Here is a 57,671-nt window from a genome sequence, read left to right on the forward strand (position 1 = left end):
GGGATGAGCTGCGCGCGGCCTTTCTGGCGTCAGGCCAGCAGGCCATCGACGAGCTGGAAAAAAATACGGAAGTGAAATTTGCCGCTGCGGCTGCGCACCCGGACTATCTGGATGGGCCGGGTTCTGCCTTTGGGGGGCGGGCGTTGGGGCCCTTGCCGTTCGATGGGCGTTTGCTGGGGGCGGAATTCGATCGGGTACGTCCGCCGCGCCCGGAGTTCATGGGGCTGGGCGGCATGATGGTCGGGCGGACGGAACTGGCGCAGTTGCTCAAGCCATTTGCCTCTGTCGGGAATCTCAAGGCGACGTTCAGCATTGTGGGCCGTTATGCGCTGGATCGCTTGCGGTATCGGCGCGGTACGCGTCTGCTGATGGGCAATGCGCTGGTCGCGCGCTTGTTCTACAGCCTGCGGCAACGCAAGGTACCCATACTGTTTGATGCGCCGCTCCAAACGCTGTTGCTGGAGTCCGGCAAGGCAGTGGGCGCGGTTGTGGAGACCCCCCAGGGCCAGAAGCGTATCCGCGCCCGACGTGGCGTCGTCCTGGCCACGGGAGGCGTGGCCTGGAATGCGTCCTTGCGCAAGCAGTATTTCCCGGCGCAGGTCAGCCTAGAATCACAGGCGCCCGAAACCAATACGGGCGACGGCATTGTCCATGCGATGCAAGTGGGTGCTGCGTTCGACGATGGCCATGACAGTCCGGCGTTGTGGATGCCCTGCTCGTTCATTCAGCGTGCCGATGGTTCGCGTGGCATCTGGCCGCACATTTTGCTGGATCGCGCCAAGCCCGGCCTGATTGCCGTTGGCCGGGACGGGCGGCGCTTTGTCAATGAATCGGATTCTTACCATGACTTCTGCATGGGCATGTTGCGCAATGGCCTGAGCGAAGCCTGGCTGATCTGCGATGCGGATTTCATCAAGTCCTATGGCCTGGGGCTGGTCATGCCCGGCGGCAAGGGGCTGGCGGAAAAACTGCGCAAGGGCTATCTGAGTGAAGCGCCGACGCTGGAAGCCTTGGCGGCCAAGGTAGGTCTGGATGCACCGGCCTTGCTACAGACGGTGCAGCGTCACAACGCGTTGGCTCAGACTGGCGTGGATGCCGATTTCGGGCGTGGCACCAGCGTGATGAACCGGTTCAATGGCGATGAGTCGCAGCAGCCCAATCCGTGCCTGCGGCCGATCCGTGACCAGGGGCCTTACTATGCTTTGCGTGTCGTGCCCATGGACCTGGCGTGCAGCGCCGGTTTGCGTGGCGATGTACATGGCCAGGTATTGAACTCGCAGGGGCAGCCTATCGAGGGCCTGTACGCGTGCGGTAATGACATGAGCTCATTGTTCCGCGGAACCTACCCAGGCCCAGGCACGACAATCGGCCCGGCCATGGTGTTTGGCTGGCGCATCGCCAAGCACGCGGCAGCCAAGGTCTAGGTTTTCAGGCAGGCGCACCCGGAGCCTGGCGCCAGGCGCGGTATTCCGCTGCCCCTGCGCAGGGGCAGCGGAAGGCGTCAGGCAGCGTTGTGCTGCTGGCGCTGGGGACGTTGCAGATTGGCGTGATAGCGTGCCACGTATTCGTCAAAGCTTTCGCGGCGATCGGCTTCCAGGGCCTGCTGCTCTGCCAGGGAACGCTCGGCCAGCGTCTGATAGTACGCCTGGGTGGCGGCTGCCAGCGGTTGGCTGCGCAGCGTTTCGGCGTGAGCGCGGCTCGTGCTCAGGCCATATTCGATGAACGAAGCTTGTTCCTGGCGCATTCCGGCCAGCAAGCGGGCTGACGGCGTCAATTCCGGATCGGCCAGCTTGGCCCGCTGCAAAGCCACCGCTTCGCGGTGGCGCGTGCCGCCATGGACGCGATCGAGCAGGTCGGCGCAGGCATCTACGCGATCCAGAATATCGTTGCCCCACTGTTGCAGGGAAACCGCCACGCAATTGCGTTCCAGCATCAGGCCGGGCTCGCGGCCCTGGCGCACGACTTTGGCGAAGTTCTGGCTGCTGCGCTCGCAATAGCCTTGCGGCGTGAAGGTCGGGCTGTCGTCCAGCGCGCAGTAGAGCAGGAAGGCATCCATGAAGCGCATGGTGGCGGCGCTGATGCCTGCCGGCTCGAAAGGGTCGATATCCAGGCAGCGGACTTCCACATATTGCACACCGCGTTCGTCCAGGGCAGTCAGTGGACGTTCGCAACGCTTGGTGCTGCGCTTGAGGCGAATGTTCGAGTAATACTCGTTTTCGATCTGCAGCACGTTGGTATTGAGCTGGATCCATTCCCCCTCCCGCTTGGTGCCGAATGCTTCATAGGCCGGCCAGGGCGTGGTGACAGCGTTGTACAGACGCTCCAGGAAGGTGTCCAGGTCGTTGTAATTGAGCTTCAGCTGGGATTGGGCCTTGTTCTGGTAGCCCAGGTCGCTCATGCGCAGGCTGGTGGCATGGGGTAGGTAGCGCGTGTCGGCATCCCAACGCTCCAGGCCGCCGTCCGCCGCTGCCGGGAAACTGCTGGCAAGCGCCGGGGAGGCGCCGAACAGGTACATCAGCAGCCAGCTGGCGCGAGTGAAATTGCGCACCAGCGCGATATAGCCGGCATCGCGCTGTTCCCGCAGGCTGGCGCCCGGGATGTCCAGCAGGGGCCAGATGGCATCATCCAGCGAAAAATTGTAGTGAATGCCTGCGATGCATTGCATCGAGCGCCCATAGCGTACCGCCAGCCCGCGGCGATAGACATGCTTGAGCATGCCGCTGTTGGAGGTGCCGTACCAGGCGATGGGAATTTCCGAATCGGCGGGCAGGCGCGCCGGCATCGAGTGATTCCAGATCAGCTCATCGCCCAGCACGGCGTAGGTCGCGCGATGGGTATCCAGCAGCGCGGCCAGTACATCATCCGTGCGTGGGAACGGATCGGTGATCAGTTCCAGCAGCGCTTCAGAATAATCGGTCGTGATATGTGGATGCGTCAGCGCGGCACCCAGGGCAGCGGGGTGGGGAGCCTGCGATAGCTGGCCTTGGGCGTTGACGCGCAGCCCCTCTTTCTCGATACCGCGTTGCGTACGTTCGAGAATGTCACGCTGATTGTCCAGGCGTTGCAGGCGAGATAGCAGAAGATCGGTCACATCGACTCTTTTTATCGTAATCACAGGGAGCCGATTTTACGGGTTTGCTGGCCGCTCGGTGCTTAATCCCTACCGGAAACAGGTAAAACCCAGGGCTTTGTCCTGCCCGCCGGGGGCAAGCAAGCCGGTTTTCGTGAGGCAGGGCCTTGTTTCAGGCAGGCATGGCGCTATGATGCCGAGAGGCTGGCAGATCCGTACCATGCCAGGGCGGGATGGGATGAATCAGTCTCTGGTGCATGGCCAGCAGGATGGCGGCGCGCCTGCCATTGACACGCAATTTGCGGCTGGCGTTTTGCAGGTGGAAGTTCACGGTGCGTTCGCTGATCCCGAGAATGACGCCGGTTTCCCAGCTTGTCTTGCCGTGCGCCGCCCATACCAAACACTCCTGTTCCCTGGCGGACAGGAGATTGTGTGTGAAGAGTGTCATAGCCTATGTTCCAACCTGCCGCATGACAGGAAGCGGCAGTGAGAAAGATTATTGTTACGTTTTTATGGTGGAGCAAGGGCTTATGCACACATGCATAGTGCCTTGCCGCCAAGGATACGCATGGCACCAATTTCGATGATGCAGTTCTACCTGAGCGCGCTGGCATTGCTGGCGCCTACCATTGTCGTGGTCGGGACGGGATTTGTCTGGGGGCGGCGCAGCCTGCCTTTTGCTGGCCAGTTTATTTCGCAGCTGGTGACGCTGGTGGCGACGCCGGCACTGGTGTTCCATACGTTGATGAGCAGCACGCTGGACAATGCGCTGCTGGCGGATGTCGTGCTGCTGACTCTGGCCTGTATGCTGGCTGTGACGCTGGTGGCTGCCGTCGGCCTGAAACTGGCCGGGCTGCCGGTGCGCAAGCTCTTGCCGACGACCAGCATGCCCAATGCCGGCAACATCGGTTTGCCGGTGTCCTACATGGCCTTTGGTGAGACCGGGCTGGCGGTGGCCGTGGCGATTTTCACGGTGTCGTCCTTTCTGCAGCACACTGTGGGCTTGCGTATCCTGCCCGGCGGCGTGGCGCGTGGCGGGGCCTGGCGCAATCCGACGATGGCCTTGTGCGTGCTGGCGGTCATATTGCGCGCATTGGGGTTGGAGTTGCCGGGCTGGACGCTGGAGTCGGCGCGCCTGCTGGGTAGTCTGGCCGTGCCCCTGATGCTGATCAGCCTGGGCCATGCCTTATCGCAGATTCCGGCGTCAGGCCTGCGGGCGGGTTCGCTGATGGCGGCCCTGCGCCTGCTGGGGGGCTGCGCCACGGCGCTGCTGGTGACCTGGGCGCTGGATGCGCCGCCGCTCATTGCCAATGCCGTGGTGCTGCAGATGTCCATGCCGTGTGCCGTCATGAGCTATATGTATGCGCGCACCTATACCGATCGGGGTGATGAGGCGGCCGGGGCGGTGCTGGTTTCCACGGGGGTATTCCTGGTCTTCGCACCCCTGCTGTTGTGGTTTCTGCGGGTGTAGGCAGAGGTGGCTGGCGCGATGGTTGCCAGATGTTTGCAGCCCCTGGCGCTATCCGGGTTTATACGGTCGGGGGGCGCGGGAAGTGCTAGAATTCCCACTCAACTTCAATGGCGCCGATTTGCTTGATCTGCTTGCGGGCGCCCGATAAATCCCGCTAAAGAGGTCCATGTGACTCCTTCATCCGTATCTCTGAACGCCACCGGCATTGGCTCGTGCGTGGCTCAACCCTCATTGCAGACTGCCATACCGGCGGGTTCCGTCGGTGTGGTCCGGGCACAGAAAATCGCTTTCGATGAACCGCTGCAACTCGTCAGCGGCCAGGTGTTGCCCAGCTATGAGCTGGCCATCGAAACCTATGGCGAGCTCAACGCAGACCGTTCCAATGCTGTCCTGATCTGCCACGCGCTGAATGCCTCGCACCATGTGGCCGGCATCAATGCCGATAATCCCAAGGACGTGGGCTGGTGGGACAACATGGTAGGCCCCGGCAAGCCGGTAGATACCAACCGTTTCTTTGTCATTGGCATCAATAACCTAGGTTCCTGCTTCGGTTCCACCGGGCCCGCCAGCATCAATCCTGCGACCGGCAAGCCCTGGGGGGCAGCCTTTCCCGTGGTAACGGTCGAAGATTGGGTGCATGCCCAGGCGCGTGTGGCCGACTATCTGGGTATCGAGCGCTTTGCTGCCGTGATGGGCGGCTCGCTGGGGGGCATGCAGGCGCTCAGCTGGGCCATTACCTGCCCGGAGCGGGTGGCCCATTGCGTCGTGATCGCCAGCACGCCGCGCCTGTCGGCGCAGAATATCGGCTTCAATGAAGTGGCGCGGCGCGCCATCATTACCGATCCCGATTTCCATGGCGGTGATTATTACGCCCATGGCACGGTGCCGGCGCGGGGCCTGTCGGTCGCGCGCATGGTGGGACACATCACCTATCTGTCGGATGACGACATGGCCGAGAAATTCGGCCGCGTGCAGCGTGAGCCCGCAGCCAATGGCGATTACCACTATGGCTACGATGTGGAGTTCGAGGTGGAGTCTTATCTGCGCTACCAGGGCGAGAAGTTCTCGCGCACCTTTGACGCGAATACCTATCTGCTGATTACCCGTGCGCTGGATTATTTCGATCCGGCGCGGCGCACCGGAGGCGACCTGGCGCGCGCGTTGGCACCGGCCACGGCAGATTTCCTGCTGGTGTCATTCACGACTGATTGGCGCTTCTCGCCGGAGCGTTCGCGCGAGATCGTCGGTGCCTTGCTACAGAACGACCGCTCCGTGACCTACGGTGAAATCAATGCGCCGCATGGCCATGATGCCTTCCTGCTTACGGATTCGCGCTATCACGCGCTGGTGTCCGCATATTTCGACAGGGTGGCGCGGGCATGTCACCTGGGGGAACGCCAGGCGCTGGTGCAGGCAGGAGAACAGGCATGAGTGAAATTGTCGGCGTCAACGGCATGATCGTACGCGGCGGTACGGCGCTGCGTCCGGATCTGGCACGTATTGCCAGCTGGATCGAACCGGGCAGCCGTGTGCTGGATCTGGGCTGCGGGGACGGTACGCTGCTGGCTGAGTTGCGTGACCGCCGCCAGGTGCGGGGCCGGGGCGTGGAGCTCAGCGATCAATGCGTGATCGCCTGCGCCCGCCGGGGCGTGGATGTGATTCAGCAGAACCTGGAAGATGGCCTGGCGCTGTTTGGCGATCAGGCTTTCGATACGGTGGTGCTATCCAAGACCTTGCAGGCCATGCACAACACGGAGCATATCCTCAAGGAAATGGCCCGCGTAGCGCGCTATGGGGTGGTGTCCTTCCCCAACTTCGGCTACTGGCCCCATGGCTGGTCCATTCTGCGCGGCCGTATGCCGGTGACGGGCGAAATGCCTTATCAGTGGTACAACACCCCCAATATCCATTTGTGTACCTTGAGCGACTTCGAGGATCTGGCTCGCCAATCCGGCCTGCATATCCTGGAACGCGCTACCTTCGATCATCACCGTGAAGTGCGCTGGTTGCCAAGCTGGCGCAGCACGCTGGCGGTCTATCGTTTCAGTTCGGTCGGCGCCTGAGGCGCGCCGCGGCCGGCGCCAGGAGAGCACCATTCGTATCGCCAGCCTGTTTACCAGCCGCCGTGTCGCTCCGTTGTTCCTGCTGGGCATGGCCAGCGGCCTGCCGCTGGAGCTGACCGGCAACACCTTGCAGGTGTGGCTGACGGTTGCGGGCGTTTCGCTGCAGGAAATCGGGCTGCTGACGCTGGCAGGCGCCGCTTATACCCTGAAGTTCCTGTGGTCGCCATTGGTGGATCGTTATGCGCCGCCAGGCCTGGGGCGTCGCCGGGGTTGGATGTTCCTGATGCAGTGGCTGTTGGCGCTGGCGCTGGTCGGCATGGGGCTGCTTTCGCCGGATGAGTCGCTAGGCACGCTGGCGCTGCTGGCTGTGCTGGTGGCGTTTTTTTCGGCCACGCAGGATATTGCGTTCGATGCCTATCGCGCAGATCTGCTGCAACCGTATGAGCGTGGCGCCGGTGTTGCGCTATCGGTGCTGGGCTATCGGCTGGCCAAAGTCGTGTCGGGCGGCCTTGCCGTCGTGGTGGCTGAGAAGTGGCTGGGGTGGGGCAACGTCTATATCCTGATGGGGGTCTGCATGGCGGCGTTCTCCATCGTGACCTTGCTGGCAGTGGAGCCTGCGCGCGATGTGCAGGCCCCGGTGTCCTTGCGCGCTGCCGTCATTGAGCCATTCCGCGAGTTTTTCGGGCGTACGGGCGCCTGGGAAATGGTGCTGTTCATCGTGATCTACAAGCTGGGCGATGCATTTGCTTCGGCGCTGTCGAATACCTTTCTGATTCGTCATGGACAGTTCGATGCCGAGACGGTGGGATGGGTCAATAACGTGCTGGGCATTGTGGCAACCGTTGTGGGGGCGGTGGTGGGCGGGGCGCTGCTGGAGCGTTTGCGCCTGTTCCGCGCACTGCTGCTGTTTGGGTTGCTGCAGGGTGCGTCCAATCTCGGTTATGCCGTGATTGCCTGGTATCCGGGCGAGCTGGCCTTGATGGTGCCCATCGTGGCATTCGAAAATGTTTGCAGCGGGCTGGGAACGGCTGCTTTCGTGGCCTTGCTGCTGGCGGTGTGCGACGCCCGTTATTCCGCCACCCAGTTTGCGCTGCTGTCCGCGCTGGCCGCGATCGGCCGCACCTACATTGCCGGGCCGCTGACGCCGCTGCTGGTAGGCTGGCTGGGCTGGGCCGGTTTCTTTCTGGTGTCGGTTGTGATTGCCGTGCCCGGCCTGTGGCTGCTCTGCCGCCGCAAGACAGAGATCGAAGACCTGGATGCACGGCAGAACCCATCGGGTGGCTGAGTCCGTGCGTACAGGGGGGCGGGGCAGGAAACGGCACGACCGGAGAGTTGCCGGGTAGGCCCGCAGCCAGCCAGGTGCCGCCCAAAAAAATGCCGCCGGGCCTGGGTGGGCCGGCGGCGGTGCGCATGGCGTTGCCGTCAGGCGGGCATCAGATTTCGTCGTCTATTTCGTGGGGCTGGCGTACCACCAGTACATCGCAGGAAAGGTTTTCCAGCAGGCTGGCGGCGATGCTGCCGATGGCCGTGCGCAGGATGCCGGTCAGGCCGTGCGTGCCGACGGCGACCAGATCCACGTGATTCTTGTAGGCGTATTCGGACAGCAGCGAGACGGAGTCCCCGATTTCGATGAGGATTTCCGGACGCTGGCCGTCTTGCAGGCCGGCGGTGTCATCCAGGAATTCCTCGCCGGTTTGCTTGGCAGCCTGGCGGAAACCATTGATGAGGGTTTGCGTGTGCAGCACGCCAGTGGCCGTGGGCAGTTCCAGCGCGTGATAGAGCTTGAACGGCGTGCCCGGCAGCAGGTTCAGAATGGCATCGACGGCATGGCGCGAGCCTTCGGAGAAGTCGGTCGCAACCAGCACATTGCGGTAGGGGTGGCGCGGGCGTTCCTTGACCACCAGTACCGGCACGGGGATATGGCGCACCAGCTTTTCCACCGTGGTGCCCAGCAGCAGGCGGCCCAGAGTTTCGTCACGGGCCACGCCGGCCACGACCAGCTCGGCCTGGGTTTCTTCCGCGACCTGCAGGATGACATCCAATGCCTTGCCCTGTTCCACGCGGACTTCGATGTCCACGCCGCTTTCTGCCAGATCATCGAGCAGGCGGCGCTCGGCCAGGCTGCGATGATTGGGCGCCATCTTGCGCCAGGACGGCGTGATCAGCTGCGCGGTCAACGACGGTTCGATAACATGCAGCGCGACCAGCCGCGCCTGGCGGGCGCGAGCGAGCTGAACGGCGCGATCCAGCGCACGGTCGCAGCGTGCGCTGAGGTCGGTGGTCAGAAGGATGGTGCGTTGTGCAGCATCGTCGGAATGGGGCATGGCATTTGTCTCCGGCATAGGGCCAAGCGGAATACAGGGTCTTGACGATATCATGCCGCGACGTCAACCGTTGCGTTTTGACGTGTATCAAGCCCTGCGGGAACAAGGCCTGCGAAGTCCGGCAATCTTCCCGCGATAGCCAGGCGATACGCCGTTGGCGGATGGGTATCAGGAGGGATGGCTGCCGGTGCTGCCAATGGAAAACCCCGAAGGCCGGATTCGTGTCCAGGCTTCGGGGTTTCGAGTGGCCGGCGCTGTGCACGCCATGGCCTGTGTCAGCGCCTGGCGCATGCCGCGCGCCAGGGCGATCAGCGACCAGGGATCAATACAGCCCTTGATGCAGCATGGCATCGGCGACTTTGACAAAGCCGGCGATATTCGCGCCATCCAGATAGTTGACCTTGCCGGTCGTATCGCTGGTGCCGTAGCGCACACAGTTGGCATGGATATCGTTCATGATGGCCTGCAGGCGGGCATCGACTTCATCACGCGTCCAGGACAGGCGCATGGCGTTCTGGCTCATTTCCAGGCCCGACACGGCAACGCCGCCGGCGTTGCTGGCCTTGCCCGGTGCATACAGAACACCGGCTTCGATGAAGGCATGGGCAGCTTCCAGCGTGGAAGGCATATTGGCGCCTTCCGCCACGCAGGTTACGCCATTCTTGATCAGCGTGCGTGCATCTTCGATTTCCAGCTCGTTCTGCGTGGCGCAGGGCAGGGCCACATCGACCGCCACGCCCCAGGGACGCTGGCCGGCGTGGAAGGGCAGGCCGAAACGTTCGGCATAGACCTTCAGCGGCTGGCGTTCCGCATTCTTGATGTGCATCAGCGCTTGCAGTTTTTCCGGCGTGAAGCCTTCGGCATCGAAGACGAAGCCTTGGGAATCGGAAACCGTCAGCACCTTGGCGCCCAGCTGCATGGCTTTTTCGACCGCATATTGAGCGACGTTGCCCGAGCCGGATACCGCGACCCGCAGGCCGTCGAAGGACTTGCCCTGGGCTTGCAGCATGTGTTGGGCGAAGTACACCGTGCCGTAGCCGGTGGCTTCCGGGCGGATCAGGCTGCCGCCGAAGCTCAGGCTCTTGCCGGTGAAGACCGCGCCGGTCTGGTTGGACAGCTTCTTCATCATGCCGGCCATGTAGCCGACTTCACGGGCGCCCACGCCGATATCGCCAGCCGGCACATCGGTGTCGGGGCCGATATGGCGGAACAGTTCAATGACCAGCGCCTGGCAGAAGCGCATGATTTCCGCGTCCGAACGGCCCTTGGGGTCGAAATCGGAGCCGCCCTTGGCGCCGCCCATCGGCAGCGTGGTCAGCGCATTCTTGAAGGTTTGTTCGAAAGCCAGGAACTTCAGGATGGACAGGTTCACCGAGGGGTGAAAGCGCATGCCGCCCTTGAAGGGGCCGATGGCCGAGCTGTGCTGGATGCGAAAGCCACGGTTGACGTGAACTTCGCCCTTGTCGTCAGTCCAGGAAATGCGGAACTGGATGCTGCGCTCGGGTTCGACCAGGCGTTCCAGCAGGCCTTGCTCGGCGTAGCGGGGGTTGGCTTGCAGGAAGGGCCAGAGACTGGAGGTTACTTCTTGCACGGCTTGCAGGAATTCCGGCTGGTGCGGATCACGACGGGCGACTTGTGCCAGAAAATCGTCCAGGCTCTTCAAGGTCTTCAAAATGCGGGCTCCCTCTTGGGTAGGTGCAACAATTTGGTGCGTGAAATGGTACAAAACGGTGCGAGAGACGCATTCTATTACCAAAAAAGGCTTTTGCGTGAAGGACTTACGATAAAAATAAATGGGGACGGATTAAATTAAAACATAGCTTGGAAATAAAAACAGGGACGGTCTTATGGGTAAGATGTGCGCCAGTATCCTGGCAAGCGGGCAATAGAAAAATATTTCATTGTTAACAATGTGCTGAGCCACACCCACCGCGCAGCTCCCATCCGGGATGCAGTCAAGTGTTTGGGCGGCACCGGCTCTGGAAATGACAAAAGCGGCTATCAAGCCGCTTTCGTCGCACCCAGGTTGGCCGCATCTGCGGCATATTTCGGAAAATTTGGGAATGATCGCCTGTCAGGCCATCGAAAACTCGTAGTCGATGGTCAAGGGGGCATGGTCCGAAAAGCGTTCGTCCTTGTAAATGGAGGCCGAACGGGCGCGGGCAGCGATGCCAGGCGTCGCAATCTGGTAATCAATCCGCCATCCGACATTTTTGGCCCAAGCCTGTCCCCGATTGCTCCACCAGGTGTAGCAATCGTCGGTCGTGTCAGGATGCAGATGGCGATAGACGTCAACGAATCCTTTTTTATCAATAACTTGGGTCATCCATTCGCGTTCTTCCGGCAGAAATCCGGAGTTCTTGCGGTTGCCTTTCCAGTTCTTCAGGTCGATTTCATGGTGGGCAATATTCCAATCGCCGCAGATGATGAACTCGCGGCCGTCTGCACGGTTTTCGTGCATTAGCGCGTCCAGCCATGCGCCAAAATGATCCAGAAAGCGATACTTGGCCTGTTGGCGTTCGTCTCCGCTGGAGCCTGAAGGCAGATAGGCGCTGATGACGCTCAGTCCTGGCCAGTCGGCGCGGATGATGCGGCCTTCACGGTCGAATTCCGGGGATTCCATGCCGGCCACAACCAGCTCCGCCGGACGCGAGAGGTACAGGCCGACGCCGCTGTAGCCTTTTTTCTCGGCAGCATGAAAGTGGCCGGTATAACCGGACGGGTAGCGCAGTTCATCGGTAAGGTCGGCGTCCTGGGCCTTGATTTCCTGAAGGCAGACGATATCGGCGCTCTGTTGGGCAAGCCAGTCGGGCAGGCCTTTGCGGAAGGCGGAGCGTATGCCGTTCAGGTTGAGCGAAGTAATACGTAGCAAGCCGGTATCCTTTTTTGCTGTAGGGGAAGCGGAAAACGGGGTGCGCGGCAGGCGCCCCATAGACAGGCCGCCAGGGGGAGGCCCGGCCGGCGTGCCTGGCTGGCAATTTAACCCATGTTTCTGCCGGAGATGGCGGTTCCGGGCAGCTTCCAGGGGAAAGCGCGAGACCGGCCCCGAATGCAGGAGCATGCGTCACCTTGCGCCAGAATGCCGGGCAAATAAGGGATAATTGCGGTTTTCATCGCCTATCGCCGGTTTTTCTATCATGAGCACGACATTCCGCACTGATTTCGTCCGTTTCGCCCTGGAAGAGGGGGTTCTGCGCTTTGGCAGCTTTGTCACGAAGTCTGGGCGGGTCAGCCCGTATTTCTTCAATGCCGGTCTGTTCAACACCGGCCGCAGTGTTGGCCGACTGGCCGATTTTTACGCGCAGGCGCTGGAAGCCTCTGGCTTGCAGTACGACATGCTGTTCGGCCCGGCTTACAAAGGGATTCCGCTCGCAACCGCCACATCGGTTGCACTGGCCAGCCGCGCAGCAGCGCGCGGCAGCGATCTCGACGTTCCCTTCGCCTATAACCGCAAGGAAGCGAAGGATCACGGCGAGGGGGGGGTGCTGGTGGGTGCCCCGCTGGCAGGCAAGGTCGTCATTATTGACGATGTCATTACGGCAGGAACCTCGGTGCGCGAGTCCGTGGCCATGATCCGCGATGCCGGCGCTGAGCCCGGTGCGGTGCTGATTGCCATGGATCGCATGGAGCGCGCCGGCAGCGACGACGCGCTGGCGCCGCATTCTGCCGTGGAAGAAGTGCAGCAGCGTTATGGCTTGCCGGTCATCAGCATTGCGTCGCTGGAAGACATTCTGTCCGTGCTGGCCGAGCGCGGCGAAATGGAAGCCTATCGTGCCGATGTCCTGGCCTATCGCGCCCGCTATGGCGTGACGGTCTGAGTCAGCCTGGCTGACCTGGCAAGATCGGCGGCCTGTCCTGTGCGGGGCAGGCCGTTTTTTTACGCGGTGTGTCAGCGTAGCGGCGGGTCGGCCGGCATGTGGTGGCCTTCCCGCCGCTCCTCGGACGGCAGGGGGGCACAACAGAAATGTCGGAATGTGTGGTGGCGCTGCAATGCGGGTTCAGGCCGAGGATAATCTTCAACATATAATTGAGACTGATTTCCATTCTTTTGGTTTGAGTGCCAGGAGCTTCCCGTGCCCACGCCCGATCTGTCCATGCAGTCTTTGTACCGTGAACACCATCAATGGCTGGTGGCATTGTTGAGGCGCAAGCTGGGCGGCAATGTGGATAATGCGGCCGACCTGGCGCAGGATACGTTCGAGCGCATTCTGCGGGGGCCGGCACCCGCCTTGCAGCAAATCAAAGAGCCGCGGGCCTATCTGACGACAGTGGCGAGCCGTCTGGCGGCGCAGTATTTCCGCCGTCAGGCGCTGGAACAGGCCTATATGGAAGCCTTGGCCTTGCAGCCGGAGGCCTGCACGCCTTCTGTGGAAGAGCAGGCGCTGGTGCTGGAAGCCTTGGCGCAGGTCAGCCGTGTGCTGGATGGGTTGCCGACGCGTACGCGTGCAATCTTCCTGCTGTCCCAGCTGGATGGCTGGAGCTATCCGCAGATCGCCGCGGATATGGGGTTGAGCATCAATGTCGTGCAGAAAGCCATGTCGCAGGCATTGCGGCATTGCTATATGGCTGTCTATGGCTGAGCGCAAGCTGTTCGAGGCGGGCGAGAATCGCCAGGATGTGCCGGATGCCGTGCTGGATGAGGCGATCCACTGGGTCATGCTGATGCAGTCAGGCACGGCCGGTGATCGTGATCGCGAAGCCTGTCGGCGCTGGCGTGCCCAGCATGCCGATCACGAGCTGGCCTGGCAGCGGCTGGCCGGGTTATGTGGCGATGTGCAGCGCGGCGCCGCCGGCGCATCTGCGCCGCTGGCTCGCCGGGTGCTGGCCAGCGGCGCGCGCGTGACGGGGCGCCGCAAGGCCGTCAAACTGATGCTGGGCACGGCAGGCGTCGGGGTCTTGTCCTGGAGCGCGTTCCGGCATATGGATCTGGGTGTTACCACGCTGATGGCGGATTACAGCACCGGCGTGGGGGGCAGGGAGCGCATCACCTTGCCGGATGGCAGCCAGCTCGTGCTCAATACGGATAGCGCCGTTGCGATTGATTTCACCGCTCAGCAGCGCATCCTGCAATTATTGCGCGGCGAGCTGTTGCTGGAAACCGCCAGGGACGGGCAGGGGCGGCCCATGCTGGTACAGGCCGGCGACATGGAGATACGGCCATTGGGCACACGCTTTGCCGTGCGGCGCTTCAGCGCAGCCCAGGTGCGTGTTGCCGTGCGTGAAGGCGCGGTGGAGCTGCGCCACGCCCGGCTGCCCGGCCGGCAACTGGTGCAGGCCGGCGAGCAAGGGGCGGGAGATACGGCAGGCTGGGTGGCCAAGCGTCCGCTGGAGGATATCTGTGATTCCTGGGAAACCGGGATGCTGGTGGTCGAACGCATGCCCCTCGGGGAGTTCGTCGATGAGCTGGGCCGCTACCGCCGCGGGGTGCTGCGCTGCGATCCCGCTGTTGCCGCCCTGCAGATATCCGGCGCGTTTCCCTTGGCGGATACCGATGCGGTACTGGCGGCGGTGACGGCCATCCTGCCGGTAGCCGTGCATCGGGTGACACCGTATTGGGTCACTTTGGCGCCGGCCTGAACAGGCAGGAGGCGCCGTGCCTGTCAGGGCGAAAATCATGATGCTGGCAGGCCAGCGCTCACATCATCGTGTTGCCACAGGCAGGCGGCAGCCAGTCTGATTGCAGTCAGGATTCATTCTTATTTGTAACTCTGTGTAAATAACCGGCAGGTTTTCCCCATTCGCGCATCAAGCAGATCAGAGGCAGCCCACACATGGCTGCCAGATTGCGACACATTTGGGGATAACGCAGGCATGGCGCATAAAAAATTGCCACCGGTTCTGGTGCGGGCCGCCCTTTGGGCGGCCTTGATGCCGGCAATGGGCCTGGGCTGGCAGACAAGCTTGCAGGCGCAGGAAACGGCGGAAAGCCGTAATGAGCTGCGGCGCTACGATATTGAAGCGGGTACGCTGGATCAAGTCCTGGGCCGTTTCGGACGGGACAGCGGGGTGCTGGTGGCGATAGATCCGGCCTTGACGTCCGGTTTGCGCAGCCAGGGGCTGACGGGGAGTTTCGGTGAGCGGGCCGCCCTGGAAACGCTGCTGGCGGGCAGCGGCCTGGAAGCCGTGGCGGCGCCGCAGGGCGGCTACCGCTTGCAACGCGTTCCCGCCGGTCGTGGCGCAGGCGTCTCGGCGCTGGCGCCGGTGCTGGTGACGGCGGAGTTGGATCGCGCCGCGGCGGTGTATGAAACGCCGGGCTCGGTGGCGGTCGTCACGCGCGAGCAAATGGACCGCATTCCGGCACGCAGCATTGGCGATGTGCTGGCGGATGTGCCAGGGGTGTATTCGGTTGGTTCGCGCCAGGGCGGGGGCCTGTCCGTCAATATCCGCGGCATGCAGGATTTCGGTCGCGTCAACGTCATGATCGACGGCACGCGCCAGAACTATCAGCAGAGCGGCCACGGCAGCAACGGTTCCGCCTATATCGACCCGGAATTGCTGGCGGGTGTCGATATTTCCAAGGGCCCGAGCTCCACGACCGGCGGGGCGGCGGTGATTGGTGGCGTGGTGAATTTCCGTACGCTGGATGCCAGCGATCTCATGGCGCCGGATGAAAACTATGGCGGTCAGATCACCACGACCACCGGCAACAATGCGTTCCATTTTTCTGGCAGTGCGGCGGTCGCCACCCGGCTGGGCGAAGATGTGGATTTCATCGCGGCGGTCAGCCGCCGCAAGCTGGGCAGCTTCGAGCCGGGCAAGCATGGCGGGCTGTCGGACGACCCGTACTCCAACCTGATCTGGTCGGGCTACATTCTGTCGCAGGAATACTGGTCTGGCCTGGCCAAGCTGGGCTGGCGATTGACGCCCGATCAGCATTTGAAGCTGAGCTACCTGGGGTTTGATTCACGGCGCGATCTGAGCCATGAAAGCAGCGCGCACAGCAAGGTGCGCCGCGATACCTTGATCGCCAATTACACCTGGACGCCGGACGACCCGCATTTTGATCTGGCGGCGGCGCTGTACTACACCCGTACCCGGAATTCCGAGCAGCGCGAGGGTAGCGAGCAGTTGGGCTATGGCCCGTATCAGGTTCGCTACCAGACAAGCACGGTGGGCGGTTCGCTGGAAAACCGCGCACGCTTTGATCTGGGCAACTACGCATTGTCATGGCGGCTGGGCAGCGAGTTCTTCCATGATTGGACGGATCCCCATGCACAGAGCAGCGATACATCGTTGACGGGTCAGCAGAATTACAACTCGGTCTGGTTCACCGGCAGTACGCCAGAGGGCAAGCGCACGGTGGCCAGCCTGTTCACCGAAGCCACGCTCTCCTACCAGGAGTGGCTGGAGCTGACGGCCGGGCTGCGCTATGACTGGTATGGCCTGGAAGGCAACGGCAAGATCATGACCGGCGCCATTGCCAATGAGCCCGGGGTGCGGCCAGGGACGACATATGTCTGGACGGCCTTTGGCGTGAACCGCCACGCCAGCGCGGTATCGCCGCGTGTTTCGGCTGCGGTCAAACCATGGGAACCGTTGCAGCTGTTCGCCAGCTTCGGCAAGGGCATGCGGCCGCCTGCGATTACGGAAACCCTGATTGGCGGCGCCCATCCGGGCAACATGATGCTGTATTACCCGAACCCCGGCCTGCTGGAAGAGCGTGCGACGAACTGGGAGCTGGGCAGCAACCTGATTCTGCATGACCTGATCGCGCCGCATGACAGTTTCAAGATGAAGGCCGCCTGGTTTGAAAACAAGGTGCGCAACTACATGGCCATGGCCGTGGTGAAGGCGCCGGACGGTCAGTCCAGTGAAGGGACCTTCGCACCTCGTGCCTATGTCAATCTGGATGATCCGTTCCGCTCACGCGGCCTGGAACTGCAGGCGGATTACGACGCCGGTGTCGTATTCGCCGGCGTTTCCTACACCCATATGCTGGTGTATCCCGGCGATGGGGGGTACAACCCGTTCCCGCTGGGCAGCCTGGTCGGGGAAAGCCATACCACGCTGGGCAAACCAGGCGATGGCAATGTCGGCTACATGCTGCCGCCACGCAAGATGGCAGCGCTGACGCTGGGGACGCGCCTGTTTGATCGGCGCCTGACCCTGGGCAGCCGGGTGCGCTGGCGCTCGCCGCAGCGTTACCAGATTTCCGAGCAGTTTCAGGAGATCAGCGTGGCTAATGTCGCCAATGCCCAACTGGTGGATCTCTGGACCAGCTATGAGTTCAGCAAGGCGCTGACGCTGCGCCTTGCGGTGGACAACCTGACCGATCGCAACTATTCCGAAATGAGCGGCGGTTCCTATTTTCTCGCTCCTGGCCGGACGGTCAGCGGCACGCTGGCTGTGCGTTTCTGAGCGGCCGCGTGCGATTTCTGCATTGCATCCGCCGCCATCATCCAAGGCTGATTCCCCTTTTTCCCGCGAGACCCATCTGATGCCGCGACTTTCCTTACTGAGCGCCGTCCTTCTGCCGATGCTGACCGTGGCCGGCGCAGCGCATGGCGATACCAATGCCTATCCTGCTGTCAGTGTGACGCACCTGACGTCCTTTCACTCGTCCGGAGAGGATACGACGACCGGCAACAATCCCAAAGGCTGGCCCGCCGTCGCCTATCCGTCGGCTCCGCCGCTGTTGAGCGAGGATCCGGTACGCAAGCGTAGCTATCTCTTCGGTGGCTTCCAGGGGATGGGCCCGCTGCGAGGCCTGGGCGGCGAACTCCGCGAAACGATCTTTACGGCACCCGGCCTGTACTGGCTGCAGCCTTCTCCCGGCCTGTATGAGCGCCTGGCGCTGGAAGCCGAGCGTCTTTATGGCCTGATTCCCGGCACGCCCGTGCGGGCGAAAGATGGCATGAGCCTGTTTGGGGTCATGACCAGCGTGAAGGCAGAGGAGTATGAGGCGCGCCCGGATCTGCTGGATGCCGATGGCAATGTCACCACCGCCTATATGCTGCACTACAGCAAAGGCGTGGGCAAAGGTATCGTCTTCCAGGTAGATTACGATGGCACGCATCTGCGCGCAGTGCCCTCGACGGTCGGCCAGCTGCATACGCCCAATGGCGCGCTGGTGATGGATGCCGCGGGTAATCTTTATGGCGTCGATAAAGGGCCGCAGGGCCACGGACGGATTTTCACCGTGCGTGTGGATGGCAGTTTTGGCGTGGTGCATGAATTCGGCCCAGGCCCGGATAGCCGCCGCCAGGTCGCCAATGATCTGACGCTGGGCAGCGATGGCCTGTTGTATGGCGTGACGGGCTACGACCGTGGCCTGCCGTTCGATGCCGGCACGCTGGTGGCGCCGGATACGCCGGTCGGCACGCTCTATCGCATAGACCCGGCCCAGCCCGCGTCCTTCACGGTATTGCATACCTTTACGTTGGCAGAAGGTGAAATCAATGTCGAGGACAATGTCACCAGCCATGGCAACCGCGATTATCCGTCGCGTGCGCCAACGCAGTCGTTGTTCGGCAAGCAGGTATTCAATAGCTACGACGAAACCAGTGTCGGTTTGTCATCGCTGGTGGAAGGGCCGGATGGCTGGCTCTATGGCACGACATCCATCGCCCAGTGCCAGCTGTATTCTCCCGCGCCGATTCCTGCCGGCACTTTTACGGTCGTCAATGCCGCTGCGCCCTTGTGTGGCCGGGCCCACAACGGCACGCGGCAATACGGCACGCTGAGCTATCCCTACTATGACGGCCCGCTGCCCCATGGGGCAATCTACCGCGTGCGCAAGGACGGCAGCGGTTTTGAACTGCTGCACCGTTTCAGCGGCGCTGATGGCAGTACGCCGCGTGGCAGCCTGGCCGTGGGGCAGGACGGCGCGATCTACGGCACGACGGCAAGCGGCGGCGCCAACCGGCACTGGAATTTCTCTTATGCCGCCGACGGGCTGATGCGGCTGGATCGCCAGCCGACCTGCAATGACTTCTCGCTGAGTACCTTGCGCCAACGTTGCCTGGAGGCTGGCGCGGAAAACTACGTCTCGATGCAGCAAAGCGGCCAGGACATCAGTAATGGCGTGCTGTACCGCATCGTACCGGCACGCATCGGCACGGAGGCCGGGCCGTTCGAATTGCTGCATTCCTTCAAGCACAACGTTGAGGGCTATCACCCCCTTGGGGTCAGGGCCGCTGGCGATGGCCGCCTGTACGGGGTGACGGGGCTGGGCGGGCAGGGCTATCAGTCGAGCAATGGCATCAAGTTCCTGGCCGATGACAAAGGGGCGGTGTTCACCGTGGATTTGCAGGGGAATGTGCCTTCGGGCGCCGTCAGGCTGGTGGTTGCGCCTGGGCAGGTGGCCGTAGGCCAAAAGGCGGAGCTGACCTGGACCAGTTTCCAGGCCAAGGATTGCCAGGCTTCCTCCTCCGATGGCAGCTGGAGCGGGCCGGTAGCGCAGCAAGGCAGTATCGACCTGGAAAAAACGGCGGGCACCTATCGTTACCGCTTGAGCTGCACTGACAGCGTCAAGTTGACTGAAGTGTCGGCCACGACCGTGCTGTATGTCGATACCGCTGCCAATGTGGACGACGGCAACACTGTGGAGTACGGCAACGGCGGGGCGGGCGGTATGCCTTTGGGCCTGTTGGCGTTGTTGCCGCTTGCCTGGGCCTGGCGTCGCCAGCGTCCGGTGCTCTGAATTCAAATTTTCTATGTGATCCATCTCGAGGAGAGGACATGAGCTATAGCATTTCAGCGCGCCAGACCGCGCGTTTGGCCGGTGGAGCTGCCGGGCTGTTGATCGCGCTGGGCGCTGCCGCCCAGGAGCAGGCTGCCCAGCCGCATGCCATCGTTGTTTTCAGCGGCGTGAGTTTCGATGGTTCGGCAGATCCGGGCGACAAGCCGGGGCGCTGGGTGCGGGTGACGCCCACGCTGGGCGCCGATGGCAAGCTGCATGGCATGACCTCCGGGTCAAGTTTCCATAAAGACAGCCGATGGTTCACGGTGGCTGCCGATGGACAGGGCTATACCGTGCGCCAACCGGATGCGGTCATTGCGACGCTGGCCGGGCCATTGGTCAGCACCGGCCAGGGCAGCGCGGGCAAGCTGTTCGGCAGCACCGGTACGGTCGCCTTTGAAATGGTGCCCGGGCAGGCTGCAGTCAAGCTGGAGCCCGCCACGCCGGCGGGAGAGCCTCTGAAGATTTCTTCGCTGTCCTCGGCCATGGCCGCTGGAGCGGATGGCTCGGTATTCTTTGGTGGCCGTACAGGCAGTTCCAATCCCCAGGTGTGGCGCCGTCTTGCCGATGGCGGCTTCGAGCTGGTGGCGGATTTTGGCCGTCCGGAATATGTGGTCAGCAAGGAACCCATTCCTGGCATCAAGATGGTGGATAAATACCTGAAGGGCGATAATACGATTGCCCTGGTCTGGAGTGAGGCCGATCAGGCCCTCTACGGCGTGACGGAAGACGTGACGTCCACCGGCAAGAATGGTGACGCGCAGACGGTGCCGGGCGATAGGCCGGCAGGCACGATCTATCGCATCAAGGCATCCGGCTTCAAGGCGGATGGCAGTAGCCCGATAGAGATTCTGCACACCTTTGCTGCCAGCCGGGATGGCGCTGCCAAGGCACTGTCCTACCGCGCACCGGCATTGCTGGAAGTGGGAGAGTGGTTGTATGGCACGACGACTGCCGGCACCAAGGTCGGCAATATCACCGACAAGCAGGATGGCCGTATCTGGCGCATGCGCAAGGATTGCGTCAGCACCGCAGAACGCAATTGCCTGGAAATCGTGTATCGCTTCGATACGGCGGGCGTGCTGACGGTCGCCAACGGTGGCGCGCTGCCGCTGGGCCCCTTGGTCTATGCGGCCGATGGCAATGTTTACGGCACGACCTTCCAGGGTGGCAAGGACGCCACCAGCGAGAAAAACGGCCAGGGTACCTTGTTCCGGATTGCCAACCCCACGGCAGCGAAACTGGATGAGGTGGTATTCGCCCAGATTCACGCGTTCGATGTGGCTTCGACGGGCAGCCGGCCCAGCGGTCTGTCGCTGGCGACCAAGGCCAATGGCAAGCAGACCCTGGTTGGTGTGACGGAGTTTGGCGGCAGCGCCACGGATACCTATGACGCCGCGAGCAATGAAAGCACCGGCCTGGGCACAATGTTCGCTTTCGATGTTGCCTTGCCTGCGGCTGTCATTACCCGTTTCGAGGCAACGGGTGGCCAGAGCATCAAGGTGGACGAAGGCGGCAAAGTGACGCTTGCATGGGCCACATCCGGCGCGTCGGTGTGCGAAGCTGGCGGTGATTGGAGCGGCGCGCAGCAAGCCGAAGGCAGTGCGGAAGTCGGGCCTTTGGCTTATCGGGCCGAACCCTATCGTTACACGCTGGTGTGCCAAAGCGCGGATGGCGCGGTATCGCAGGAACAGGCCGTGACGGTCAGTGTCCAGCAAAAGGCCGTCACCCCGGAGCCGGGCGAAACCGGTAACGAAGGCAATGAAAGCAAGAGCGGTGGCGGGGGTTCCTTGCCCTGGCAGGCGCTGGTCTTGTTGCCCCTGGCCATGCTGCGCCGGCGCATCCGCTCGGTGAGCATGGGGACGCTGCTGTAAGCAAGCGTTATCCGCGTGGCCCGCAGCGCTTGTGCTGCGGGGCCTGGCACAGGCGCCTTACCGTCTCTGGGGGGCGCCTGTGCCGGGGTCAGCGGGGTGCCTGCGGCGGATCGTCCAGCAGGTCTTCGCGGAACAGTTCAAACTGGCTGTCCAGATCGCTGCGCAGGCCGCAATCCACCGTGACGGGGGCATCGAGCGTGCAGCAGCAAGGCAGGACTTCGCTGGGGCCGACAAAGGCCAGAGGCAGGGATTCATAGCTCACGCTGCCTTGGATCAGCGTCATGCGGCACATGCCGCAATAACCGCTGCGGCACTGGTACTCCACCTCGTGACCCGTGCGCTCCAATCCTTCCAGCAGCGTTTCCCCTTCCAGCAGGTGAAAGTGCTTGTCGCGCGTGGATACCGAAGTGACGCGCGTCTTGATACTGCTCATAGCTCAAAGTCGTTCAGATCGTCGGCAGACACTTCGGCATCAATCTGGCCTACCAGGTAGGAACTCAACTCGACTTCCTGCGGAGCCACCTGCACCGTATCGGATGCCAGCCAGGTGTTGATCCAGGGGATAGGGTTGTTTTTGGCGTTCGGGAACGCGGGCTTGAGGCCGACGGCGCTCATGCGGATATTGGTGATGTATTCCACATATTGCGCCAGGATGTCCTTGTTCAGGCCGATCATGGAGCCGTCCTTGAACAGATAATCGGCCCAGCGCTTTTCCTGTTCGGCGGCATCATGGAACATGTCAAAGCATTGCTGTTCCACTTCACGGGCAATGGCGGCGAATTCCGGGTCGTCCTGGCCGGAGCGCATGATGTTCAGGATGTGCTGCGTGCCGGTCAGATGCAGTGCTTCGTCCCGGGCGATCAGGCGGATGATCTTGGCATTGCCTTCCATCAGCTTGCGCTCGGCGAAGGCAAAGGAACAGGCGAAACTGACGTAGAAGCGAATGGCTTCCAGGATATTGACGTTCATCAGGCACAGATAGAGCGTCTTTTTCAGTTCGCGCAGATCCACGCGCTGGGGCTCGCCATTGATGACATGGTCACCCGCGCCCAGCTGCGAATACAACATGGTCTGGTGGATCAGGTTGTCGTAGTAGGACGAAATATCGTTGGCCCGCAACTTGATGTTCTCGTTGCGCACGATGTCATCGAAGATGATCGAAGGATCATTGACGATGTTGCGGATGATGTGCGTGTAGGAACGCGAGTGGATGGTTTCGGAAAATGCCCAGGTTTCGATCCAGGTTTCCAGCTCGGGCAAGGACACCAGCGGCAGCAGCGCCACGTTGGGGCTGCGGCCCTGTATCGAATCCAGCAGCGTCTGATACTTCAGGTTGCTGATGAAAATATGCTTTTCGTGTTCGGGGAGGTTCTGGTAGTCGATGCGATCCTGCGAGATATCGACTTCTTCCGGACGCCAGAAGAAAGACAGCTGCTTTTCGATCAGCTTTTCGAAGATGGGGTACTTCTGCTGGTCATAGCGCGCGACGTTGACGGGCTGGCCGAAGAACATCGGTTCTTTCAGCTGGTCGTTATCGGTGCGGGAAAAAATACTGTAAGCCATGATGGTCAGTGTTGCTTCGGCAATACGGCGGCAGTGGCCGCGGCGCGCCGCCTGAAGGTGGCGCGAACTGTAGGCGCGCGGCTGGGTTCAGGCGCGCAGCGGGCGGGCGATGCAGGCGCCCGCTGGAGCGGACGGGGGCGCCATCCTGTTGCATAGGCCATGCAGCAGGATGGTGCGCGCCCGTCTCATCAGATCTTGCAGGCGCCGCCCGCGCAGGAATCGTCCTCGGCTTCTGCCTGGGCATCGGCCGCGCCATCGCGGGTGTTGTGGTAGTACAGCGTCTTCAGGCCATACTTGTAGGCTTGCAGCAGATCTTTCAGCAGTTGCTTCATCGGCACGCGGCCGCCTTCGAAGCGTTGCGGATCGTAATTCGTGTTGGCCGAAATCGACTGATCCACGAATTTCTGCATGACGCCCACGAGCTTCAGGTAGCCCTCATTGCTGGGCATTTGCCACAGCAGTTCGTACTGGTTGCGCAGACGCGGGAATTCCGGCACCACCTGGCGCAGGATGCCGTCCTTGGATTGCTTCACCGACACCAGGCCGCGCGGCGGTTCGATGCCGTTGGTGGCGTTGGCGATCTGGCTGGAGGTTTCGGAGGGCATCAAGGCGGTCAGCGTCGAGTTGCGCAGGCCGTATTGCTGGATATCGCGGCGCAGCGATTCCCAATCCAGGTGCAGCGGCTCGGTGCAGAAGGTATCCAGATCGCGCTTGTAGGTGTCGATCGGCAGAATGCCCTTGGCGTACGTCGTTTCGTTGAATGCCTTGCAGGGGCCGTACTCGCGCGACAGCTGCATCGACGCCTTCAGCAGGTAGTACTGGATGGCTTCGAAGGTGCGGTGCGTCAGGCCGATGGCGGCGGCGTCGGAATAACGCGTACCGTTCTTGGCCAGGTAATAGGCATAGTTGATCACGCCGACGCCCAGCGAACGGCGTTTTTCCGTGGCGTTCAGGGCCGCCTTGACCGGGTAGTCCTGGTAGTCCAGCAGTGCATCCAGTGCGCGCACGGCCAGTTCGGCCAGGCCTTCGAGCTCGGCCAGCGATTCCAGCGCGCCCAGGTTGAAGGCCGACAGCGTGCACAGCGCGATTTCGCCTTCCGGGTCGTTGATGTCGTCGAGCTCGCGGGTCGGCAGCGCGATTTCCATGCACAGATTGGATTGGCGCACCGGCGCCACTGCCGGATCGAAGGGGCTGTGGGTGTTGCAGTGATCGACGTTCTGAATATAGATGCGGCCGGTGCCGGCACGTTCCTGCATCACCAGCGAGAACAGCTCGGTGGCGGGCAGGCTGCGCTTGCGAATGGCGGGGTCTGCTTCGTATTTCAGGTACAGGCGCTCGAACTCGTCCTGATCGGCGAAGAAGGCGTCATACATGCCCGGTACATCATGCGGCGAAAACAGCGTGATGTTCTGGCCCTTGATCAGGCGCTGGTACAGCAGGCGGTTGATCTGCACGCCGTAATCCAGGTGGCGGATACGGTTTTCCTCGACGCCGCGGTTGTTCTTCAGCACCAGCAGCGATTCCACTTCCAGGTGCCACAGCGGGTAGAACAGCGTGGCGGCGCCACCGCGCACGCCGCCCTGCGAGCAGGATTTCACTGCCGCCTGGAACATCTTGTAGAACGGGATGCAGCCGGTGTGCTGGGCTTCGCCGCCACGGATCTCGCTGCCGAGCGCGCGGATGCGGCCACCGTTGATGCCGATACCGGCGCGTTGCGACACATAGCGCACGATGGCGCTGGTCGTGGCATTGATGCTGTCCAGGCTGTCACCGCACTCGATCAGCACGCAGGAGCTGAACTGGCGGGTGGGCGTACGCACACCGGACATGATGGGCGTAGGCAGGGAAATCTTGAAGCGCGACACGGCATCGTAGAAGCGCTTGACGTAATCCAGGCGGGTCTCTTTGGGGTACTTGGAGAACAGGCACATGGCCACCAGGATATACAGGAACTGCGGGCTCTCGTAGAGCTGCTTGGTCACGCGGTTCTGTACCAGGTACTTGCCTTCCAGCTGCTTCACGGCGGCATAGGCGAAATCCATATCGCGCCAGTGGTCGATATAGCCGTTGAGCTCCTCGAACTCCGCTGCGTCGTAATCGTTCAGCAGGTGTTCGTCATACTTGCCCAGTGCCGTCAGCTTGCGCACATGCTCCAGCAGATGCGGCGGCTCGAACTGGCCGAAAGCAATCTTGCGCAGGTGGAAGATCGCCAGGCGAGCGGCGAGGTACTGGTAGTCGGGGGTATCTTCCGAAATCAGGTCAGCGGCTGACTTGATGATGGTTTCGTGGATATCGTCGGTGCGGATCCCGTCATAGAACTGGATGTGCGACTTCAGCTCCACTTGCGAAACCGAGACATTGTCCAGGCCTTCGGCAGCCCAGGTAATGACACGATGAATCTTGTCGAGGTTGATTGACTCCTGGCGCCCATCGCGCTTGGTCACTTTCATCGTCTCGTATTTCGTCATCAGGAAAACCTTTCGTCGGTAGAACAACCCCGGCCTGCGAAGCAAGGGCAGGCGGAGCGCAATAAGTTCGTCAAAATAATCTGTGTTGCAGCTAACAGTGTTGCCGTGGCACCGGAGCCGTGCCGTCTTTGCCTGTCCACAAAAAAAAGCCCCTCTCGCTGTGGCCGTCTGCCATTCCGGCAGCAGGCTGCCAGGAAATGAAGGAATGGCGGTATGACATCAACGGAGAGAGTCCCTTTGTTATGGACAGGCTGCATTCAACTCGCCTGAACGCCGGGAGGGGAACATGGCTCTGTCATCAGTTCACGGGAAGCGTACTCTGCCGGAAAACACAGCGCTGCGGCGTGGGGGGTGAACAGAGTCGGAGCGAGTTTATCGCGTGGCTCGGTAACTTTAAAGACTGGTTTTTCCGTGCCAAAAGATGTAGGCGAACACGGGCGAAGCGCGTCAAAAACCGCGCAAGCCCCATGGGTGCTGGGATTGCGCCTGGTCAGACCATTTTCATGGCAGGAAAAATGCTCAAAGAAGAAGCAAAAAAATATTCAAAAAATAAATGGGCTGGGGCTGGAAACGACGACATCTAGGGTTTTTTCCATGGAAAAACCCATATGTAGTATTTCTTAACAGGGATTGCAGGCATTTCAATATATGAAAAATAGGGCGAAAGTCGCAGGCGAATCCCTTGAAGCATTGCCTGAACCTCGCTCTCGTCCCAACTGGCAAACACTGTGTTTTCGGGCCGGAAAAAGGCTCGCCAAGCCAATCGAAAGGCCGGTTTTTTCATCTTTTCAGTGTCTTGAATACCGGTCGCGTTGGCATCATTACCGGACTCGGATGGCGATGAAAAACGGCCATGAACCCCCGTCAAGTTGCCGGCTGTATCGGTCGTCTCCCTGCCGCCAGTACAACGCCTCGCCGAAGCCGGGTGTGACTGGACCGTTCAGTGCAGTGGGGGATGCCGCAGCGCTGCATGCATCAGCCGGCGTATGCGAGTATGCATTAGCGGCCAGCGGTGACAAGCCTGGGCCGGGGGCGTGGAGCATGCCGTCATCCCGCAGCCAGAACCATGCGATCGGCCTGGCCCGGGCTTGTCACCGCTGGCTGCGGCTTGGCAAGGGCAGGCGCATGATTGTCCATGCACCTGCCCCTTCGCTCTTGCCGCCAGGCGACCGCAGCCGGCCGCCTGGTGGTTGCGCTTTTAGCTATCGAGCTTTTCCTTCAACAGGCTATTGACCTGCTGCGGGTTCGCCTTGCCCTTGGCGGCCTTCATGATCTGGCCTACCAGCGAGTTGAACGCCTTCTGCTTCCCGGCGCGATACTCCTCGACAATCGCCGGATTGGCCGCCAGCACCTCGTCGATCATCGCGCCGATCGCGCCAGAATCGCTGATTTGCTTCAGGCCGCGAGACTCGATGATCGCATCGGCATCGCCATTGCCTTCCCCGGACCACAGCGCCGCGAAAATCTCGCGGGCGATCTTGTTGGACACCGTACCGTCGGCAATGCGGGTCACCAGCCTGGCCAGGCTGGCCGCATTGATGGGGCTGTCCGCAATCGTCTTTTCCTCGCGGTTCAGCGCAGCGGCCAGCTCGCCCATGATCCAGTTGGCCACCGTCTTGGCATGGCCTTCCGGCACGGCTGCCGCGGCCTGCTCGAAATAGGCGGCGGTGTCGCGGTCTGCGCCCAGCTGCGACGCATCATAGGCCGTCACGCCATACTGCTCCTGCAGGCGGGCCTGCAGGGCGGCGGGCAGCTCGGGCATGGCCGAGCGCACTGCCTCGATCCACTCCGGCGAAATCGCGATCGGAGGCAGGTCGGGGTCGGGGAAGTAACGGTAATCGTGCGCATCTTCCTTGCTGCGCATGCTGCGCGTTTCGTCGCGGTCGGCATCGTACAGGCGGGTTTCCTGCACCACGGTGCCGCCGTCCTCGATCAGCTCGATCTGGCGGCGTGCTTCGTAGATGATGGCGCGTTCCAGGAAACGGAACGAGTTCACGTTCTTGATTTCCGTACGGGTGCCGAACTCCTTCTGGCCAACCGGACGCACCGACACGTTGGCGTCCACGCGGAATGAACCTTCCTGCATGTTGCCGTCGCAAATGCCCAGCCAGACAACCAGGCTGTGCAGGGCACGGGCGTAACCCACGGCCTCGGCTGCCGAACGCATTTCTGGTTCGGAAACGATTTCCAGCAGCGGCGTGCCGGCGCGGTTCAGGTCGATGCCGGTTGCAGGCGTGCCATTGGCAAACGCGAAATCATCGTGCAGCGACTTGCCGGCGTCTTCTTCCAGGTGGGCGCGGGTCAGGTTGACCGTCTTGCGTTCCTCGCCCACGAAAAAGCTCAGGCTGCCGCCCTGGACCACCGGGATTTCAAACTGCGAAATCTGATAACCCTTGGGCAAGTCCGCGTAGAAATAATTCTTCCGGGCGAACACCGACAGCGGGGCGATATGCGCGCCAACGGCCAGGCCAAAACGGATGGCACGTTCCACGGCGCCATAGTTGGGCACGGGCAGGCTGCCGGGCAGCGCCATATCCACCAGGTTGGCCTGGGTATTGGGCGCGGCGCCGAAGCGGGTGCTGCTGCCGGAGAAAATTTTGGAATGGGTGGAAAGCTGGGTATGGGTTTCCAGCCCGATGACGATTTCCCAGGCCATTAGAGCGACTCCGGTTTACGTTGGTGCCAATCGGTGACTTGCTGATAACGCTCGGCGATGGCCAGCAAGCGGCCGTCCTGGAAATGGTTGCCGATCAGCTGCATGCCCACGGGCAGCGGCTTGGCGCGGGTGGTATCGAAACCGCAGGGGATGGCGACGGACGGCAGGCCGGCCAGGTTCACGCCCAGCGTATAGATATCCGACAGCCAGTCGGCGCGCGGGTCGTCGCTGTTCTCGCCGATACGGCGGGCAGCCTGGGGCGAGACCGGGCCCAGGATCACATCGCACTCTTCGCGCAAGGCCTTCTGGAAGTCTTCCGCGATCAGGCGGCGCAGGCGCTGGGCCTGCAGGTAATAGGCATCGTAGTAGCCGTGCGACAGCACATAGGTGCCCAGCAGAATGCGGCGCTGGGTTTCGGTGCCGAACCCCTCGGCGCGCGAGCGGCTGATCATGTCGTTCAGGTCGGTGAACTGCTCGGCACGGTGGCCGTAGCGCACGCCGTCATAGCGGGCCAGGTTGCTGGACGCTTCCGCCGGGGCGATCACGTAGTAGGCCGGAATCGCCAATTCGGTGCGCGGCAGCGAAATCTCCACGCGGCGGGCACCCAGCGCCTCGAAGTCGCGCAAGGCGGCTTCGATGGCATTGGCGACCTGGGGATCCAGGCCGTCGCTGAAATATTCACGCGGCAGGCCGATGCGCAGGCCTTCCAGCGGGCGGACACCGGCTGCGGCCTGGGCCGCCTGGCTGGCGTCGTAATCGCGCGACAGCCAGCCATCGGGAATGTCGTGGCTGGTGGCATCCTTGGCATCGAAACCGGCAATGGCGTCCAGCATCAGGTACACATCGCGCGCGCTGCGCGCCAGCGGGCCGGCCTGATCCAGGCTGGAACCGTAGGCGATGATGCCAAAGCGCGATACCGCGCCGTAGGTCGGCTTGATGCCGCTGACGCCGCACAGAGCGGCCGGCTGGCGCACTGAACCGCCGGTATCCGTACCGGTGGCGGCGGGCACCAGGCCGGCAGCCACGGCGGCGGCCGAGCCACCCGAGGAACCGCCGGGGACGGCTTCCTGATCCCAGGGGTTGCGTACCGGGCCGAAGGCCGAGTTCTCGTTGGCCGAGCCCATGGCGAATTCGTCGCAGTTGAGCTTGCCCAGCGATACCGTACCGGCTGCCAGCAGTTTCTCGACCACGGTGGCGTCAAAGGGGCTGACGTAATTGGCCAGCATGCGGCTGCCGGCCGTCGTGCGCCAGCCCTGGGTGACGAAAGTATCCTTGTGGGCGATGGGCACGCCAGTCAACGGGCCGGCCTGGCCGGCGGCGATGCGGGCATCGGCGGCGCGGGCCTGGGCCAGCGTCAGCTCGGCATCCACATGCAGGAAAGCGTTGAGCGTTGCGCTGCGGCCAACGGCGTCCAGCGCGCTCTGGGCCAGTTCTACGGCGCTGACCTCGCGCTGATCCAGGGCCTGGCGCAGGCCGGCAATGCCGTCGAACCCGGCATGGAGGGGAGATTGGGACATAGTTATTCGATCACCTTGGGAACCAGGAACAGGCCATCGGCCGCAGCGGGCGCATTGGCCATCAGGGCGTCGCGCTCCGCCGGCGTGGCCGGGGCTGTGGTGACGGCATCTTCGCGCAGGCGGGCCACGACTTCGCCATTCACCGCCAGCGGGTGGGCCAGGGGCTCCACGCCACTGGTATCAGCCTGGCCGAGCTGCGTGTAGATATCCAGCAGACGGTTGAGTTCATCCTGGGTGCGGGCGGTTTGCTCCGGTGTCAGGGCGATGCGGGCCAGCCGGGCAATGCGTGCCACGTCTTGTTGATTGAGCGCCATAATTCTCTGCAGCGACGGGAGGCGAAAAAGGCCGGCCCGGACTGTCTGTCAAGGAAGTTGGAAGAAAATGAGCGCCACAAGAAGCAAGAAAGTCTCAAAACTCTTTGCTTCTTAAAGGGCGTGCGAAAATTATAAGTTATGATTCATGATCCATTCGGCCTGGCCAGGATGGCGTGCCCGTGTGCGAGTCCGCCCGACGCCGATCTGGTCTTCTTGCGGCGCCATGACTGACAGCTGGCGTCCGTTTCCCGTTTTCCCCCGCAATCCTGCTAGCTGAGTTCCCATGTTCGGATTCTTGCGCAGTTATTTCTCCAGCGATATGGCGATCGACCTGGGTACCGCCAACACGCTGATTTATGTTCGTGGCAAAGGTATCGTACTCGATGAGCCTTCCGTTGTTGCCATCCGCCATGAGGGCGGCCCTCACGGCAAGAAAATCATCCAGGCAGTAGGCCAGGAAGCCAAACAGATGCTGGGCCGGGTGCCCGGCAACATAGAGGCGATCCGGCCCATGAAGGACGGCGTGATCGCCGACTTCACCGTGACTGAGCAAATGCTCAAGCAGTTCATCCGCATGGTGCACCCCCGCAACATGCTGGCTCCCAGCCCGCGCATCATCGTTTGCGTTCCCTGCGGTTCCACCCAGGTTGAGCGCCGTGCAATCCGCGAATCGGCTCAGGGCGCTGGCGCCAGCCAGGTGTTCCTGATCGAGGAACCGATGGCAGCAGCGATCGGTGCCGGTCTGAACGTTTCCGATGCCAGCGGCTCCATGGTCGTTGATATCGGCGGCGGCACGACCGAAGTGGCCGTGATCTCGCTGGGCGGCATGGTCTATAAGGGTTCGGTGCGCGTCGGCGGCGACAAGTTCGACGAAGCCATCGTGACCTACATCCGCCGCAACTACGGCATGCTGATCGGCGACCCGACGGCCGAGCTGATCAAAAAGGAAATCGGTTCCGCTTTCCCTGGCTCCGAAGTCCGGGAAATCGAGGTCAAGGGCCGCAATCTGGCCGAAGGGGTGCCGCGCAGCTTCACGGTCTCGTCCAACGAGATCCTGGAATCGCTGACCGACCCGCTCAATCAGATCGTATCGGCCGTCAAAGTGGCGTTGGAAAACACGCCTCCGGAACTTGGCGCCGATATTACCGACAAAGGTATCGTGCTGACTGGCGGTGGAGCCCTGTTGCGCGACTTGGATCGCTTGCTGCAGGAAGAAACCGGCTTGCCGGTCGTGGTGGCCGAAGATCCGCTCACTTGCGTAGTGCGTGGCTGTGGCGATGCGTTGGAGCACCTTGAAAAGCTCGGCGCGATCTTCGTTAACGAATAATCCTGGCCTGACGTGCGGGCCGGGTCGGTTTCTGGCCTGATATGCAACACGCTCCTGCACCGCGCCTGTTCAAGCATGCGCCGTCGCTTGAAACCCGAATGATTGCCCTGGCGCTGCTGGCGCTGGCGCTGATGGTGGCTGACGCGCAATGGCGTCCAGCGCTGGAACCGGTGCGCCAGGGCCTCAGCCTGGCGCTTTATCCGTTCCAGCGCGCGGTGTTGTTGCCGCGCGACCTGGTGCGCTCGGTCAATGATTGGCTCAATGCGGCAGCGCTGGTGCGCTCTGAAAATGAATTGCTGCAACGCCAGCGCATTGAGCTGGCGCAGATTTCCACGCACGCCGCACAGCTGGCCGCAGAAAATGCACAGTTGCGGCGTTTGCTGGGGGTGGGGGATCGCCCGGCGGGCCGTGGCGCCGTCGTGGTGCAGGTCATGTATGAGCCCCTGAGTGTCTATAACCGGCGGCTGGTGTTCGATAAAGGGGCATCCAGCGGGATTGCGCCCGGCATGCCTGTCATCGACGAAGGCGGGGTCGTCGGCCAGATCGTGCGTACCACGCCGATGACGGCCGAAGCCGCGCTGCTGACCGACGAGGGCGTGTCCATCCCGGTGCAGTCGCTGCGCAATGGTTTGCGCCTGATCGCCTTCGGCGGTAAATCGCCGGGCAAGGTGGAGGTGCGCTACCTTTCGGCTGACGACGACATTACCGAAGGCGATGTGCTGGTCACCAGCGGCCTGGGTGGCTTCTTCCCCGCAGGCCTGCCGGTGGCACGTATCGAGCGGGTGGAGCGGGACACCGAGTCCGGTTTTGCCAGCGCGGTGGGTGAACCCTTGTCACACCCGGAACGCTACCGGCACTTCCTGGTGCTGCTGGATGGCGAGGCCGAACCCCGTGCCGAAGGCCTTGCCACCGAGGGGGCGCCATGACGGGGAAACGTGAGGGCGCTGCCGTGCGGGCGCGGACGCGTTCCGGCAGGCCGCCGGTACCGCGCTCCCGGATTGTCGAAGATGACATCCTGATGCCGGCGCGCACCTGGTTTGTCTGGGGAACCTTGATCGGCTTCTGGCTGTTGTCCCTGCTGCCATGGCGCGCCTGGCCCAGCTCGCCGGATCTGCTGCTGTTGGCTCTGGCGTTCTGGGCGGTTCATGAGCCGAGCCGAGTGGGGATGCTGGTCGCCTTTGTATTTGGCGTCCTGATGGATGTCCACGACACCGTATTGCTGGGGCAGCATGCGCTGATCTATGTGCTGGTGGTTTATGGCGCTCAGGCGCTGCACCGTCGTTTGCAGCGTTTTGATCTGCTGCGCCAGGCCTTGCATATGTTGCCGATTTTCGTGGCGGCGACGCTGTTGGGGTTGATGGTATCGGCCTGGCTGATGGGCGCCTGGCCAGGTTGGGTCTGGCTGCAAGGCGCGATCCTGACCGGTTTGTTGTGGCCGGTGCTGGGCTGGGTGCTGCTGTTGCCGCAGCGTCGGATTGACGAGACTGACGGTACGGTGCGCTGATGACAGGACATAGCGGCGATCCGGCGGTGTGGATGATCGGGCCGGGACATTTCTTTGCGGAGCGCCTGGCGCCCTGCGCCACTGGCATGATCGCCGTGCCGGCCTGGCGGCAGCCTTGAACGTACCATGTTTGAATTCAAGCACACATCCAAGCAGCTGAAGGAGCGCTTCGGCCTGCGCGTGCTGATTGCCGGTGTGTTCATCCTGGTGCTGTTCGGCATTCTGGTCTGGCGCTTTTATTACCTTCAGGTCGTGCGTTATGACAATCTTTCGGCACGCGCCGAAAGCAACCGCATTTCGGTGGCGCCGATTACACCCAGGCGCGGCGAGATCCGTGACCGCAATGGCGAAGTGCTGGCGCGCAACTACCGCAGCTACACGCTGGAGGTGGTGCCTGCCCATGCCGGGGATATCGACCAAATGCTCGATGACCTGGGCGAGGTCGTGCATGTCGGTGAATCGGAGCGGCGTCGGTTCAAGCGGCGGGTTGGGGAAAGCGGACGCTATACCAGCATCGTGCTGCGCAATAACCTGAACGATACCGAAGCGGCCTGGTTTGCGGCACAGTCGTTCCGTTTCCCCGGCGTGGAAATCAAGGCACGCTGGGTGCGAGAGTATCCCTATGGCGAAGTGGCCGCGCATGTGATCGGCTATGTGGGCCGTTTGTCCGAACAGGATTTCGCCAATCTCGAAGAACGTGGCCAGCTGGGCAATTACCGCGGTACCGATGTCATCGGCAAGAAAGGCCTGGAGAAAACTTGGGAAGAAGCGCTGCATGGCCGTACCGGCATAGAGGAAGTCGAAGTCACCGCGCGTGGCCGGCCGGTGCGGATATTGCGCCGCACTCTGCCAGAGCCGGGGCAGAATCTGTATTTGTCGCTGGATATCCACCTGCAGAAAGTGGCGGAGGAGGCGTTTGAGGGCCGTCGGGGCGCGCTGGTGGCGATCGAGCCGGAGACTGGCGATGTGCTGGCATTTGTCTCGCAGCCGTCGTTCGATCCGAACCTGTTCATCGACGGGATCGACGTTGCCAATTGGCGTCGTCTCAATGAATCGCCGGATCGGCCTTTGATCAACCGGCCCTTGTTCGGCACCTATCCCATTGGTTCGACCTACAAGCCTTTTGTCGCGCTGGCGGCCCTGGAAATGGGCAAGCGCAAGCCCTCAGACCGTATCTTCGACCCTGGCTATTATGAGTTCGGCGGCCAGCGCTTCCGCAATGCCGGGTCGGCTGCCTACGGTTCCATCGACATGACGCGGGCGCTGGTCGTGTCGTCGGACACGTATTTCTATGCGCTGGGGCCGGAAATCGGCGTGGATGCCTTGCATGATTTCATGGAGCCCTTCGGCTTTGGCCGGATAACGGGTATCGACCTGGACGGTGAAAAAGCCGGGGTGCTGCCTTCGCGCGACTGGAAGCGGCGTGCTTACCGTGAGCCCGCGCAGCAGCGCTGGTATGCCGGCGAAACCGTCTCGATTGCCGTGGGGCAAGGCTATAACTCCTTCACGTTGTTGCAGCTGGCGCAGGCAACGGCGGTACTGGCCAATGGCGGTAAATACATGACACCCCGGCTGGTGCAGGCTTTGCAGAACGCGGCCACAGGCCTGCAGCAGCCATTGCCCAACAAGCCGGAGCATGTGCTCGACCTGAAGCCGGAGAATGTGAACGTGATACGCCGGGCCATGGTGGAGACCGTCAAGGCCGGGACGGCGCGGTCGGCATTTGCCAATACGCCCTATCAGGCGGGCGGCAAGACAGGAACGGCCCAGGTGTTCAGTCTGCGCGGCACCAAGTACCGGGCCGAGGCCATTGACGAGCGTTTGCGCGACCATGGGGTATTCATTGCGTTCGCGCCGGCGGAAAAACCGTCCATTGCCGTTGCCGTCCTGGTGGAAAACGCGGGCTGGGGCGGGCGTTCGGCCGCGCCGATTGCCCGCAAGGTACTGGATTATTGGCTGGTCGAGCGGCCCGAGCTGGCACGCGAAGCCGCTGAGGCGGCGGCCAAGTCGGCGGATGCCGCCGGAGAAGGCACGCCCTCGGCCGACACCGGCGCCGCTGCCGGTGCGGCAGCGGCCGGCAGCAAGGCGCGCGCACAGGGGGGCCGGGGATGAAACGTATCCTGGCAGGTATCCGGTACATGTTCAGCGTGCTCGACTGGCCGCTGTTGATGATTCTGTGCATGATGGCGGCGATGGGGCTGATCGTCATGCATTCGGCGGTGGGCAGCACCGATTGGCGCTTTGCGGATCAGGCCCGCAATTTTCTGATTGCATTCGCAGCCATGTGGGTCGTGGCCATGGTGCCGCCGCCCCAGCTGATGCGCTTTGCCGTGCCGTTCTATATCGTGGGTGTGGTGCTGCTGCTGGCCGTGGAGCTGATAGGGGAAACCAGCCTGGGGGCGCAGCGCTGGCTGAATCTGGGCATCATTCGGGTACAGCCTTCGGAAATGATGAAGATTGCCGTGCCGCTCATGCTGGCCTGGCACTTCCATCGGGGCGATGGCGTGCTGCGCCTGCGTGACATGCTGCTGGCAGGCGTTCTGTTGCTGGTGCCCTTTCTGCTGATCGTCAAACAGCCTGATCTGGGGACCGCGCTGCTGGTTTTTGCGGCAGGTTTCTGCGCGATCTACTTTGCCGGGCTGTCTTTCAAGTTGCTGGCGCCGGTATTGATTGTCGGGGTGCTGGGGCTGGGTGCACTGATCTATAACGAACCCTATCTGTGCGAGCCGGAAGTGGATTGGGTCGTGCTGCACGACTACCAGAAACACCGTGTCTGCACCTTGCTCAATCCTGGGTCGGACCCATTAGGCCGGGGGTTCCACACGATACAGTCCATGGTGGCCGTGGGTTCCGGAGGGCTGTATGGCAAGGGTTATATGCGCGGTACGCAGACCCACCTGGATTTCATCCCGGAACGGACCACGGACTTCGTCTTTGCCGTCTATGCCGAGGAGTTCGGCATGTATGGTGGAATCCTGCTGCTGGTGCTGTATGGTTTGCTGATTGCGCGCGGCCTGGTGATAGCCAGCAGCGCGGCGACGCACTTCGGGCGCTTGATGGCCGGTGCGCTGTCCATGATGTTCTGTGCCTATGTTTTCGTCAATATTGGCATGGTGACGGGGATTCTGCCCGTGGTGGGCGTGCCTTTGCCCTTCATGAGCTATGGGGGCACGGCCCTGGTGACACTGGGCGTCGCCTGCGGCATCATGATGAGCATTGCGCGCTACCGCCCGCCCAGGGATTGAAGCAAAGCGCCTTGCCTAGGCTGAAGGTAGCCCGAGGCAGGCGGATGGCGGCGCGCGGCAGCTCAGGCAGGCAACAGGCTGGGGGCCTGGCCATAGAGGCCCGACAGCAGTTTTTCCACCGGGCGAGGCAAGGCCAGTTGCGCCAGCGTATTAAGATCGAACCAGCGGCAGTCGGCGGGGGGCGCACAGGGCTGGGCCAGTTCGACCAGACAGGGCTGCGCCAGCAGCCGATAGTGCGTGAACACATGGGAAAACGGCGCCAGCGTGCTGAAACTGGCCGAGACCGTGCCGCAGAGCGCCTGCAAGGCATGGGTGGGTGCGGTATCGCTGCTGAATTCGGGCAGGCTCCACAGGCCGCCCCAGATGCCTTGCTGTGGCCGTAATTGCAGCAGTATCTGCCCGCTGGCCTGAATCACCAGCATGGCGGTCGTTTTTTCCGGGATGGCTTTGCGTGCCTTGGGCGTCGGCAGCTCCTGCTGGCGGCCGGTTTGCCGGGCAGAACAGCCATGTTCCAGCGGACACTGGCAACAGGACGGCATGCCACGGGTGCAAACCGTCGCACCCAGATCCATCAATCCCTGGGTGTAGGCAGGCATGCCAGGGTCGTGTTGGCCGGCGCCGGGCAGGGCGGCATCGGCGATTTCCCACAACCGTTTTTCGGTTTCACGCTTGGACGGATCCCCTTCGATACCAAAATAGCGTGCAAAGACCCGTTTGACGTTGCCATCGAGGATGGCGGCACGGCGGTCCCAGGAAAATGCTGCAATGGCTGCGGCTGTCGAGCGGCCGATGCCGGGCAAGGTTTCTATGTCTGCCGGATCTCGGGGAAATTGTCCTTGCCAGTCGGCCATAATGGTCTGGGCGCAGCGGTGCAGATTGCGCGCACGTGCGTAGTAACCCAGCCCGGCCCAGTAGGGCATGACTTCTTCCTGGCTGGCAGCGGCCAGGGCGCCGATGTCGGGAAAGCGCTCAAGAAAGCGTGCGTAATAGCCCAGGACGGTACTGACCTGGGTTTGCTGCAGCATGATTTCAGAGAGCCAGACCCGGTACGGGTCGCGGGTCTGTTGCCAGGGCAGGCCGTGGCGGCCGGCCCTGGCTTGCCAGTCAATGATACGAGGGGCGATATCCATGGCCAGGATTATCGCACCGGCCCGGGCCGGCTGAACATTGCAGCCGGCCCGCAGGCTGTGCCTCAGCCCTTGGCCGTGGCTTCGGGGAAGGTGCCGACCAGGCCGCCGTCCTTGCGCCAGATCACCACTGTCGCGGGGCGCGGACGCGTGGCCTTGGCGCCGTCCGGCCAGCGGGAAATGGCAGTGGGATCCGCTTGCGAGGCGCTGACACTGGCGCCTTCGCCGGGGTGCTGGATGTTGATGAACAGGTACTTCATGTCCGGTGTCCAGGTCACGCCGGTGACTTCGCAACCCTTTGGGCCTACCATGAAGCGGCGGATTTCCTTGGAGACCGGGTCGGCCACCAGCATCTGGTTGTTGCCCTGGCCTTCGTAATCCCCGCTGTTGTCATAGCTGCCGTCCGTCTGGATCCACAGCAGGCCGCGCGGATCGAAAGCCAGGCCGTCCGGGCTGTTAAAGGTGTTGTCCTTGGTGATGTTGGCGGAGCCGGCGCGCAGATCCCCTTCCGGATAGACGTTCGGGTTGCCGGCCAGCACGAAGATGTCCCATTCGAAGCTCAGGTTGGCGGGGTCGCCGCCAGCTTCACGCCAGCGCACGATCTGGCCATACTTGTTGCCGTTGCGCGGGTTGGCATCATTGGCTTCCGGGTGCAGCGGGCCGCCAGGATAGCGTTCCTTGCCGTTGCCGCGCGAACTGTTGTTGGTCAGCGTGACATAGGCCTCGCGGGTGTCCGGATGCACGGCGACCCATTCGGGGCGGTCCATGGGGGTAGCGCCCACGGCATCGGCCGCCTGGCGTGTCTTGATCAGCAGTTCACCCATATCGTTGTTGAACAGATCCCCCAGGCGCTTGCCGTCGAGCGTCGGGGTGTCCAGCGTCAGCGGAACCCAGCGGCCGACGCCGGCGAAATCGCCGCTGGTGTCGCCGTTATCGAAAATGGCGACATACAGCGTGCCTTCGTGCAGCAACTGGTGGTTCAGCGCGGGCGTGGCAGGGTCGTACTTCCCGTTGGAAACGAATTTGTAGATGTATTCGCTGACCTGGTCGTCGCCCATGTAAATGACGACGCGCTTGTCATCCGCCAGGGTGATGGCGGCGTTCTCATGCTTGAAGCGGCCCAGCGCGGTCAGCTTCTTGGGGGCGGAGGACGGGTCGAAGGGATTGATTTCCACCACCCAGCCGAAGCGGTTGGCTTCGTTGGGCTCTTCGCTCCAGTCGAAGCGTGAATCGTGCGTGTCCCATTTGTAGGAACTGCTGGAGGTCTTGCCGCTACCCTTGTAGCGCTGCAGGTGCGCTTTTTGTTCCGCATCGACGTAATCGACGGCGTTGGCGTCTTTGGTGCCCACGCCGAAGTAGTCAGTGAAGTTTTCTTCACAGGTCAGGTAGGTGTTCCAGAAGGTATGGCCGTTGCCGCAGTTGCCATAGGTACCATAGGCGTAGCGGCCTTCCGGGTCGGCGTGGGTCTTGGCCAGGCGGCTGCCGGCGGCAGGGCCGACCAGCTGCATCAGCGTGGTCGCATTGACGCTGCGGTTGTAGCGCGAGTCCTGCACCATTTCCCAATTACCCTGGCCGTTCAGGCGGATGTGCTTGACCGATGCGCCCTGCGCATGTTGCGATTTGCGCACCCAGTCGAGGTTCCAGCCGGCCTTGCCGGGTTCGATCCCTTTGGGGAAGAAGAAGTGCGGGGTAATGTATTCGTGGTTCGTGACCAGCAGGCCTTCCGTGCTGCTGCCCGAGATGCTGTTGCTGCCGTCGATCGGGAAGAAATGCATGCCGTCGTGGTTGTAGCCGATCTGCAGGGACTGGGCCGTGCCGCCGTCGCTGGCATCGCCCTTGAATGCGGGGGAGTAAACGTGCAGCGGGTCGCCCCAGCGCGTGATGACGGCGCTGGCATAGCCTTCCGGCAGGGTGATGGTGTCATCGGTGCTGTAGGGAATGCCTTTGAACGCCTTGATCTGTTCGGCATCGAGCTTGGGCAGGGCCGAGCCGTCCGTATCGCCGCCGCCATTATTGTCGTCGTCGTTGTCGCTGCTGCCGCCACAGGCTGCCAGGCTGCTGCCGAAGAAGCCGACGGCGCCCATGCCCAGACCGGTTTTCAGGAAGCCGCGGCGAGCGTGGGCAACACTGACAACCTCGTTGAAGGAGCGGGCTTTGGAGGGGTTGGACGAGATATCGTCGAGGTCGAGTTCGTTCATGCGGAAATCATCCTTGGCAGCAGGGTAAAAACAGTGGCGTCTGAACGCCGCGCAGGCCGAATGATGCGTGTCGGATGTGACTTGAAAGTGACGATTTGCTATCTGGTTCAAGCGTCTGAAAATAAGACTGATTTGTATGTTTTTACGGTTCTGGCGGCCGGGCAGGCAGCCTGCCATGGCGAGATAAGGGCTTGATGTGCCGGGTCGGCCATCATGGTCAGGCGCAAGACCCAGGATGCTGCCGGTGTTGGGCCCAGCACCGCTTTGGAGGGCGCCTTGCCGTCGGGTTGGCGACGCGGCCGGTTTTTGCATGCGGGGGGTGGATAGGCGACCGGTTTCAATAGGTATAAGATCGCCAGAAGTGGAATCGGCCGCCCGATTCACTTCCCTGAAAGGACGACCCTCATGCCGGATCTCTCATATCTTCTGGCCTTTTCTGCCATTGCGCTCGGTATGGCCCTGACACCCGGACCGAACATGATCTACCTGATTTCCCGTTCTATCTGCCAGGGCCGCATGGCAGGTCTGATTTCACTCGGTGGTGTGGCGTTGGGTTTCGTGTTTTACATGCTGTGCGCTGCCTTCGGTATTACGGCGCTCGTGATGGCCGTGCCTTATGCCTATGACGCCTTGCGCGTCGCCGGTGCGGCTTACCTGTTGTATCTGGCCTGGCAAACCTTGAAGCCGGGCGGGCGTTCACCGTTTCAGGTCACGGCTTTGCAGAAGGATTCGCCACGCAAGCTGTTCATGATGGGTTTTGTGACCAATCTGCTGAATCCGAAGATTGCCGTGATGTACCTGTCTTTGCTGCCGCAATTCATTCAGCCGGGGCATGGCAGTGTTCTGGCGCAATCGCTGGTCCTGGGCGGCGCACAGATCGCAATCAGCATAACGATCAATGCCATCATTGCTATCGCAGCGGGCAGCATTGCCGTCTTTCTGGCACGCCGTCCGCGCTGGCTGGCGGTTCAGCGCTGGCTCATGGGCACGGTGCTGGCAGGCCTGGCGCTGCGCCTGATTGCCGACGGCAAGCGTTGAAAACCGTCGGTGGCGGCCTCAGAAGCGGGTGTTGCGTGTGACTGACCAGCGCGCCGCCAGCGCGCACAGCGCAGCGGTGACGATGATGGCAGGTAACAACTCCGCCGGGGCCGGCAGTTGCAAGACGATGCTGGTGTCGTAGCTTTGCGCCAGGCGGGTGAGGGCGGTGTTCATGGGGCGCAATGCCAGGGCGGCAAAGACCAGCGCCAGCAACGACGCCAGCAAGCCACTCAAGGCGCCTTGATACAGAAATGGTCGGCGCACGAAGGATTCCGTGGCGCCGACGAGGCGGGCGACCGCGATTTCTTCCCGTTGTGTCAGCGCCTGCATGCGGACGGTGTTGAATACGGTTGCCAGCACCACCAGGCCAACGGCAACGGCCAGCAGCAGCAAGGCGATGCGGGCCGTGCTGGCCAGGGCTTCCAGGCGCTGCATCCAGGCGCTGTCCAGCTGTACCCGGTCAACGTCCGGCCAGGCCTGCCATTGCCGGGCGAGGTCGCTTGCGGTTTCTGTCGCATTCGGGCCGGCAGCGAAGGTGACGGTAATGGCATCTGGCAGTGGGTTGTCCGGCAGCACGGCCAGGGCTTCGCGCCAGCCCGGCGTGCGTTGTAGCGAGGACAGGGCATTTTCCTTGGTGATCAGCCGGGCGGATTGAATGCCGGCGTCGCCGGCGGTGCGCACCCGCTCCAGCACTTGCGCGCTGGCATCGCGCGGTGCGTCCACGCGCATGAAGATCGTCAGTTCCGGCGCGACGGAAAGGTCGCGGGTCACGGGGCGGGCGGCGTCCAGGATGGCTGCGCCCAGCACGGGCAGGCAAAGCGCCAGTGCCATGATGCACAGATTGGCCAATGACGAGAACGGCTGGCGCACCAGGCGCTGCAGGGCGATGCCCAGGGCATAGCGGTGTTGCCGCAGCAGGCTGTTCATGGCTGGGCCTCCAGGCGGCCGGCATCACGAAAGCGGCCGCCGGTTTCCAGCACCAACTTGCGGCTGGCGTAATGCGCCATGAGCGCTTCATCGTGCGAGGCAATCAGCAATGTCACGCCGACACGGTTGAAATCGCGAAAAACATTCATGATGCGACGGGCGTTGTCCTGGTCGAGATTGGCAGTCGGCTCGTCGGCGATCAGGATGGCAGGGCGGTTGACGATGGCGCGCGCAATGGCCAGCCGCTGCTGCTCGCCACCGGATAACGCAATGGGGTTGAGCATTTCTTTGTTCGACAGACCGACTTTTTCCATGGCGGCACGCGCTCGGGCGGCAGCCTGCGCGCGCGGCAGGCCCATGACTGCCAGCGGCAGCATCACGTTCTCGAAGGCGCTGCGGTCATAGAGCAGGTGCGTGTCCTGCAGGATCACGCCGACGGCGCGGCGCAGATAGGGCCGCGCCCGTGCGGGCAGCGCCTGCAGCTGCTGGCCGCTGACCACGATACGGCCACGGCTGGCATCTTCCAGGCCGCCCACCAATTTGAGCAGCGTCGATTTGCCTGCGCCGGATGGGCCGGACACAAAGACAAATTCACCGGCCGTCACGTGAAAACTGACGTCGGCCAGGATATTGGCGCTTTGTCCGTAGGATTTGAATACGTGCTGGAATTCGATCATGTCATGCCTGGTGCAGGCGGGGGCACAAGGGGCGCGCAGGGTTGATTAATGATTCTACTCACAGCGGGGCCAGAGTTAAAGGCATCTGCAAAGGCATGTCGAGCCCAGGGAGGGGCATGTCGGCGCGTTGCTGGCGGACGAACGGGCGCTGATCCGGAAAATGACAGCCGGGCCGGCCGCTGGCGGATGCTGCAGGTAGTTGAAATCATGAGCAATCCATCATTCATGCACAGATTTCTGCTGCGCCGGGTGTGGGTACGGGCGCGGGCCTTTGAGCGGGATTTGATATGGGACAAGAGCGGTATGCGCGGCGATTCGTATGATGCGACTGTTGCCGGAATGCTGCGCCGCCAGTGGCGGAATAAGGAAAAGTCACATTGGCCGCCCAGAATTGTTGCAAGTGCACATCGGGGCCGCAGGGGCTTGATATTCGTCAATGCGCAAGTTTGCGTTCTGTGTTCGAATGTTCGATAATTTCAGTAAATACAGAAATCAATGTAACAAGACATTAAGAAAGGACCTCCGGATGCAGGAGCTCAGCCCGCAAATTCAGCGCTTCATTCTTCATTTTGGTGAGATGGGCAGCCGCTGGGGAGTTAATCGCACGGTGGGTCAGATGTATGCCTTGTTGTTTCTGGCGCCGGATCCCTTGTGTGCCGACGATATCGGCGACGCACTGGGATTTTCGCGCTCCAACGTCAGCATGGGACTGAAGGAGCTGCAATCCTGGCGCCTGGTGAAGCTGGTGCACAAAGTCGGGGACAGGCGTGATTTCTTTGAGTCGCCCAAGGATGTCTGGGAAATTTTCCGCATCCTGGTCGAAGAAAAACGCAAACGCGAGATTGATCCGACCATGTCGCTCTTGCGCGATGCTTTGCTGGAACCGCCTGCGGACGGCAAGGAAGCCTACGCGCAGCAACGCATGACGGAAATGCTGGAGCTTATTGAACTATCTACCGGCTGGTTCGATGAGGTCCACCGGCTGCCGCCGGAAACTCTGGAGAGCCTGATGCGCCTGGGAAGCAAGGTGCAGAAGGTGCTCGGTCTTGCCGGAAAACTGAGTGGAAAAGTACGCGCGAGTTGAAACCATGCACACCCTTTTAATGACTGCTGTCCCGCAGGCGACCCGGACCCGGGCCTCGGCAGCTCCCTGTAGCCGGGCCCGCATGCAAGAAGAGGCCGGCCATGTTTGAATTCGACGTCGTAGGTCTGTCGCGCCTGCAGTTCGCCGCGACGGCGCTTTTCCACTTTATTTTCGTGCCATTGACGCTCGGGCTGTCGTTCCTGCTCGCCATCATGGAAACCATCTACTTTGTTTCCGGCAAGGACATCTGGCGCCGCATGACCCTGTTCTGGGGCACGCTGTTCGGCATCAACTTCGCCATTGGCGTCGGTACCGGCGTGGTCATGGAGTTCCAGTTCGGCATGAACTGGTCTTACTACAGCCATTACGTCGGTGATATCTTCGGTGCGCCGCTGGCCATCGAAGGCCTGATGGCGTTCTTCCTGGAAGCGACCTTCATCGGCCTGTTCTTCTTCGGCTGGAACCGCATGTCCAAGCGCGCCCACCTGATCGTGACCTGGCTGGTCGCGCTGGGCACGAACTTCTCCGCATTGTGGATTCTGGTGGCCAATGGCTGGATGCAATATCCGGTGGGCGCCATCTTCAATCCCGACACCATGCGTATGGAGATGACCAGCTTCATCGAGGTCATCCTCAATCCGGTGGCACAGGCCAAGTTCCTGCACACTGTCATTGCCGGCTACATCACCGGTTCCATGTTCCTCGTTGCCGTCAGCGCCTGGTACCTGCTGCGTCGCCGCAACGTTGATCTGGCCAAGCGTTCCATTCTGGTGGGTTCTGCCTTCGGCATGCTGGTATCGCTGGGTTCCATCACGCTGGGCGACGAAAGCGGTTACCTGATCGGCGAACACCAGCAAATGAAGATTGCTGCGCTGGAAGCCATGTGGGAAACCGAACCCGCGCCCGCGCCCTTCAATGTGATCGCCATCCCCAACCAGGCGGAAATGAAGAACGACTTCTCGATCCAGATTCCCTGGGTCATGGGCCTGATCGGTACGCGCTCCTTCACGGAAGTCATGCCTGGCATTCACGAGCTGATCGAACGCGCCGAAGGCCGTGTGGCAGAAGGTATCAAGGCCTATGTCGCCCTGGACGCTGTGCGCAACAACCCTGAAGACATCGAAGCCAAGACCTACTTCACTGAAAATTGGCGCAACCTGGGCTACGGTCTGTTGCTGAAGAAGTACCGTGACGACATCGCCAATGCCACGCCGGAAGAAATCGCCATGGCTGCGCGCGACACGCTGCCGGATGTGTGGCCGCTGTTCTACGGCTTCCGCATCATGGTCGCACTGGGCTTCTACTTCCTGGTCTTCTTCTCGATCATGTTCTGGCTGAGTGTGAAGAACCGTGTGGGCACCATGACGCCGGGCCGTCTGAAGTTCCTGATGTGGAACATCTTCACCCCCTGGGTAGCGATCGAGTGCGGCTGGTTCGTGGCCGAGTACGGCCGTCAGCCCTGGGTGATCGACGGTATCCTGCCGACCGCCTATGCCGCTTCGGCGCTGAGCGTGACGCAGCTTTCCATCAGTCTGGCCATCTATGTGGCGCTGTATGTGACGCTGTTCATCATCGGTACCAAGGTCATGCTGCACGCGATCCGCAAGGGCCCGGATTACTACGCGCCCGCCATTGCCAACAGCACGCCTGACACGGCAGCCGGACAAGGCGTCAAGCCTGCGGTCCAGCATTGAACCCGGAGCACGGAAATGGAAAACTCCCTGATACTGCTTGACTATCCTACCCTTCGTGTCATCTGGTGGCTGCTGCTGGGCATCCTGCTGATCGGCTTCACCATCATGGACGGGTTTGACCTCGGGGTGGCGTCGCTGCTGCCCGTCATCGGGCGCACTGACGAAGAGCGCCGCATCATGATCAATCTGGTCGGCCCGGTCTGGGAAGGCAACCAGGTATGGCTGATTACCGGCGGCGGCGCGATTTTTGCTGCCTGGCCGGCGCTGTATGCCGCTTCCTTCTCGGGGCTGTATCTCGCCATGATGCTGCTGTTGGTCGCCTTGATCACCCGGCCTGCCGGTTTCAAGTACCGCAGCAAGTTCGAAAACACCAAGTGGCGCAATACTTGGGACGGCGTGCTGACTTTCTCTGGTGTCGTGGCGCCGGTGGTCTTCGGCGTGGCATTCGGCAACGTTATCCTGGGCCTGCCGTTCGCCATCGAACCCAGCACCCTGCGGCCGCTGTACCTGGGCAGCTTCTTCGCGCTGTTCTCGCCGTTTGCGCTGATGTGCGGTGTGTTGAGCCTGCTGATGCACGTTACCCATGGCGCAACGCTGCTGGCCTGGCGTACCGTGGATCCGGTTGCATCGCGAGCCCGCAAGCTGGGCATCTGGACTGGACTGCTGGTGGCGGTGCTGTTTGTTGCTGGCGGCTTCTGGGTGGCGAATCTGGATGGCCATATCGTTACCTCTGCGCTGAGTGTCGATGGCCCGTCCAACCCTGCCGGCAAGACGGTGGCGCTGGAGCAGGGGGCCTGGCTGCAGAACTTTGAAACCTGGCCCCTGATGTGGATTGCGCCTGTGGTGGGTGTGGCGGCTGCACTGTTGGCAAGCCTGCTGCTGGCGGCACGCCGTCCGATGCTGGCCTTCCTGTCGTCTTGCGCCAGTATTGCCGGTATCATTCTGACTGTCGGTTTTGCGCTGTTCCCGTTCCTGATGCCGTCGTCGGCGCAGCCGGGGATCGGCCTGACGGTCTGGGATGCATCGTCCAGCCATCTGACGCTGTGGGTCATGCTGATCGCCACGATCATTTTCCTGCCCATCGTGCTGGCCTACACGTCGTACGTGTACCGTGTCATGCGTGGCAAGGTCTCGGCAGCCACGCTGTCCGAAACCACCAACACCTATTAAAGGAGTCTGTCCATGTGGTATCTCACCTGGTTGCTCGGATTGGCGCTGGCATGCGCATTTGCAGTGGGTTGTGGCCTCTGGTACGAAGTGCACCAGAAGGATCTGGACGGTGCCGATCCCGGTGGCGTCGGACCTGCTGTCAAGCGTAGCTGAACATGGCGGGCGTCGAGCACGATCCTTCAGCGGTATTGCTGAAGCTGCCGCGCGAGCAATCGCGCTGGCTTTCGGGCTTGGCGCGCCAAGCCCGGGGCGCCCTCGGACTGGCAGTGGCTGCGCCGCTGCTGGCCGGGGCGTTACTGGTTTTCCAGGCCTGGCTGTTGGCCAGTGTGCTGGATAAGGCCATTGTCCAGGGGGCCGGGCGCGACGCCTTGCTGCCGGGCATTGCTGCCATTGCTGCCTTGATCGTGGTGCGTGCCATCCTGACATGGGTGGGGGAGCGCGCCGGTATCCGGGCAGCGGAACGCATCAAGGTGCTGGTACGCCAGTCCTTGTTTGCCGATATGCTGGCCCGTGGTCCGCAATGGACACGCGGGCAGGCCTCGGGAGCGCTGGCCAGCGTCATGGTCGAGCAGGTCGAGGCCTTCGATGGCTTTTTCTCCCGTTATCTGCCGACCATGGTGTCGGGCACTTTCCTGCCGGTGGCCTTTGCCATCGTTGTCTTGCCGGTCGATGTCGTCGCCGGCCTGCTGCTGTTGCTGACGGCGCCACTGATTCCGGTCTTCATGGCCCTGGTGGGCTGGGGCGCGGAAGCGGCCAGCCGCCGTCACCTGGAAGCCTTTGCGCGGCTGTCCGGCTTTTTTGCCGATCGCCTGCGCGGGCTATCCACGCTCAAGCTCTATGGCCGCGCGCGCGCCGAAGCGGATGCGGTGCAGGAGGCCAGCGAAACTCTGCGTGGCAAAACCATGTCGGTGCTGCGCATCGCGTTTCTGTCTTCCGCCACGCTGGAGTTTTTCGCGGCGCTGGGCGTGGCAGGCGTGGCCTTGTATGTCGGCCTGACCTATCTGGGATTCGTGACGCTCCGTTCGGATATCCTGACCCTGCAGGCCGGCATGTTCTGTCTGTTGATGGCGCCGGAAGTCTATAACCCCTTGCGCCAGTTCGCTGCCCACTACCATGATCGTGCAGCTGCCAGGGCGGCCGTCGCGGAAATTGCCACGATTTACGAAAACCTGCCGGCTGTCAGCGCAGCCGTGGCAGCGGAAGCAGAAAGTGCAGGCCCGGCGTCCTCAGGGGCGGCGCCCATGCATGGGGCTGCGGGCCTGGTGCTGAGAAATCTGGTGGTGCGCGCGCCTGGACGGGAGGCGCCGCTGCTGCGTGAATGTGATCTGACTATCGCGCCGGGCGAATGCATTGCCCTGATGGGCGATAGCGGCATAGGTAAATCGTCGTTGCTGGAAACGCTGGCCGGGCTGCGTCCGGCTGCCGCGGGCGAGATTCTGCTGGACGGCAAGGCTTTGTCGGCCTGGGAGCCGGCCGCGCTGCGCCGCCGTATCGCATTGATCGGGCAACATCCCTATTTGCATCAGGACAGCATCGCCGGCAACCTGCGACTGGCTGCGCCGGATGCCAGTGACAGTGAATTGATGGCAGCGGCTGCACAGGCGGGCATGGACGATTTCCTGGCGGAGCTGCCGCAAGGCCTGGCTACCCGGCTGGGGCAACGTGGCTATGGCCTGTCTGGCGGACAGGCGCAGCGCGTCGCGCTCGCGCGTCTGTTCCTGCGCGAGCCCGGCCTGATCCTGCTGGATGAGCCGACGGCGCACCTGGACGCTGTGACCCGTGATCGTGTCATGGACGCCATTCTGGCGTTTGCGCGAGGCCGTACGCTGCTGGTGGCGACGCATGACATTGATGTGGCACGCCGATTGGATCGTGTCTGGCGCTTCGGGCTGGATGGGCGCCTGCATGAAGTGCAGCGAGCCGCGCTGGCGACGGCCCAGGCGGCCGGGAAGGGGGCGTCATCCGGAATGGCGCCGGCAGTCGCACTGGAAGCTGGGGAGGTGCGTTCATGAAGTCCTTGTGGCGCCTGCTTGGCCCCATGTACCGCCAGCGCCGTGATGGTTTGCTGCTGGCCTTGCTATTGACGATCATTGCACTGATTGCCGGGGTCGGCCTGCTGGGCGTATCCGGCTGGTTCCTGACTGGCGCGGCGCTGGCTGGCGCTGGGGCGGCCTTCAACCTGTTTGCGCCGTCGGCGCTGGTGCGTGGTTTTTCCTTTATCCGAATCCTGGCGCGTTACGGTGAACGCCTGACGGGGCACGATGCCACGCTCAAATTGTTGGCAGACTTGCGGGGCAATATTTTCCGCCGTCTGCTGCGGCTGGATCCTGCGCAACTGGCGCGTTACCGGGATGGCGATCTGGTTGCGCGCCTGACAGGCGATGTGGATGCGCTGGACACTGTCTATCTGTTTGCCATTGCGCCCATCATTACCGCGCTGTGCGTGGGGGGGATCCTGGTCGCCGTACTGGGCGCCTGGGTGCCGGCCGCAGCATTGGTGCTGCTGGCAGGAATCCTGCTGGCCACGCTGGTGGTGCCGGCCTGGCTGGCGCGCAGCGCCAAGCGGCCCGGCGCAGTGGTGCAACAGACGTCTGCAGCGCTGCGGGACGGTGTGCTGGAAGCCGTGCAGGCGCACGCCGACCTGCTGGCCTTGGATGCCGCAGGGCAGGCTCGCCGTGCCTTTGCCGCCAGTTGCCTGGAAGCGGCGGTGGCGCGTGAGCGCCAGGCCGCCATCGGGTCAGCCGGGCAGCTGGTGCTGCAGGCCGTGGCGGGCCTGTGTGTGGTAGCGGTGCTGTATTTTGGTATCGAACCACTGCGTAACGGTGAGGTGAGCGGACCTGTGCTGGCCGGGCTGGTACTGGCGGTGCTGGGGGTTTTCGAGGTTGTCGGCCCGATCATGCGCGGTGCTTCACGTCTGGGGGCCGCGGCTGCGGCGGCGCAGCGTATCGAAGCGCTGGCGGCCGAGCCGCCGCAGATCGTCGATCCCGCGCATCCGGTGGCCCTGCCGCAACACGGAGAGGTGGTGTTCGATCAGGTGTTCTACGCCTACGGAAAAGCGGGTGAAGAGCGTGGCGGCGATGTCCTGCGCGGACTGAACCTGACCTTGTCGCCGGGTGAGCTGGTGGCGGTGGTCGGTGCCAGCGGCGCCGGGAAATCCACGCTGTTGAGCCTTTTGCTGCGCCTGGCGGATCCACGACTGGGGACGGTCAGTTTTGGTGGTGTGCCGCTGTGCGAGGCGCGCCAGGAAGAGGTGCATGCCCGCGTGGCACTGCTGTCGCAGCATGAGCCTGTGTTCCTGGGCACGATCCGCAGCAATCTGCAGATCGGCGCGCCTGAAGCGGACGACGCGACGCTCTGGCAGGCGCTGGACGATGCCCGGCTGGGAGATTTCGTGCGCTCCTTGCCGGACGGCCTGGATACCTGGACGGGCGAAACCGGCCGGACTCTGTCTGCCGGGCAGGCGCGTCGCCTGTGTCTGGCTCGTGCCTTGCTGTCGCCGGCGCAGGTATTGGCGCTGGATGAGCCCACGCAAGGTCTGGATGCAGAGGCTGAACACGCCTTTTTGTCCGATCTGGCGAGCGCGGCCCGGGGCCGTGCCGTGCTGCTGGTGACGCATGCGCGCCTGCCTGAAGGGGCGGCAGACCGTGTCCTGGAGCTGCGTGATGGCGTCCTGCATCGCTTGAAGGCAAACTGATGCCATGCCGCCGGCATGATGCCGGCTGGCGTTGACATGGGCATGGGCGGGCGGCGGGCTCGCCGGAATAGCAGAAACGTTCGTTCCCTATCCGGGGCGGACGTTTTTGTTTGCATGGCAGAGGGTGTTGCACAGTGTTGTTGTTATGTGGAACGTCTCAGTAGTCATGTCATGTCCGGGGAGTTATAGTGGCGCAGTCTTGAGTTTTTCCTTTAGTTTTTCCTTTTGTGACAGCAACATGCAAACCGATCTTGAGGCCTTGATTCGCCGGACGATACGCAGTGTGCCGAATTGGCCCAAACCTGGCGTGACCTTCAGGGATATCACACCGGTCCTGCAGGATCCGCGTACCTTCCGGATTCTGATCGACCTGTTTGTGTACCGCTACATGCGTCAACGCCTGGATCTGGTCGCAGGTGTGGATGCGCGTGGCTTTATCGTCGGCAGTGTGCTGGCCTATGAGCTGAATCTGGGCTTTGTGCCGGTGCGCAAGAAAGGCAAGCTGCCCTACGAGACCCTGTCGGAAGACTACTCGCTGGAGTATGGTAATGCGACGGTGGAAATTCATGCGGATGCGGTCAAGACCGGCCAGCGCGTCCTGCTGGTTGACGACCTGATCGCAACGGGCGGCACGATGCTGGCGGCCATCAAGCTGCTGCAGCGCATGGGCGCCAATGTCGTTGAGGCAGCAGGCATTATCGACTTGCCGGAGCTGGGCGGTTCGACCTCGATCGCGGCCACTGGTACCCCGCTCTATACCGTTTGCGCCTTCGACGAAGATTCGCGCTGAGTGCCGCTCTGGCCGTGGCCCGATGGCATTGCCGCCTTGGCAGTGCTGCAGGCCTGGATGCGGCTGCAACTAAAGATATCGCCGGCCTGGGGCCGGCGTTGCTTTGCCTGGACTTATAAAAAGAAGATATCCGACACCGAGCGGGTACGTTCCGTGCCAGGGTGGCCGTCTTTGCTCAAGGCCTGTTGCAGAAAGGTCAGGAAGGCCTTGGTTTTGGCTGGCAGTACGCGCGAAGGCAACAGGGCATAGAGGGGCAGTGCCTCCATTTCCCAATCCGGCAGGATGCGAACCAGATGTCTGGCGGCCAGCCGCTGTGAAAGATCCAGGTGCGGCAGCTGCAGAACCGGCAGCCGCGTGATACCCAGGCCGCGTTCGGCCAGCCGCAGCAGCATGGCAATATTGTTTACGGCGATGGGGCCGTGGACGGTCACGCGTTCCTGCTCATCGCCGCGTGTCAGGCGCCAGGTGGCCTTTTCCGGGCTCATGTCAGGGCGCAGGCAGACATGCTGGCTCAAGTCGGAAGGATGGCGTGGGTAGCCGTGGCGCGCCAGATAGTCTGCCGAGGCATAGAGCTGGTGCGGCATGGAGTGGATGTGGTGCAGCACCAGGTCGGAATCGGGCTGCGGGCCCATGCGCAGGATCAGGTCATAGGGATTGCTGATGCTATCGACCAGCCCGATGTTCATGTCGAACTCGAATTCCAGGCCGGGGTGCGCCTGCTGCAGCGCGGGTAGCAGATCCGGCAGCAGCAGGGTGCCCAGGCTGATAGGCATGGAAATATGCAAGCGCCCTTGTGGCTGGGATAGCTGCCCGAGTATCTGCTCGTGAGCAATGCGTGCCTCGTCGATCAGGTAGCGGCAGCGCTGGAAGTACAGGTCGCCAGCTTCGGTCAGCTCGATGCGGCGTGTGCTGCGGTTGAGCAGCTTCAGGCCCAGCGTTTTTTCCAGTTCGGTGATCCGGCGCGAGAGCGTGGAGGTAGGAATTCCCAGGGCTTCGCCGGCGCGCGAAAAGCTCTTGCGCCGTGCGACCTCGACGAACAGCGCGATGTCATTGAGCGGGATGTTCGGGAGATCGGCAGGGCGTTCCATGGGGACCTTTGCTGGGGGCGTCGGCAGGCCTAATTCACGAGCACCAGATTGTCTCTGTGGATCAGTTCCGGTGAGTTGGCTTCTTCGCCCAGGATATCAGCAATGCGCGAGGAGGGTTGGCGCAGCAGGCGCCGGGTGTCCGAGGCGTTGTAGTTGACCAGGCCACGGGCGATTTCACGGCCGGAGGCATCCACGCAGGCGACGGCATCGCCGCGTTCGAATTCGCCATGCGCCTGCACCACGCCGATGGGCAGCAGGCTTTTTCCTTCCTTGGCTACGGCGCGGGCGGCGCCGGGATCCAGTACCAGCTGTCCACGCAGGCGCAGGTGATCGGCCAGCCATTGCTTGCGCGATGACAGCGATTGGGCACTGGCATGCAGTTCCGTGCCTATGCATTCGCCTTCCGCCAGGCGGATGAGCACATCATGTTCGCGGCCCGAGGCAATGAGCGTATGGGCGCCGCTGTGGGCGGCGCGTTTGGCGGCCAGGATCTTGGTGAGCATGCCGCCGGTGCCCACATTGCTGCCTGCGCCGCCAGCCATGGCTTCCAGTTCGGGCGAGCCGGCTTCTGCGTGCGAAATAAAACGGGCTTCCGGATTCTTGCGTGGGTCGGCGGAGTACAGGCCACGCTGGTCGGTCAGGATGATCAGCGCGTCGGCATCGACCAGATGGGTAACCAGCGCGCCCAGCGTGTCGTTGTCACCCACGCGGATTTCGTCGGTCACGACGGTATCGTTTTCGTTGATGATGGGGACTACCCCCAGGCGCAGCAGCTCGAACAGCGTGGAGCGTGCGTTCAGATAGCGGGTGCGGTCTGCGAGGTCTTCGTGCGTCAGCAGGATCTGCGCGGTGCGCAGCCCGTGCCGGGCAAAGGCGGCCTCATAGGCTTGCGCCAAGCCCATCTGGCCGACGGCGGCGGCGGCCTGCAGCTCGTGCATGATTTTGGGGCGTTGCAGCCAGCCCAGGCGCGCCAGGCCCTCGGCAATGGCGCCGCTGGACACCAGCACGACCTGCTTGCCGGCAGCATGCAGCGCGGCAATCTGGCGGGCCCAATTGCCCAGCGCGGCCAGGTCCAGGCCGCGGCCTTCATTGGTGACCAGGGACGAACCTACCTTGACCACCAGGCGGTCGGCGGAGGCGATGACGGAGACAGGAGCGGAAGCCATGGAAGCAGCGGGCGCAACAGCGTAGAGAAGATGGCGGAAAACCCCGGCGTGCTTGCGCAGGCCGGGGGCAGGCAGGAATTATGACTTATCGCGGCTCGGCCGGGGGCTCGGCGGTGCTGTGGGTGTCGTCCGCAGGCGACGGCGCATCGGATAGCTGGCGTGCTTCGTCGAAGCGAGGGTCTGATTCGACGTAGGTGCCGTCAGCGCGAGCTTGGGCTTCGTCTGCTTCACGGCGCGCCTGATCGACGTATTCCTGCAAGGCCCACAGCAAGGGCTGGATGCCGTCACCGGTCAGAGCGGAAATGCCATAGACCGGGCCTTCCCAGCCCAGTTCGCGCACGAAGGCATCGCGCAGGGCTTCCGGATTTTCTTGCATGTCCAGCTTGTTGAGCACGAGCCAGCGCGGTTTGGCGTACAGCTCCGGGTCATAGCGGCGCAATTCCTCGACGATGGCGCGGGCATCGGCGACTGCTTGCGGCAGCGGGTCGATATCCGGATCGGGCGAAGACACATCCACCAGATGCAGCAGCACACGGGTACGCGCCAGGTGGCGCAGGAAACGGTGGCCCAGGCCAGCGCCTTCCGAGGCACCTTCGATCAGGCCGGGAATGTCGGCCACGACGAAACTGTGCGCTTCGGAGGTGCGTACGACACCGAGGTTGGGGTGCAGCGTCGTGAAGGGGTAATCCGCGATCTTCGGACGAGCGTTGGAAACGCGCGTGATGAAAGTGGATTTGCCCGCGTTCGGCAGGCCCAGCAGGCCGACATCAGCCAAGACCTTGAGTTCCAGGCGCAAGCGGCGCTGCTCGCCTTCCTTGCCGTAGGTGAACTGGCGCGGCGCGCGGTTCACGCTGGACTTGAAGTGCAGGTTGCCCAGGCCGCCCTGGCCGCCTTCGGCCAGCGTGACGCGCTTGTCGTGGTGATCCAGATCGAACAGTTGTTCGCCGGTATCGGCATCGTAGAACACCGTGCCGACAGGTACGCGCAGCACGATGTCCGGCGCGGCGGCGCCGTACTGGTCGGAACCGCGGCCGTTCTCGCCGTTCTTGGCGCGATGCAGGCGGCTGTAGCGGTAATCTATCAGCGTATTGATATTGCGGTCGGCCACAGCAAAAATGCTGCCGCCGCGTCCCCCGTCGCCGCCGTTGGGGCCGCCGAAGGGGATGAATTTTTCACGGCGGAAACTGGCCACGCCGTTGCCGCCTTTACCGGCGATGACCTCAATGGTCGCTTCATCTACGAATTTCATGATTGCGGGGCCTTGGAGAGGCGATAGTGGGGGAGTGAGTATCCCGAAGGAGAAATGCAAAGTCCCCGCCAGCGGCTAGCGCTGCGCAGGGACCTGGCCCGTGGCTGGCACGGGAAGCGCCGGCGGTTCAGGCCGCCAGGCGCGGGCATCCGTCGATGCGACGAGGCTTATTCAGCCGCGACGATGGAAACGGTAGCCTTGTTCAGCTTGCCCTTGACGCCGAATTCGACAACGCCGTCGGTCAGTGCGAACAGGGTGTGATCCTTGCCCAGGCCCACGTTGACGCCCGGGTGGAAACGGGTGCCGCGCTGGCGCACGATGATGGCGCCGGCGGAGATGGCTTGACCGCCATAAACCTTGACGCCAAGTCGTTTAGCTTCTGAGTCGCGGCCGTTGCGAGTTGAGCCGCCGCCCTTTTTCTGTGCCATGTCTGGCTCCTGATATTCAAATTCCCGTCGCAGGCGCCTGGCCGCGCCGGGAATGGGTTACTTGCAAGAAACGAACCTTACCGGAGAGCCTGGAGGGCTCAGGCGGAGATCGTGTCGATGCGGATCTCGGTGTAGTTCTGGCGATGGCCTTGATGCTTCTGGTAGTGCTTGCGGCGACGCAGCTTGAAGATCTTGACCTTGTCGTGACGACCGTGCGCAAGAACCGTTGCCTTGACCACTGCACCAGCGACGACCGGCGTGCCAACCTTCAGCGACTCGCCTTCGCCCACGGACAGAACTTGATCCAGGGTGATTTCTTGCCCGATGTCTGCAGGTATCTGTTCTACCTTGAGTTTTTCGCCAGCAGCAACACGATATTGCTTGCCGCCGGTTTTTATGACCGCGTACATGGGATGAACCTCGTAAAAATGGAACGACAGAATGTCGAACTCCCGATTATATCTTGCTAATTGTTTGATCGTCAAAGGGAAAGTCGGGAAAGCCCAGGGGTGGCGAGTGTGGGTGCCGGTATGGAAGCGGCATCTCGCGTACTTTCCGTGGAAAGCAGCGGGGTATGGCTGTGTTCATCCCTAGCTTCGGCAAGGAAGTGTTGTCGCATCCACGCGACGGCAGGCATCCTGCCAGGCACAATGGGGCAGGGCCAGGAGGATGCCGCCTGGCGTGTCTATCGGGTGCTGCGCTCCGGGCCGGCAGGCATGGCTAATGCCAGACATGTTCCAGCGTCTGGGCTTCCAGCAGACGTTGGGCCCAGCGGTGCAGGCGGGTCTGGTCGGCTTGTTGCAGGCGCGCCAGGTCTGCGTCAGACAATGGGCCGAAGCGTGTTTCCAGTAGGGCACGCAACAAACCCGCCATGCCTTCGTTGCGTCCTTGTTCCAGTCCTTGCTGCATCCCTTTGCGGATGCCGATGCGTTCGACGCTGCTGATATAAGCCATGTTTCGTTCTTCCTCGAAGCTTGCCAGGGATTGCCAGAAATCATCGTCCAGCTCGGGCGGCAGGGCCAGGATGCCGTCGATGAACAGGAACAGTTGGCGGATGCGCCGGGCCTGCCAGCCATATTGGTACAGCTGGCGCACCAACTGCTTTTTTTCTTTCAGCAGCGTCTGCGGCGTCGAGCGCCTGGCGGCGGCGAGTTCGGCCAGGACGACGAGGGCGAACGGGTTGTCTGGCGCCAGCGCCAGCAGTGCCTGCTCTCGCCCGGCCCAGTCCTGCAAATGTACCACCGGTACCCGGTAGCTCAGACTCAGAAAATCCTGACCTTCCTGGGCGTAACCCTGCGGCGCGTAGAGATAGTGCAGGTGGGACGTTTGCCGCGGGCTACGGGTGACGATGGCAAATTGCAGGATGAGGCTATCGGGGAATGTCTCTTGAAGCCGGGCGAAGTAGGTGTACATGCGCCGGGCAAAGTGGCTGGCCAGGCGTTGCTGGATTTCCAGGTGCAGCAGCATCAGCGCGGGGGGGCCGCTGTGCAGGCGGACACGCACGAGCTTGTCCAGGTAGCGGCGGTTGCGACGGCGGCCAGGCGCCAGGGCGCGCAATTCCTTGTCAAGGAAGTCCGGCGGGTAGGACCAGTCGATAGCGGCGTGCAGGCGCGGCCAGAAAAGGGCAACGCACGGAGCCAGCAGGGCTTCGAGGGCGTCTTTCCAGTGACCATCGAAATCGGTGGCTTGGATATCCTCTGCCGACATGACGGGCATGGCTGTTTCATGGCCGTATGGTGTCGCGGGAGCCCGTAGCATCAGGTTGGGAAAAGGCAGCACCTGGTAGCGCAAGAGCGGCCGTCGTGGCGGGGTTGCCTGTGCCGGATGGTGGTCTGTCGAGTGAGCAGGCGGCAGCTCGGGCGGCGCTTGCCGGAGGGGCGAAGTGCACGAGGGGAAGAGGGGGAGCATGGCTGAGATCATGCGGTCTCCTGGCTGGACGAACAGGCATAGCCTACGCCCGGGCGCGGATGAGTGGCGTCATGGCGGGCTCAAAAGAGCACACCCTCAGACCTGCGCCTGCCCGTTGTTCCTCCTGATCCCTGGCCAGCGGCGGACGGCTTGGCCAAATTGCGCCGGCTCGCGGCGGCGGGCAGATATCTAGGGCATGCTGGATTTCCGGCCCGGTGGGAGGCGCCGTACCCCTGGAGGGCCAAGGGTATTCAGCAGGTTCGGAGCGACAGGGCAGCCATCAAATGATAGCTATAATTGTTCTCGATTTTGTTTGGTGCGGGCCGTGCGGGCAGGCGCTGGATTTCCTTTTTTTGCTCACGAGATAGCTATGTCTGCGGGTCGCTGCTTTTCAATCTATGGTGCCAGGGTGTTGCTTGGTGGTTTGCTGGGTGGTCTGGCGGGAAGTGCTTGGGCGCAATCGGCGGCAGTGCAAAATCCGGCCCCAGCACCGCTTCCGGCCTTGGCCGTCCGTGCGCTGGAAACGGTCGAAGTGCTGGGCACGGCAGAGGAAACGCTCAAGCAGGCGCCGGGGGTATCCATCATCACCGCCGAGGATATCGCCGAGAACCCGCCCAGCAATGACCTGGCGGATATCATCCGCCGCCAGCCAGGTGTCAATCTGACCGGCAACTCCACCAGCGGCCAGCGCGGCAATAACCGCCAGATCGACATCCGTGGCATGGGGCCGGAAAACACGCTCATCCTGATTGATGGCAGGCCCGTCAGCAGCCGTACCTCGGTGCGCTATGGCTGGCGTGGCGAGCGCGACACGCGCGGCGACACCAACTGGGTGCCGGTCGATGCCGTCGAGCGCATTGAAGTGCTGCGCGGCCCGGCTGCGGCGCGCTATGGCAATGGGGCAGCGGGCGGTGTGGTGAACATCATCACCAAGGGCATCCCGGAAACCCTGCAAGGTTCGCTGACGCTGTACGCCAACCAGCCGGAAGCCTCCAAGGACGGCGATACGCGCCGGGCCAGCTTCGGCCTGGCCGGGCCGATTTCCGAGACCCTGGGCTTTCGCCTGAACGGCAACATCGCCAAGACCGATTCCGATGCCTGGGATATCAACCGTGGCCACGCATCCACGCGTACCGGTTTCCATGAAAATACCTTCCCGGCCGGGCGCGAAGGCGTGCGCAACCGCGACGCTGCCGGTCGCCTGACCTGGAAACCTGTGCAGGGCCACACCATCGAGTTCGATGCGGCCTTCAGCCGCCAGGGCAATATCTATACCGGCGACACGCAGAACACCAACAATTACATGCATGGCAACCCGACCCTGGAAGACCTGACCAAGCTGGTCGAGGAAAACCT

At 62.4% G+C, this 57,671-nt stretch carries 46 protein-coding genes, 1 pseudogene and 1 riboswitch (1 of these 48 running past the window's edge); of the genes and pseudogenes, 26 read left to right on the top strand and 21 right to left on the bottom strand.

What is annotated here, in order from left to right; genetic code table 11:
- A partial coding sequence (locus ACNA1V_RS13985) for an FAD-binding protein (protein WP_415834217.1) occupies positions 1 to 1,424 on the top strand: 1,424 nt, incomplete at its 5' end.
- A gap of 77 nt (positions 1,425 to 1,501) precedes the next feature.
- Here ACNA1V_RS13985 and gshA read toward each other — a convergent pair.
- Both gshA and ACNA1V_RS13995 read right to left on the bottom strand, forming a co-directional pair.
- Entirely contained in the window at positions 1,502 to 3,091 is a 1,590-nt protein-coding gene (gene gshA / locus ACNA1V_RS13990) for a glutamate--cysteine ligase (RefSeq protein WP_415834218.1), read from the bottom strand.
- 151 nt (positions 3,092 to 3,242) lie between these two features.
- Positions 3,243 to 3,518 (bottom strand): helix-turn-helix domain-containing protein, encoded by a 276-nt coding sequence (locus ACNA1V_RS13995; RefSeq protein ID WP_415834219.1) that lies wholly within the window; start codon positions 3,516 to 3,518, stop codon positions 3,243 to 3,245.
- A 120-nt stretch (positions 3,519 to 3,638) separates the two neighbouring features.
- Here ACNA1V_RS13995 and ACNA1V_RS14000 point away from each other — a divergent pair, with 120 nt between their 5' ends.
- From ACNA1V_RS14000 to ACNA1V_RS14015, 4 genes are all read left to right on the top strand, one after another.
- A complete protein-coding gene (locus tag ACNA1V_RS14000; RefSeq protein ID WP_415834220.1) occupies positions 3,639 to 4,541 on the top strand; it encodes an AEC family transporter in 903 nt (300 codons plus the stop codon).
- A 100-nt stretch (positions 4,542 to 4,641) separates the two neighbouring features.
- A riboswitch (SAM riboswitch) is annotated at positions 4,642 to 4,720 on the top strand.
- Positions 4,721 to 4,730: 10 nt separating this feature from the next.
- Entirely contained in the window at positions 4,731 to 5,972 is a 1,242-nt protein-coding gene (gene metX / locus ACNA1V_RS14005) for a homoserine O-succinyltransferase MetX (protein WP_415834262.1), read from the top strand.
- Positions 5,969 to 6,604: a methionine biosynthesis protein MetW gene (metW, locus tag ACNA1V_RS14010; RefSeq protein WP_415834221.1), complete on the top strand. Its 636-nt coding sequence runs from the start codon at positions 5,969 to 5,971 to the stop codon at positions 6,602 to 6,604. Before metX ends, metW begins: the two co-directional genes overlap by 4 nt.
- Positions 6,534 to 7,889 (top strand): AmpG family muropeptide MFS transporter, encoded by a 1,356-nt coding sequence (locus tag ACNA1V_RS14015; protein ID WP_415834222.1) that lies wholly within the window; start codon positions 6,534 to 6,536, stop codon positions 7,887 to 7,889. The genes metW and ACNA1V_RS14015 overlap by 71 nt, the downstream gene beginning before the upstream one ends.
- Positions 7,890 to 8,037: 148 nt before the next feature.
- Here ACNA1V_RS14015 and ACNA1V_RS14020 read toward each other — a convergent pair whose 3' ends face one another.
- The 3 genes from ACNA1V_RS14020 to ACNA1V_RS14030 form a co-directional block, all read right to left on the bottom strand.
- Positions 8,038 to 8,928 (bottom strand): universal stress protein, encoded by an 891-nt coding sequence (locus ACNA1V_RS14020; RefSeq protein ID WP_415834223.1) that lies wholly within the window; start codon positions 8,926 to 8,928, stop codon positions 8,038 to 8,040.
- 322 nt (positions 8,929 to 9,250) lie between these two features.
- Positions 9,251 to 10,591, bottom strand: a complete 1,341-nt coding sequence (gdhA, locus tag ACNA1V_RS14025; protein ID WP_415834263.1) for an NADP-specific glutamate dehydrogenase — start codon at positions 10,589 to 10,591, stop codon at positions 9,251 to 9,253.
- A gap of 411 nt (positions 10,592 to 11,002) precedes the next feature.
- Positions 11,003 to 11,800, bottom strand: coding sequence for an exodeoxyribonuclease III (locus ACNA1V_RS14030; protein WP_415834224.1), 798 nt, complete (start codon positions 11,798 to 11,800; stop codon positions 11,003 to 11,005).
- Positions 11,801 to 12,065: 265 nt separating this feature from the next.
- Here ACNA1V_RS14030 and pyrE point away from each other — a divergent pair, with 265 nt between their 5' ends.
- From pyrE to ACNA1V_RS14060, 6 genes are all read left to right on the top strand, one after another.
- Complete coding sequence (pyrE, locus tag ACNA1V_RS14035; RefSeq protein ID WP_415834225.1) at positions 12,066 to 12,746, top strand: orotate phosphoribosyltransferase; 681 nt, start codon at positions 12,066 to 12,068, stop codon at positions 12,744 to 12,746.
- 255 nt (positions 12,747 to 13,001) lie between these two features.
- On the top strand, positions 13,002 to 13,508 hold the full coding sequence (locus ACNA1V_RS14040) for a sigma-70 family RNA polymerase sigma factor (protein ID WP_415834226.1): 507 nt from the start codon (positions 13,002 to 13,004) through the stop codon (positions 13,506 to 13,508).
- On the top strand, positions 13,501 to 14,505 hold the full coding sequence (locus ACNA1V_RS14045; RefSeq protein ID WP_415834227.1) for a FecR domain-containing protein: 1,005 nt from the start codon (positions 13,501 to 13,503) through the stop codon (positions 14,503 to 14,505). Before ACNA1V_RS14040 ends, ACNA1V_RS14045 begins: the two co-directional genes overlap by 8 nt.
- A gap of 234 nt (positions 14,506 to 14,739) precedes the next feature.
- The gene (locus ACNA1V_RS14050; RefSeq protein WP_415834228.1) at positions 14,740 to 17,286 is read left to right on the top strand and encodes a TonB-dependent receptor; all 2,547 of its coding nucleotides are present in this window, start codon (positions 14,740 to 14,742) and stop codon (positions 17,284 to 17,286) included.
- Between the two features lie 79 nt (positions 17,287 to 17,365).
- Entirely contained in the window at positions 17,366 to 19,570 is a 2,205-nt protein-coding gene (locus ACNA1V_RS14055) for a choice-of-anchor tandem repeat GloVer-containing protein (protein ID WP_415834229.1), read from the top strand.
- Between the two features lie 38 nt (positions 19,571 to 19,608).
- Positions 19,609 to 21,483: a GlyGly-CTERM sorting domain-containing protein gene (locus tag ACNA1V_RS14060; protein WP_415834230.1), complete on the top strand. Its 1,875-nt coding sequence runs from the start codon at positions 19,609 to 19,611 to the stop codon at positions 21,481 to 21,483.
- 88 nt (positions 21,484 to 21,571) lie between these two features.
- Here ACNA1V_RS14060 and yfaE read toward each other — a convergent pair whose 3' ends face one another.
- The 3 genes from yfaE to nrdA all read right to left on the bottom strand — a co-directional run bounded on the left by yfaE (position 21,572) and on the right by nrdA (position 25,514).
- A complete protein-coding gene (gene yfaE / locus ACNA1V_RS14065; protein ID WP_415834231.1) occupies positions 21,572 to 21,916 on the bottom strand; it encodes a class I ribonucleotide reductase maintenance protein YfaE in 345 nt (114 codons plus the stop codon).
- A complete protein-coding gene (gene nrdB / locus ACNA1V_RS14070) occupies positions 21,913 to 23,046 on the bottom strand; it encodes a class Ia ribonucleoside-diphosphate reductase subunit beta (RefSeq protein ID WP_415834232.1) in 1,134 nt (377 codons plus the stop codon). Before nrdB ends, yfaE begins: the two co-directional genes overlap by 4 nt.
- A gap of 188 nt (positions 23,047 to 23,234) precedes the next feature.
- Positions 23,235 to 25,514, bottom strand: a complete 2,280-nt coding sequence (nrdA, locus tag ACNA1V_RS14075) for a class 1a ribonucleoside-diphosphate reductase subunit alpha (protein WP_415834233.1) — start codon at positions 25,512 to 25,514, stop codon at positions 23,235 to 23,237.
- A gap of 128 nt (positions 25,515 to 25,642) precedes the next feature.
- Between nrdA and ACNA1V_RS14080 the strand changes: the two genes are divergently transcribed.
- A complete protein-coding gene (locus ACNA1V_RS14080; protein ID WP_415834234.1) occupies positions 25,643 to 26,098 on the top strand; it encodes a hypothetical protein in 456 nt (151 codons plus the stop codon).
- A 614-nt stretch (positions 26,099 to 26,712) separates the two neighbouring features.
- Here the strand turns inward: ACNA1V_RS14080 and gatB are convergent.
- Genes gatB through gatC form a run of 3 tightly spaced genes read right to left on the bottom strand, consistent with a single transcriptional unit; the run spans position 26,713 to position 30,001 of the window.
- Positions 26,713 to 28,170, bottom strand: a complete 1,458-nt coding sequence (gene gatB, locus ACNA1V_RS14085) for an Asp-tRNA(Asn)/Glu-tRNA(Gln) amidotransferase subunit GatB (RefSeq protein WP_415834235.1) — start codon at positions 28,168 to 28,170, stop codon at positions 26,713 to 26,715.
- Positions 28,170 to 29,687: an Asp-tRNA(Asn)/Glu-tRNA(Gln) amidotransferase subunit GatA gene (gatA, locus tag ACNA1V_RS14090; RefSeq protein ID WP_415834236.1), complete on the bottom strand. Its 1,518-nt coding sequence runs from the start codon at positions 29,685 to 29,687 to the stop codon at positions 28,170 to 28,172. Before gatA ends, gatB begins: the two co-directional genes overlap by 1 nt.
- Before the next feature lie 2 nt (positions 29,688 to 29,689).
- Positions 29,690 to 30,001: an Asp-tRNA(Asn)/Glu-tRNA(Gln) amidotransferase subunit GatC gene (gatC, locus tag ACNA1V_RS14095; protein ID WP_415834237.1), complete on the bottom strand. Its 312-nt coding sequence runs from the start codon at positions 29,999 to 30,001 to the stop codon at positions 29,690 to 29,692.
- 283 nt (positions 30,002 to 30,284) lie between these two features.
- Between gatC and ACNA1V_RS14100 the strand changes: the two genes are divergently transcribed.
- The 5 genes from ACNA1V_RS14100 (at position 30,285) to rodA (ending at position 36,077) form a co-directional block, all read left to right on the top strand.
- Entirely contained in the window at positions 30,285 to 31,328 is a 1,044-nt protein-coding gene (locus ACNA1V_RS14100; protein WP_068367261.1) for a rod shape-determining protein, read from the top strand.
- 41 nt (positions 31,329 to 31,369) lie between these two features.
- The gene (gene mreC, locus ACNA1V_RS14105) at positions 31,370 to 32,254 is read left to right on the top strand and encodes a rod shape-determining protein MreC (RefSeq protein WP_415834238.1); all 885 of its coding nucleotides are present in this window, start codon (positions 31,370 to 31,372) and stop codon (positions 32,252 to 32,254) included.
- Positions 32,251 to 32,832 (top strand): rod shape-determining protein MreD, encoded by a 582-nt coding sequence (gene mreD, locus ACNA1V_RS14110; protein WP_415834239.1) that lies wholly within the window; start codon positions 32,251 to 32,253, stop codon positions 32,830 to 32,832. Before mreC ends, mreD begins: the two co-directional genes overlap by 4 nt.
- A 126-nt stretch (positions 32,833 to 32,958) precedes the next feature.
- Positions 32,959 to 34,944 (top strand): penicillin-binding protein 2, encoded by a 1,986-nt coding sequence (gene mrdA, locus ACNA1V_RS14115; RefSeq protein WP_415834240.1) that lies wholly within the window; start codon positions 32,959 to 32,961, stop codon positions 34,942 to 34,944.
- A complete protein-coding gene (gene rodA / locus ACNA1V_RS14120) occupies positions 34,941 to 36,077 on the top strand; it encodes a rod shape-determining protein RodA (protein WP_415834241.1) in 1,137 nt (378 codons plus the stop codon). The genes mrdA and rodA overlap by 4 nt, the downstream gene beginning before the upstream one ends.
- A gap of 62 nt (positions 36,078 to 36,139) precedes the next feature.
- On the opposite strand, the gene mutY is transcribed toward rodA, so the two are convergent.
- Positions 36,140 to 37,207 (bottom strand): A/G-specific adenine glycosylase, encoded by a 1,068-nt coding sequence (mutY, locus tag ACNA1V_RS14125; RefSeq protein ID WP_415834242.1) that lies wholly within the window; start codon positions 37,205 to 37,207, stop codon positions 36,140 to 36,142.
- 62 nt (positions 37,208 to 37,269) lie between these two features.
- Positions 37,270 to 39,402 (bottom strand): PhoX family protein, encoded by a 2,133-nt coding sequence (locus tag ACNA1V_RS14130; protein ID WP_415834243.1) that lies wholly within the window; start codon positions 39,400 to 39,402, stop codon positions 37,270 to 37,272.
- 405 nt (positions 39,403 to 39,807) lie between these two features.
- On the opposite strand from ACNA1V_RS14130, the gene ACNA1V_RS14135 reads away from it, so the two are divergent.
- Positions 39,808 to 40,440 (top strand): LysE family translocator, encoded by a 633-nt coding sequence (locus tag ACNA1V_RS14135; RefSeq protein ID WP_415834244.1) that lies wholly within the window; start codon positions 39,808 to 39,810, stop codon positions 40,438 to 40,440.
- Positions 40,441 to 40,458: 18 nt separating this feature from the next.
- On the opposite strand, the gene ACNA1V_RS14140 is transcribed toward ACNA1V_RS14135, so the two are convergent.
- Positions 40,459 to 41,367: a cell division protein FtsX gene (locus ACNA1V_RS14140; protein ID WP_415834245.1), complete on the bottom strand. Its 909-nt coding sequence runs from the start codon at positions 41,365 to 41,367 to the stop codon at positions 40,459 to 40,461.
- Positions 41,364 to 42,044 carry a cell division ATP-binding protein FtsE gene (locus ACNA1V_RS14145; protein ID WP_415834246.1) on the bottom strand — a complete coding sequence of 227 codons (681 nt, stop codon included), beginning with the start codon at positions 42,042 to 42,044 and terminating at the stop codon, positions 41,364 to 41,366. Before ACNA1V_RS14145 ends, ACNA1V_RS14140 begins: the two co-directional genes overlap by 4 nt.
- Before the next feature lie 526 nt (positions 42,045 to 42,570).
- Between ACNA1V_RS14145 and ACNA1V_RS14150 the strand changes: the two genes are divergently transcribed.
- The 7 genes and pseudogenes from ACNA1V_RS14150 (at position 42,571) to ACNA1V_RS14180 (ending at position 50,476) form a co-directional block, all read left to right on the top strand.
- A complete protein-coding gene (locus ACNA1V_RS14150) occupies positions 42,571 to 43,128 on the top strand; it encodes a GbsR/MarR family transcriptional regulator (RefSeq protein ID WP_415834264.1) in 558 nt (185 codons plus the stop codon).
- Positions 43,129 to 43,229: 101 nt separating this feature from the next.
- Entirely contained in the window at positions 43,230 to 44,822 is a 1,593-nt protein-coding gene (locus ACNA1V_RS14155; RefSeq protein ID WP_415834247.1) for a cytochrome ubiquinol oxidase subunit I, read from the top strand.
- A gap of 15 nt (positions 44,823 to 44,837) precedes the next feature.
- Positions 44,838 to 45,992, top strand: coding sequence for a cytochrome d ubiquinol oxidase subunit II (cydB, locus tag ACNA1V_RS14160; RefSeq protein WP_415834248.1), 1,155 nt, complete (start codon positions 44,838 to 44,840; stop codon positions 45,990 to 45,992).
- 12 nt (positions 45,993 to 46,004) lie between these two features.
- Entirely contained in the window at positions 46,005 to 46,145 is a 141-nt protein-coding gene (gene cydX, locus ACNA1V_RS14165; RefSeq protein ID WP_415834249.1) for a cytochrome bd-I oxidase subunit CydX, read from the top strand.
- Between the two features lie 2 nt (positions 46,146 to 46,147).
- Positions 46,148 to 47,914: pseudogene (gene cydD, locus ACNA1V_RS14170) on the top strand (thiol reductant ABC exporter subunit CydD); the annotation flags it as partial.
- 86 nt (positions 47,915 to 48,000) lie between these two features.
- Complete coding sequence (cydC, locus tag ACNA1V_RS14175; RefSeq protein WP_415834251.1) at positions 48,001 to 49,686, top strand: thiol reductant ABC exporter subunit CydC; 1,686 nt, start codon at positions 48,001 to 48,003, stop codon at positions 49,684 to 49,686.
- A gap of 238 nt (positions 49,687 to 49,924) precedes the next feature.
- Positions 49,925 to 50,476 (top strand): adenine phosphoribosyltransferase, encoded by a 552-nt coding sequence (locus ACNA1V_RS14180; RefSeq protein ID WP_415834252.1) that lies wholly within the window; start codon positions 49,925 to 49,927, stop codon positions 50,474 to 50,476.
- A gap of 113 nt (positions 50,477 to 50,589) precedes the next feature.
- On the opposite strand, the gene ACNA1V_RS14185 is transcribed toward ACNA1V_RS14180, so the two are convergent.
- From ACNA1V_RS14185 to ACNA1V_RS14210, 6 genes are all read right to left on the bottom strand, one after another.
- Positions 50,590 to 51,564 (bottom strand): LysR family transcriptional regulator, encoded by a 975-nt coding sequence (locus ACNA1V_RS14185; protein WP_415834253.1) that lies wholly within the window; start codon positions 51,562 to 51,564, stop codon positions 50,590 to 50,592.
- Positions 51,565 to 51,593: 29 nt separating this feature from the next.
- Positions 51,594 to 52,730 carry a glutamate 5-kinase gene (gene proB / locus ACNA1V_RS14190; RefSeq protein ID WP_415834254.1) on the bottom strand — a complete coding sequence of 379 codons (1,137 nt, stop codon included), beginning with the start codon at positions 52,728 to 52,730 and terminating at the stop codon, positions 51,594 to 51,596.
- Positions 52,731 to 52,815: 85 nt separating this feature from the next.
- Positions 52,816 to 53,979: a GTPase ObgE gene (gene obgE, locus ACNA1V_RS14195; RefSeq protein ID WP_415834255.1), complete on the bottom strand. Its 1,164-nt coding sequence runs from the start codon at positions 53,977 to 53,979 to the stop codon at positions 52,816 to 52,818.
- Positions 53,980 to 54,146: 167 nt separating this feature from the next.
- A complete protein-coding gene (gene rpmA, locus ACNA1V_RS14200) occupies positions 54,147 to 54,407 on the bottom strand; it encodes a 50S ribosomal protein L27 (RefSeq protein ID WP_415834256.1) in 261 nt (86 codons plus the stop codon).
- A gap of 98 nt (positions 54,408 to 54,505) precedes the next feature.
- On the bottom strand, positions 54,506 to 54,817 hold the full coding sequence (gene rplU / locus ACNA1V_RS14205) for a 50S ribosomal protein L21 (RefSeq protein ID WP_339139331.1): 312 nt from the start codon (positions 54,815 to 54,817) through the stop codon (positions 54,506 to 54,508).
- 310 nt (positions 54,818 to 55,127) lie between these two features.
- On the bottom strand, positions 55,128 to 56,327 hold the full coding sequence (locus tag ACNA1V_RS14210; RefSeq protein WP_415834257.1) for an RpnC/YadD family protein: 1,200 nt from the start codon (positions 56,325 to 56,327) through the stop codon (positions 55,128 to 55,130).
- A gap of 358 nt (positions 56,328 to 56,685) precedes the next feature.
- On the opposite strand from ACNA1V_RS14210, the gene ACNA1V_RS14215 reads away from it, so the two are divergent.
- On the top strand, positions 56,686 to 57,671 hold the 5' portion of the coding sequence (locus tag ACNA1V_RS14215; protein WP_415834258.1) for a TonB-dependent siderophore receptor. The gene runs 1,324 nt beyond the window's last position; the window shows 986 of its 2,310 coding nt (coding positions 1-986); the start codon lies at positions 56,686 to 56,688; the stop codon falls past the right edge of the window.

The organism is Kerstersia similis (genome assembly GCF_965139615.1).
GTDB classification, from domain to species: Bacteria; Pseudomonadota; Gammaproteobacteria; order Burkholderiales; family Burkholderiaceae_B; genus Kerstersia; species Kerstersia similis.

Bases quoted from the DNA above. Each gene is read 5' to 3' on its own strand.
- ACNA1V_RS14055 (WP_415834229.1), top strand. From the start codon at position 17,366: ATGCCGCGACTTTCCTTACTGAGCGCCGTCCTTCTGCCGATGCTGACC.
- ACNA1V_RS14050 (WP_415834228.1), top strand. From the start codon at position 14,740: ATGGCGCATAAAAAATTGCCACCGGTTCTGGTGCGGGCCGCCCTTTGG.
- ACNA1V_RS14145 (WP_415834246.1), bottom strand. From the start codon at position 42,044: ATGATCGAATTCCAGCACGTATTCAAATCCTACGGACAAAGCGCCAAT.
- ACNA1V_RS14020 (WP_415834223.1), bottom strand. From the start codon at position 8,928: ATGCCCCATTCCGACGATGCTGCACAACGCACCATCCTTCTGACCACC.
- ACNA1V_RS14210 (WP_415834257.1), bottom strand. From the start codon at position 56,327: ATGATCTCAGCCATGCTCCCCCTCTTCCCCTCGTGCACTTCGCCCCTC.
- ACNA1V_RS14155 (WP_415834247.1), top strand. From the start codon at position 43,230: ATGTTTGAATTCGACGTCGTAGGTCTGTCGCGCCTGCAGTTCGCCGCG.
- nrdB (WP_415834232.1), bottom strand. From the start codon at position 23,046: ATGGCTTACAGTATTTTTTCCCGCACCGATAACGACCAGCTGAAAGAA.
- ACNA1V_RS14140 (WP_415834245.1), bottom strand. From the start codon at position 41,367: ATGAACAGCCTGCTGCGGCAACACCGCTATGCCCTGGGCATCGCCCTG.
- cydX (WP_415834249.1), top strand. From the start codon at position 46,005: ATGTGGTATCTCACCTGGTTGCTCGGATTGGCGCTGGCATGCGCATTT.
- gatA (WP_415834236.1), bottom strand. From the start codon at position 29,687: ATGTCCCAATCTCCCCTCCATGCCGGGTTCGACGGCATTGCCGGCCTG.
- proB (WP_415834254.1), bottom strand. From the start codon at position 52,730: ATGGCTTCCGCTCCTGTCTCCGTCATCGCCTCCGCCGACCGCCTGGTG.
- ACNA1V_RS14045 (WP_415834227.1), top strand. From the start codon at position 13,501: ATGGCTGAGCGCAAGCTGTTCGAGGCGGGCGAGAATCGCCAGGATGTG.
- ACNA1V_RS14180 (WP_415834252.1), top strand. From the start codon at position 49,925: ATGCAAACCGATCTTGAGGCCTTGATTCGCCGGACGATACGCAGTGTG.
- ACNA1V_RS13995 (WP_415834219.1), bottom strand. From the start codon at position 3,518: ATGACACTCTTCACACACAATCTCCTGTCCGCCAGGGAACAGGAGTGT.
- gatC (WP_415834237.1), bottom strand. From the start codon at position 30,001: ATGGCGCTCAATCAACAAGACGTGGCACGCATTGCCCGGCTGGCCCGC.
- mrdA (WP_415834240.1), top strand. From the start codon at position 32,959: ATGTTTGAATTCAAGCACACATCCAAGCAGCTGAAGGAGCGCTTCGGC.
- pyrE (WP_415834225.1), top strand. From the start codon at position 12,066: ATGAGCACGACATTCCGCACTGATTTCGTCCGTTTCGCCCTGGAAGAG.
- cydC (WP_415834251.1), top strand. From the start codon at position 48,001: ATGAAGTCCTTGTGGCGCCTGCTTGGCCCCATGTACCGCCAGCGCCGT.
- ACNA1V_RS14060 (WP_415834230.1), top strand. From the start codon at position 19,609: ATGAGCTATAGCATTTCAGCGCGCCAGACCGCGCGTTTGGCCGGTGGA.
- nrdA (WP_415834233.1), bottom strand. From the start codon at position 25,514: ATGACGAAATACGAGACGATGAAAGTGACCAAGCGCGATGGGCGCCAG.
- rplU (WP_339139331.1), bottom strand. From the start codon at position 54,817: ATGTACGCGGTCATAAAAACCGGCGGCAAGCAATATCGTGTTGCTGCT.
- mreC (WP_415834238.1), top strand. From the start codon at position 31,370: ATGCAACACGCTCCTGCACCGCGCCTGTTCAAGCATGCGCCGTCGCTT.
- ACNA1V_RS14130 (WP_415834243.1), bottom strand. From the start codon at position 39,402: ATGAACGAACTCGACCTCGACGATATCTCGTCCAACCCCTCCAAAGCC.
- ACNA1V_RS14150 (WP_415834264.1), top strand. From the start codon at position 42,571: ATGCAGGAGCTCAGCCCGCAAATTCAGCGCTTCATTCTTCATTTTGGT.
- ACNA1V_RS14100 (WP_068367261.1), top strand. From the start codon at position 30,285: ATGTTCGGATTCTTGCGCAGTTATTTCTCCAGCGATATGGCGATCGAC.
- mutY (WP_415834242.1), bottom strand. From the start codon at position 37,207: ATGGATATCGCCCCTCGTATCATTGACTGGCAAGCCAGGGCCGGCCGC.
- yfaE (WP_415834231.1), bottom strand. From the start codon at position 21,916: ATGAGCAGTATCAAGACGCGCGTCACTTCGGTATCCACGCGCGACAAG.
- rpmA (WP_415834256.1), bottom strand. From the start codon at position 54,407: ATGGCACAGAAAAAGGGCGGCGGCTCAACTCGCAACGGCCGCGACTCA.
- ACNA1V_RS14185 (WP_415834253.1), bottom strand. From the start codon at position 51,564: ATGGAACGCCCTGCCGATCTCCCGAACATCCCGCTCAATGACATCGCG.
- obgE (WP_415834255.1), bottom strand. From the start codon at position 53,979: ATGAAATTCGTAGATGAAGCGACCATTGAGGTCATCGCCGGTAAAGGC.
- ACNA1V_RS14000 (WP_415834220.1), top strand. From the start codon at position 3,639: ATGGCACCAATTTCGATGATGCAGTTCTACCTGAGCGCGCTGGCATTG.
- metW (WP_415834221.1), top strand. From the start codon at position 5,969: ATGAGTGAAATTGTCGGCGTCAACGGCATGATCGTACGCGGCGGTACG.
- cydB (WP_415834248.1), top strand. From the start codon at position 44,838: ATGGAAAACTCCCTGATACTGCTTGACTATCCTACCCTTCGTGTCATC.
- rodA (WP_415834241.1), top strand. From the start codon at position 34,941: ATGAAACGTATCCTGGCAGGTATCCGGTACATGTTCAGCGTGCTCGAC.
- gatB (WP_415834235.1), bottom strand. From the start codon at position 28,170: ATGGCCTGGGAAATCGTCATCGGGCTGGAAACCCATACCCAGCTTTCC.
- ACNA1V_RS14135 (WP_415834244.1), top strand. From the start codon at position 39,808: ATGCCGGATCTCTCATATCTTCTGGCCTTTTCTGCCATTGCGCTCGGT.
- mreD (WP_415834239.1), top strand. From the start codon at position 32,251: ATGACGGGGAAACGTGAGGGCGCTGCCGTGCGGGCGCGGACGCGTTCC.